Origin of the sequence: Caballeronia catudaia, assembly GCF_001544755.2 — a bacterium.
Taxonomy (GTDB): Bacteria; Pseudomonadota; Gammaproteobacteria; order Burkholderiales; family Burkholderiaceae; genus Caballeronia; species Caballeronia catudaia.
The window spans coordinates 56,353-114,023 of the sequence record NZ_FCOF02000002.1 but is presented as its reverse complement, the minus strand read 5'-3'; the positions used below and the strand labels follow the sequence as shown (position 1 = coordinate 114,023).

Here is a 57,671-nt window from a genome sequence, read left to right as displayed (position 1 = left end):
GTCGCCGAACCGGTTGCCAGACGAATCAGTGCGGCGACGAACCAGCCCAGCAGAAGCGGCGACAGGCTGGCGGACGAAGCGCTCGCGACGATCTGTTGGGAAATGCCGCTATCGCGCAACACCTGGCCAAACCCACCGCCCGCGCCGACGATCAGCGTAATACCCGCGATTGGCGCCAGACACTCGCCGCAAAACTTCTGAATCTGCTCACGGTTGAAGCCTTGCCTCGCGCCGAAGGTCCAGAAGCTGACCAGCACGGCGATCAGAAGCGCCATATCCGACTGGCCGACGAAGCGCAGCAGATCGTTCGGCAGCGTCTTCGGCGTGAAGACGAGATCCGCCCAACTGCCGATCAGCATAAGGATGACCGGCAGGAGAATCGTGAACAGCGTGATCCCGAAGCTCGGCAGATCGCGTGTTTTCGCGGTGTCGCCATGCTTCTGCGTGAACTGGTCAGCCAGCGCGTTGGCGTCCGGCAACTTGATGTACTTGTGGATCAGCAACGCGAACAGCGGTCCGGCGACGATCGCGGTCGGCACACCGACGATCAGGCCATAAGCAATCGTCTTCCCGATATCCGCGTGATACGCCTGCACCGCGAGCAGCGCGGCCGGGTGCGGCGGAATCAGACCGTGCACGACCGAGAGGCCAGCGACCATCGGCAGGCCGATCAGAAGCAGTGACTTTCCAGTGCGTTTTGCGACATTGAACGCGATCGGAATCAGCAGCACGAAGCCAACTTCGAAAAACACCGGCAAGCCAACGATGATCGCGACGACCATCATCGCCCAATGGATGTTCTTCTCGCCGAACAGATGAATTAGCGTATTCGCGATCCGCTCGGCACCGCCCGACTCGGCCATCATCTTGCCGAGCATCGTGCCGAGACCGACCACGACGGCAATGTGGCCGAGCGTATTGCCGTTTCCGGTTTCGAAGGACTTCACGATCTTGTCCATTGGCATGCCAACCGCGAGGGCCAGCAGCACGGACACGATCATGAGGACGAGGAACGGATAGACCTTGAAACGCGCGATCATCAGGATCAGAACCGCAATCGCGATCACCGCGTAGAGCAACAGCATGCTCCCGTGGACGGCTGGCATAACGCCTCCTTGATTTTGTTGAGATTTTTGCGCTATGTATGCGTTTGCCGTCGCTGCACTGCACACATCGGCAATGTCCGGCAAGCGCGCACACGGCGCCAGGCAATCGAATTTTACTTGTAAGCGGGGAACTCGGCCGGGAAATGACCACGGGCAGCCAGATGAAAGGCGGCGAGGTCGCTTTTGGACTGTCGCGCGCACGGCCGTGAAATAAAAAAAACCGACGTTCGGATGAACGTCGGTTTCGGTAAATCAGCTCGAGTGAGACTCGCTCGAGCAATGCGCTTTTTGCATCAAGCCGCTGGCTTCGATGCTGACGCGCATGTGAAGTTCAGTTCGCGCGCATCGCTTCCGCCCGGCCTCAACTGAGGATTGTCGATCGCTTGAACAGCGACGACTTGCTGATCCTTGCAGATCTGAGCGGCCTTCGACAAGCACGACTTCTGCGATTCGAAAACCCCGGTGCAGGTGACGCGGTAAGCCTCACCTTGTCCCGCGATATTCAATTTTCGAGCGGTGTAGCTCAAGCCCGTATCTGTCGAGCATGCGGAGAGCACTCCGACAGCCACAAGCAATGTGATTAAAACTTTAGACATCTCGTGATTCTCTAGCATTCAAAGAGGGGGATCGGCTGCCCGGGTAACCGCTCAACTACGCTGTGTCCCGGGCAGCCTTGGGATAATCCCAGGACGGCAATTACCAACGATACGAAGCGTTCGCGCCGTACACCGTACCGCCATTGGCCTTCGCCGCACCCGCCTTCATCACCAGGTTCTGCGTGACACGGAGGTTCACCGCCAAGGCCGCTGCTGCATAGCCCTGATACGCCGCACCACCCACACCGAGCGACATCGTCTTGTCCTGATCGATGTTCGGGATCATCGACATTGCTGCGGCTGCCGCGACACCCGAGTACGCGCTGCGTGCAATGCCCGAAACCTGACCTTGCATGGCACCGACTTGGGAGTCCGCGTAGTTCTTGGCGTCCGCAACCGCACTGTTCAACTGATTGACGTTGACCAGGTCGGTGTCTTGGGTACCCTCAGCCACATTGGTGATCTGGCGCTCGTTACCGACTGAGCCGACAGACACCGTGCTCGCACGATCCGCCACCGAGCTTGCACCCAGCGCAACGGAGTCATCCGCCGTTGCATGGCTGTTCGCACCGATAGCGACCGCGCCAACACCACTGGCAACCGCGCTCGCGCCGTTTGCAACCGAGTTTGCGCCCGTTGCCTGTGCGCTCGCGCCGCTTGCTACCGCGTGCGTGCCGCTTGCGACCGCCGCTTCCGTAGCGCGATTGCCATCGGCGGCGAACATCGGATCGTCACCAACGGTGATGTTCGTGATCCTGCTAGCCAGATCGTCCAGTTGGGCCTTGTTGGCCAAGTCGGTCGGCGCGACACCCGTCGAAACACTGTGGATGACCGTGCCGTTCGTGCCGCCCAGCGTGATGTTGCTGTAGTCGGTATCACCCGAAGCCGTGGTGCCGAACGTGACAGCAGTCTTCGGAGTACCCGTCGTGCTATTGGCCTGGGTGATCTCCTTCAACTGACCCACCGTTGCAACGTCACTGTTGGCGATACCGTCGGCGATGTTGGTGATGCGCAGTTTATCGGTCGCATTGCCGAAGGACACGGTGTTCGCCTGGTTAGCCACCGAGTTGGTACCGATCGCCACAGAGTTTTCCGCCGTTGCGCTGGCGTTGCCCCCGATCGCGATCGAGTTCTTGCCGGTTGCCGACGAGTCGATCAAGACAGAATTGGCATGGAAGTACTTGATGCCCTTGCCGTTGACCACACTGCTCAACGAAGTCGACATGCTGGTGACGTCGCTGACGACCGTGCTAATGCCCGTCGACAGCGAGCTCACACCCGTCGACAACGAACTCACACCGGTGGACAGCGAGCTGATACCCGTCGAGATCGAAGTCGACATCGAGCTGATACCCGTGGACAGCGAGCTGATACCCGTCGACAGCGAGCTGATACCTGTCGAGATCGAGTTGATGCCCGTCGAGATCGAGCTGATACCCGTCGAGATCGAAGTCGACATCGAGCTGATACCCGTCGACAGCGAGCTGATGCCCGTCGACAGCGAGCTGATCGCCGTCGAGGTCGAGGTCGACAGCGAACTGACACCCGTCGACAGCGAGCTGATGCCCGTGGACGTCGAGGTCGACAGCGAGTTCACGCCCGTTGACAGCGAATCGATACCCGTGGACAGCGAGCTGATCGCCGTCGAGGTCGACGTGGACAGCGAGCTGATACCCGTCGACAGCGAACTCACGCCCGTGGACAGCGAGCTGATACCCGTGGAGGTCGAGGTCGACAACGAACTGATACCCGTCGACAGCGAGCTGATGCCCGTCGACAGCGAGCTCACGCTCGTGGACATCGAGCTGATCGCCGTGGATGTCGACGTGGACAGCGAACTAACACCCGTCGACAGCGAGCTGATACCCGTCGACAGCGAGCTGATGCCCGTGGACGTCGAGGTCGACAGCGAGCTGATACCCGTGGACAGCGAGCTGATGCCCGTGGACAGCGAGCTGATTGCCGTGGACGTCGAAGTCGACAGCGAGCTCACACCCGTGGACAGCGAGCTGATCGCCGTGGAGGTGGAAGTCGACAGCGAGCTCACGCTCGTGGACATCGAGCTGATGCCCGTCGAAGTCGACGTCGACAGCGAGCTGATGCCAGTCGACAGCGAGTTGATGCCCGCCGAGGTCGAGTTCGACAGCGAGCTCAACTGGCCGAAGTTCACCGCATCGTACTGGCTCGTACCGTCCGCCACGTTCGTGAGCTTCACCGGCGCATGGCTCGCGCCACCCAGCGTGACCTGCGAATGCGTCGAGTCGTCATACATCACCGCGTTCGCCAGGCCCGTCGACAGCGAGTTCACCGCCGTGGAGGCCGAGGTCGACAGCGAGTTCACGCCCGTCGACAGCGAGCTGATGCCCGTCGAGGTCGAGGCCGACAGCGAGCTCACACCCGTCGACAGCGAATTCACGCCCGTCGACAGCGAACTGATGCCCGTCGAGGTCGAGGCCGACAGCGAGCTGATGCCCGTGGAGGTCGACGTCGACAGCGAGTTGATACCCGTCGACAGAGAGCTGATGCCCGTGGAGGTCGACACCGACAGCGAGCTGATACCCGTCGACAGCGAGCTGATGCCCGTGGAGGTCGAGGCCGACAGCGAGCTGATACCCGTCGACAGCGAGCTGATGCCCGTCGAGGTCGACGTCGACAGCGAGTTGATGCCCGTCGACAGCGAGCTGATGCCCGTGGAGGTCGACACCGACAGCGAGCTGATACCCGTCGACAGCGAACTGATGCCCGTCGAGGTCGACGTCGACAGCGAGTTCACACCCGTCGACAGCGAACTGATGCCCGTGGAGGTCGAGCTCGACAGCGAGTTCAGACCCGTCGAGAGCGAGCTCACACCAGCCGACAGCGAACTCACGCCTGCGGAGAGCGAGCTCACGCCGCTCGACAGCGAGCTGATGCCCGTCGAGGTCGACGTCGACAGCGAATTCAGACCCGTCGAGAGCGAGCTGACGTTCGTCGACAGCGAGTTGATGCCCGTGGACAGCGAGCTGACGTTGGTCGACAGCGAGCTGATGCCCGTGGAGGTCGAGCTCGACAGCGAGTTCAGACCCGTCGAGAGCGAGCTCACACCAGCCGACAGCGAGCTCACGCCAGCGGAGAGCGAACTCACGCCCGAGGACAGCGAGCTGATGCCCGTCGAGGTCGACGTCGACAGCGAATTCAGACCCGTGGACAGCGAGCTCACGCCAGCCGACAACGAGCTCACGCCCGAGGACAGCGAGCTGATGCCCGTGGAGGTCGAGGTCGACAGCGAGTTCAGACCCGTGGACAGCGAACTCACACCTGCGGAGAGCGAACTCACGCCTGCGGAGAGCGAACTCACGCCAGCGGAGAGCGAGCTCACGCCCGTCGACAGCGAACTCACGTTCGTGGACAGCGAGTCAACACCCGTCGACAGCGAACTGATGCCCGTCGAGGTCGAGCTCGACAGCGAGTTCAGACCCGTCGAGAGCGAGCTCACGCCAGCCGACAGCGAACTCACGCCCGCCGACAGCGAGCTCACGCCACTCGACAGCGAGCTGATGCCCGTGGAAGTCGAGGTCGACAGCGAGTTAATACCCGTGGACAGCGAACTGACGTTCGTCGACAGCGAATTCACACCGGTCGACAGCGAGCTGACGTTCGTCGACAGCGAGCTCACGCCTGCGGACAGCGAGCTCACGCCTGCGGAGAGCGAACTCACGCCAGCCGACAGCGAGCTCACGCCACTCGACAGCGAGCTGATGCCCGTGGAGGTCGAGGTCGACAGCGAGTTCAGACCCGTGGACAGCGAACTCACGCCAGCCGACAGCGAACTCACGCCAGCCGACAGCGAGCTCACGCCGCTCGACAACGAGCTGATGCCCGTGGAGGTCGACGTCGACAGCGAGTTGATACCCGTCGACAGCGAGCTCACACCAGCCGACAGCGAACTCACGCCAGCCGACAGCGAGCTCACGCCGCTCGACAGCGAGCTGATGCCCGTCGAGGTCGAGCTCGACAGCGAGTTGATACCCGTCGACAGCGAGCTGATACCCGTGGAGGTCGAGGCCGACAGCGAGTTGATACCCGTCGACAGCGAGCTCACGCCGCTCGACAGCGAGCTGATGCCCGTGGAGGTCGAGGCCGACAGCGAGTTGATACCCGTCGACAGCGAGCTCACGCCTGCGGAGAGCGAACTCACGCCGCTCGACAGCGAGCTGATGCCCGTGGAAGTCGACGTCGACAGCGAGTTCACACCCGTGGACAGCGAGCTCACGCCAGCCGACAGCGAGCTCACACCAGCGGAGAGCGAGCTCACGCCCGTGGACAGCGAGTTGAGGCCCGTGGAGGTCGACGCCGACAGCGAGTTCACGCCCGTCGACAGCGAACTGACGCCCGTGGACAGCGACGTGACGCTGGAGGACAGCGAGTCGAAGTTGCCGTTCGAGTTCGAGATGGCCGTCGACAGCGAGTTGATGCCCGTCGAGGTCGAGCTCGACAGCGAGCTCAACTGGCCGAAGTTCACCGCATCGTTCTGGCTCGTACCGGCTGCGACGTTCGCGAGCTTCACCGGCGCATGGCTCGCGCCACCCAGCGTGACCTGCGAATGCGTCGAGTCGTCATACATGACCGCGTTGGCCAGGCCCGTCGACAGCGAGTTCACCGCCGTGGAGGTCGAGGCCGACAGCGTGCTCATGCCCGTGGACAGCGAGCTCACGCCAGCCGACAGCGAGCTCACGCCCGAGGACAGCGAGCTGATGCCCGTGGAGGCCGACGTCGACAGCGAGCTGATGCCCGTGGACGCCGAACTCGACAGCGAGTTCACGCCGCTCGACAGCGAGCTGATGCCCGTGGAGGTCGAGCTCGACAGCGAGTTCACACCCGTCGACAGCGAGCTGATGCCCGTGGAGGTCGACACCGACAGCGAGTTCAGACCCGTCGACAGCGAGCTTACACCAGCCGACAGCGAGCTCACACCGGCCGACAGCGAGCTGATGCCCGTGGAGGTCGACGTGGACAGCGAGTTCAGACCCGTCGACAGCGAGCTCACGCCGGCCGACAACGAGCTCACGCCGCTCGACAGCGAGCTGATGCCCGTGGAAGTCGACGTCGACAGCGAATTGATACCCGTCGACAGCGAGCTCACGCCTGCGGAGAGCGAACTCACGCCTGCGGACAGCGAGCTCACGCCGCTCGACAGCGAGCTGATACCCGTGGAGGTCGACGTCGACAGCGAGTTGATACCCGTCGACAGCGAGCTCACACCGCTCGACAGCGAGCTGATGCCCGTGGAGGTCGAGCTCGACAGCGAGTTGATACCCGTCGACAGCGAACTGACGCCGCTCGACAGCGAGCTGATACCCGCGGAGGTCGAAGCCGACAGCGAGTTGATACCCGTCGACAGCGAACTGACGTTGGTCGACAGCGAACTCACGCCGCTCGACAGCGAGCTGATGCCCGCAGAGGTCGAGGTCGACAGCGAGTTGATACCCGTGGACAGCGAGCTCACGCCTGCCGACAGCGAGCTCACGCCTGCGGAGAGCGAGCTCACGCCGCTCGACAGCGAGCTGATCGCCGTGGAGGACGACGTCGACAGCGAGCTCACGCCTGCGGAGAGCGAGCTCACGCCCGTGGACAGCGACGTGACGCTGGAGGACAGCGAGTCGAAGTTACCGCTCGAGGTCGAGATCGCCGTGGACATCGAGTTGAAGCCCGACGAGGTCGAGCTCGACAGCGAGCTCAACTGGCCGAAGTTCACCGCATCGTACTGGCTCGTACCGTCCGCCACGTTCGTGAGCTTCACCGGCGCATGGCCCACGCCGCCCAGCGAGACCTTCGAATGCGTCGAGTCGTCATACATGACCGCGTTGGCCAGGCCCGTCGACAGCGAGTTCACCGCCGTCGAGGTCGAGCTCGACAGCGTGCTCATGCCCGTGGACAGCGAGCTGATACCCGTGGAGGTCGATACCGACAGCGAGCTGATGCCCGTGGAGGCCGAACTCGACAGCGAGTTGATACCCGTGGACAGCGAGCTGATGCCCGTGGACGTCGACACCGACAGCGAGCTGACGCCCGTGGACAGCGAGCTGATGCCCGTGGAGGTCGAGCTCGACAGCGAGTTCAGACCCGTCGACAGCGAGCTCACGTTGGTCGACAGCGAGCTGATGCCCGTGGAGGTCGACACCGACAGCGAGCTCACGCCAGCCGACAGCGAGCTCACGCCACTCGACAGCGAGCTGATGCCCGCGGAGGTCGAGCTCGACAGCGAGTTCAGACCCGTCGACAGCGAGCTCACGCCGCTCGACAGCGAGCTGATGCCTGCGGAGGTCGAGCTCGACAGCGAGTTCAGACCCGTCGACAGCGAACTCACGCCAGCCGACAGCGAGCTCACACCTGCGGACAGCGAGCTCACGCCGGTCGACAGCGAGCTGATCGCCGTGGAGGTCGAGCTCGACAGCGAACTCACGCCCGTCGACAGCGAGCTCACGCCCGTGGACAGCGACGTGACGCTCGAGGACAGCGAGTCGAAGTTGCCGTTCGAGGCCGAGATAGCCGTGGACATCGAGTTGAAGCCCGTCGAGGTCGAGCTCGACAGCGAGCTCAACTGGCCGAAGTTCACCGCATCGTACTGGCTCGTACCGTCCGCCACGTTCGTGAGCTTCACCGGTGCATGGCTCGCGCCACCCAGCGTGACCTTCGAATGGGTCGAATCGTCATACGAGACTGCGTTGGCCAGGCCCGTCGACAGCGAGTTCACCGCCGTCGAGGTCGAGCTCGACAGCGTGCTCATGCCTGCGGAGAGCGAGCTCACGCCGCTCGACAGCGAGCTGACGCCAACCGACAGCGAGCTGAGGCCCGTGGAGGTCGACGCCGACAGCGTGCTCATACCGGCCGACAGCGAGCTGATGCCCGTGGAGGTCGACACCGACAGCGAACTGACGCCGCTCGACAGCGAGCTGAGGCCCGTCGACGTGGACGCCGACAGCGTGCTCATGCCAGCGGAGAGCGAGCTCACGCCAGCGGAGAGCGAACTCACACCGGAGGACAGCGAGCTGATACCCGTGGAGGTCGAGGCCGACAGCGAACTCACGCCGGACGACAGCGAGCTGAGACTCGTGGAAGTCGACGCCGACAGCGAACTCACGCCAGCCGACAGCGAGCTGATACCCGTGGAGGCCGAGGTCGACAGCGAGCTGATGCCCGTGGAGGCCGAGCTCGACAGCGAATTCAGACCCGTCGACAGCGAGCTGATACCGGTCGAAGTCGACACGGACAGCGAGCTGAGACCCGAGGACAACGAACTCACGCCCGCCGACAACGAACTCGCGCCCGTCGACAGCGAACTCAGGCTCGTCGAGGTCGAGGCCGACAACGAACTTAAGCTTGCGGACAGCGAGCTGACACCCGTCGAAGCCGACGTCGACAGCGAACTGACACCGCTCGAAAGCGAACTGAAACCGGTCGAGGTCGAGCTCGAAAGCGAGCTCACGCCCGTGGACAGCGAACTGGCCGTCGTGGAGGTCGAGACGGACAGGCTGCTCAGATTGCTATTGGTCGTGCTGATACCCGTCGACAGCGAGCTGACGCTGCTCGAAACCGTCACGGACAGCGACGTGATCAGTTCGACGCCCGAACTCGAAATGACTGTCGACAGCGAATCGACGCCTGTCGACATGGAAGCCGAAAGCGAAGTCAGCTGGCCGAAGTTGACGGCATCGAGCGTACTCGTGCCGGCAGCCACGTTCGTGAGCTTCACCGCGGGGCTGCTCGCGCCGCCCAGCGTGACGCTCGAATGCGTCGAGTCGTCATACATCACCGCGTTCTTGACGACGGTCGACAGACTGCCGACGGTGCTGTTCGTGGTGCTCAGACCCGTCGACAGCAGGCCAACGTTGCTGTTGGTTGTGCTAAGACCCGTCGACAGCGAGTTCACCGTGCTCGACAGCGAACCCACCGTGCTGTTGGTCGTGCTCAGGCCGGTCGACAGGCTGCTGATCGCACTGTTCGCCGTGCTGAGGCCCGTCGACAGCGAGTTGACGCCCGTCGACATCGACGACGAAAGCGTAGCCTGGCCGGTCGAGAGGCTATCGACATTGCTGTTGGTCGTGCTCAGGCCCGTCGACAGCGAACTCACGGCGCTGCTCGCCGTGCTCAGACCCGTGGAGAGCGAGCTGACGCTGCTCGACAGGCTGGTGACGCTGCTGTTGGTCGTGCTCAGGCCGGTCGACAGACTGCTCACCGCGCTGTTGGTCGTGCTCAGGCCACTCGACAGGCTGCTCACCGCGCTGTTGGTCGTGCTCAGGCCACTCGAAAGCGAAGTGATACCAGTGGAAGCCGAAGTCGACAGCGTGCTGAGACCCGTCGAAAGGCTGGTAACCCTGCTGTTGGTCGTGCTCAAACCCGTGGACAGGCTATCCACCTTGCTGCTCGTGGTGCTGAGACCCGTGGACAGAGTGCTGACTGCGCTGTTGGTCGTGCTCAGGCCCGTCGACAGGGAACTCACCGTGCTCGACAGCGAACCCACCGTGCTGTTGGTCGTGCTCAGGCCGGTCGACAGGCTGTCGACGTTGCTGTTGGTCGTGCTCAGGCCGGTAGACAGGCTGTCCACCCTGCTGTTGGCCGTGCTCAGGCCGCTCGACAGGCTGCTGACGTTGCTGCTGGCCGTGCTCAGGCCGCTCGACAGCGAATTGATGCCCGTAGAGGTCGACACCGACAGCGACGACAGGCTCGTGGAGAGGCCACTTACCGTGCTGTTCGTCGTGCTCAGACCCGTCGACAAGCTGTCGACCTTGCTCGAGGTCGAGCTCAGGCCAGTCGACAAGCTGCTCACCGAGCTGTTGGTCGTGCTGAGACCAGTCGACAGCGAACTGACGCTGCTCGACAGGCTGGTGACGTTGCTGTTGGTCGTGCTCAGGCCGGTCGACAGGCTGTCGACCTTGCTGCTGGCCGTGCTCACACCCGTCGACAGCGAATTCACCGTATTGTTGGTTGTGCTCAGCGCCGTGGAAACGCTGTTCACGCCGGTCGACATCGAGTTCACCATGCTGTTCGTGGTGCTCAGACCCGTCGACAGGGAACTGACCGTGCTCTTGGTGGTGCTCAAGCCGGTGGACAGCGAACTCACCGTGCTATTGGTGGTACTGAGACCGGTCGAAAGGCTGTTGACTGCGCTGTTGGTCGAGCTCAGGCCCGTCGACAGCGAGGCGACGCCCGTGGAAGCGGATGTGGACAGCGAGGAAAGGTCCGTGGACAGGCTGGTCACGGTGCTGCTGATCGTGCTCACGCCGGTCGAGAGCGAGTTCACCGTGGATGTGGTCGTGCTCAGGCCCGTGGAGACACTGTCGACCTTGCTGTTGACGGTGCTCAAGCCCGTGGAGAGGCTGTCAGTCTTGCTATTCGCGGTGCTGAGACCCGTGGAGAGACTGCTAACGTTGCTGTTGGCCGTGCTCAGACCGGTTGACAGCGAACTGACGCTCGCCGACACCGATGTCGACAATGTCGAGAGGCCACTCGACAGACTGGTGACGTTGCTATTGGTCGTGCTGAGACCCGTGGACAGACTGCTTACGGCGCTGTTCGCCGTGCTCAGGCCCGTCGACAGCGAGCTTACCGCGCTGTTGGTCGTGCTCAGGCCCGTCGACAGCGAGCTTACTGCGCTGTTGGTCGTGCTCAAGCCCGTCGACATTGAGCTTACCGCGCTGTTGGCGGTGCTCAGGCCAGTCGACAGCGAGCTTACCGCGCTGTTGGTCGTGCTCAGGCCCGTCGACAGCGAGCTTACCGCACTGCTGGTCGTGCTCAGGCCTGTCGACAGCGAGCTTACCGCGCTGTTGGCGGTGCTCAAACCGGTCGAGAGACTGCTCACGGAACTGGTAACTGTGCTTAACCCGGTGGAAAGGCTGCTCACCGAACTGTTGGTGGTGCTCAAACCGGTGGAAAGACTCGAGACGGCGCTGCTCGTCGAACTAACGACAGTCGACAGGCTGCTCACCGCGCTGGTGGTCGCACTCACGGTCGTAGAAAGGCTGCTCACCGTGCTCGACGTCGTACTCAGGCCGATGGAAAGACTGCTCACTGCGCTGCCCGTCGTGCTCAGACCTGTGGAGAGCGAACCGATGCCGATGGAAACCGAGCCGGACAACGAAGTCAGGCCCGTGGACGCCGAGGTCGAAAGCGAGCTGAGGCTCGTGGACAGGCTGGTCACCCGGCTATTTGCGGTGCTCACCGTCGTCGACAACGAATTTACCGTGGTCGACATCGAGGAAACGGACGTCGACATGGACGTAACCGTTGTGGAAGTGTTCGTCGAGAGGGAAGTCCACGCCGTCGACATTGAACCGATAGCCGTGGACGCACTGGTTGACAGCGAATTGAGACCCGTGGACAACGAGTTCGCCGCGGTGGACATGCTCGACGATGCGCCGACCACCGCCGTCGACATGGAGTTGACCGCCGTGGACATCGAGTTGTAGCCGTACGTAATCGTCGAGGCCATCGTGCTAATGGAAGCAGACATGGAGAACACTTGCCCGCCGTTGATGGCGTCCGTGCTGCCCGGCGCGATGCTTCCAATCGCCACGTTTGTCAGCACACCGTTGCTGAAGCTGATCGATGTAGCATTAAAAACAATCTGTTGCTGCGAATTCATCCGGATGTTTCCATCCGCGCCAACGGTTAGATAGGCACCGTTGCCAGACTGTATTACGACCCCAGTGAAATTCCCGCCAACGAAGTTCGGTGCACAATCGGTAGTCGTTGCACCGTTCGCCGTGACTCCGGTACCTACCCCGTTTGTACAGGTAGTCAGACTAGGAGTACTTGAGTCAGCCCAAGCGCTCGAGCCACCGAACAGCAAAGCAACCGAAGCCCCGACGCCGGCAGCCGCGCGCAGGGCAACCTTCGGATAAGCGTCTCTGTTCTGAGGAACGCGCGCATCAAGAGCCTCGCGACCACCTTCCGGGTCGCATACCGCGCCGCCAGAATTCTTCTTGCCCCGCGCGACCGCAGTCTCAGCGACTGCGACGAACGTTCCTACTTTCTCATTCCAAATACTGCGGTATGACTTATTCATAAACCGAATTGACCCACAAAAAACGAGCGTCTTTTACAAAATAAAAAAGGAAACAGCTTTTGACCACGACATAGGATATTCAGGAGCGCCACTTCCCTGAAGCGGACATGTCCTAAATTCAATGAACTGTGGGAAACCTGCAGAAATGCCAGCCAGCTACAAATTTTCGGAAAATGCTTATTGACTGCATTAAAATGCAATCCTAACTAAATGCGAAAATTTAAGAATTCTCCGACAACTCTTCTGAAACACTATCGAAGTGAATTAAAGAGAAAGCGCTGCGCTCAATGCGAAACGCACAAAGCGCCATTGTCCGATCATCTGATCGGACAATGGCGCCTGGACAGCACTGAGTCTACGCTGCGAAAAACACTGAATCAGCGCAGTGGTTTCTCGACGAGTGAGTCGAGCAATCCAGCATAGCCACCTACCAGCTCCGCGTTGTCCGGCAAATAACGCGCAATTGCCGTGCGCTGCTTGTCCCGATATTGCGCGAGTTGCGAATCGTGATGATCAATCGCCTCGACGACCCGCCGAGCCCCCTCGCTCACGTTGTTGTCGCGGTAGTAGTAACCCAGATCCGTGCAAAGCGTCGCATTGTGAACCAGTGGATAGCCCTGCCAGCACACTTCGAGGTAAAAATAGTTCAGCGGATTTTCCCACTGATGCGACACGACGATATCCGTATGCTCGGCGAGATACGTCGGCGTATCGAAACGTCCGAGAAACACCGCCTTGTGATTGCGAACGATATCGAGCTGGTTCATCAAGGAAATGAATTCCTTGCAGTTCGTTGCAATATGTTGCGCGTTGGTCACCTGAAGCAACTGAATATCGTTGGGACGTTCGCGATACGCAAGTTCCGCGATGAGCGCCGGATAAAAACAAAATTTCACAACATTGATATTGGGCTCCATCACGCTCAGGCGCCGCGGCCCTGCCCTCGGCTGATACTCACCCGAATGCGGCAAGGACGCGGTGCGCACGTTCAGGAACATCGGGCTCCAGATGAACGGCACGACTTGCGCAGTCTGCCGGCGCAATACCTCGAAGTACGGCGCGCTGATGTTCGCGACCTGCGGAATCATCCAGATGTCGTCGTAACGCTGATTCACGAACAGGTTGTCCCCGAAGCTCGGCCGGTTGAACAGGATGGACTCCATCGCGTGAACGTACTCGAAACCGCAGCAATACGACACGAGCCGCGCGCCGCGCCGCTTCAGATATTCGGTGGCGTTCGTATCGATCTGGCCACCGAGTTCGATCATCACATCAATATTGTCTTTCGCGCCGTCGAACGTCACCGTAGGCCAGCGCTCCAGATCCCAGGGCAACTGCTTGGTGATCGCGACATGTGTCGTATTGACGAGCACGACACTTTCCACGTTCGGACAGTTCTTGAGCGCTTCCGCGAGGAACACCGCGTTCTGCTTGATGCCGTTGTTCCACAGCGTTTCGGCCTCGTGAAACAGACCGATGGTGATGCCAATTCGCAACTTCTTCATTACGCTTTTACTCCATGCCCTGCGGCACATCCGTTGACTTCGATGCTTACGCCCTGGCGTACACCGCTTCGATCGCTTCCGTGTAGATCCGCACGTTCTCTTCGTTTTCGGGATCGAGCGTGCGAAGGAATTTGTTTGCCGTCGCGCGGTAGCTTTCGAGATTGGCGTCATGCTCCGCGAACGCGCGCAGCAATGCCTTCCCGCCTTCTTCGCAATCGAAATCGTGATAGCGGTAGCCGCAGTCGCCTATCAGATGCGAGTTGTGAATCAGCGGATAGCCGCCGTGGAGCGCTTCGTAATAGACGTAGTTCTGCGGGTTTTCCCACTGGTGGCTGACCACCGCATCGACGCATTGCGGCACGATCTGCGCAAACGGGAAGCGTCCTTCGAAGTTGCCGAGGCCGTGCTTCACGTAATCGAGGCTATGCGCGAATCCTGCGAACGCCGCATGGTCTTTCAGCTTGAATGTGTTGTACGCCCACACGCGCTCGAGCATGTCCGGATTTTCACGATGCGCTGCTTCGCAGGCGAGCATCGGGATATAGCTCGTCTTCACCATGCAGACATTCGGCTCGAAAATACCGACGCGCCAGCGGCGGCGGCCCGGCTGATAGCCAAACTTCACCCCTTCCGGAAGCTTCGCGGCTTCGCGATCGAGGACAACCGGACTCCACAGGTGCGGCATGAGCCTGACCGGCGCGCGGAACAGCGTCTCGAAGTAGGGCTTGCAGCTTACTTCGTACTCGGGAAGCGTCCAGACTTCATCGTAGGGAGCACCCGAGACGAGCAGCGCGTGCTGAAGGTTGAAGACCATGCGTTCGATATCGATGACATAGTCATTGCCGACCCGCATCGTAATGATCTTGCCGCCACGCTCCTTGAACTTCACCGACCACTCGCGGTCGAGCTGCGCGCTCATTTCGATCATGACATCGAGCTTCGACATGGCCGTTTTCATGTCGATGAGCGGCACGGGCGAATCGGAAAGAAAGCGCTTCGCGTCTTCGGGACCGCCGTCGCCGCCACCCGTCACCAGGTAGGTGGACTTAACACGCGGCGAGCGCATGAGCAGCATCACGAGATACAGGCAATTCTGGAAAATGCCGTTTTCCCAAAGCGATTGCTCGCCCTTGCGGATATAGATGGAAACGCCGACATTGATCCGCTCCGGCATACGGGATTTGTTTTGCATGTTCATACGCCTACCTTGAGCTTGCTTCCTTGACAGAGGTTGATCAACCGGTCTGCGAAAGCATCCAGGTTCGCCTGGTTGAAAGGATTCACTGCATCGATGACGCGTTGCGCGCGGGCGCGGTATTCGTCGAGCGTGTTGTCGTGCTCGCGGAACGCTTTCAGCAACTGACGCCCGCCCTCTTGCGCGTCGAAGCCCGGATAGTAGTAGCCGGCATCTTTCAGCCACGGCGAGTTATGAATGAGCGGGTAGCCGCCATAGAGCACGTCGAGATACAGATAATTCTGATCATTGCCCCATTGATGCGACACCACCGCATCGGCGTACTGCGCCATAAATCCGGCGATGTCGTTACGGCCGTGGAACGTCGCCTTCGAATCCTTCACCAGGTCCAGCGAATTCGCCAAGTACATGAGCGTGGGATGATCCTTCATGTGCACCGAATTCAGTACGTGCATGGCGGACACGCTCGAACGGTCTGCGCGATATGCCTCTTCGCACGCAAGCATCGGGATGCTCGACGTTTTCACGACCGAAATATTCGGCTCGAACATTGCAACGCGGAAACCTTGCGGCTGTATGGCCGGCTGAGCCGACTCGTTTGCTCGACGCTCATAGCCGTAGCGAAGACCGTGTTCTTCGACTTCCTCGATACGCTTCTCGAGGAACTGCGGATGCCAGATGAACGGAATGAGATGGACCGGGCAACGGTGCAACGTGCGCATCATTGGAACGGACAGCCGGTCCTTCGACATCAGCCAGATTTCATCGTAACGATCCGGGCGCATCACATGGACGGGCTTGTCGAAAACCGGCGCTTCCACGAGTCCGACATACGGCTGACCGCAACAGTAGTACACGACCTTCTTGCCGCGCGCGCGCATCAGATCGAGCCATTGCGTGTCGAGCGCGCCGCCCATCTCGAATATGACGTCGACGGCGTCGGTGGCGTCCGGATTGCGAATGATGCGAAGATCTTTCGACGCCGTGTCCACCTGCGGCGGCATCGCGTTCTGATCGCCTACGTCGATCAGTGAAACGCTTTCGACGAACGGAAGCTTTTGAAGCACTTCCGAAAAAAAGATCACGTTCTGGCCCAGACCGTTTTGCCAGATGTTCTGGCCTTGATGCGTGACGACTGAAATTCCGACTCGAATGGTCATCGGATTGATATCCTGAAAAAACGAAATTGCGTTTTTAGAAAAAGAGGTTCCGCGGCAAGTTCAGCGCTGTCGGCACGGTGCGAGCTGGGACGGCGCGTGCGGTGCTGGAAACAGACAGCATCGTGCGGAAGTGAAGAGGAATGGCACCAGATGCGCCGAACTTCCTTTTTGATTCGCTTCCGCGATTAAATATATCGAGGAACTTCTAAAGCCTAAATATATATAAAAAGGGCGACGATTCCCAGCAAATCGCGGATTAATGAGAACAGTCTTACGCGAGTCTCAAATTCGATCGATTGTCTTAACGTGATTAATTTCGCAATTAAGATTTATCCGATTTCATTAATCGAATTAGTCAACGGACGGACTGGGTGCGGTGGCGCGGGAAACGCTGATTTGCGCCTGCTCGACAGGATCACGCCATCAAGCAGCGTAGGCGAACGGAGGGGTCGGGCATTGAACTCGGACCAAGAGAAAAAAGGCGCGTCCGACCGCTCACGCAGTCGAACGCGCCTTCGAGACAGCGATGTTTGCTTACTTGTGCGGCGCCAGCTCGCTCGCGGCGCGCGCGAGGCGCGTAACCTCTTCCCAGTTCTGTGCAGCAAGCGCGGCCTTCGGCGTGAGCCACGAGCCGCCGACGCAGACGACGTTCGGCTGCGCCAGAAAGCTCGACGCGGTCTCCGCCGTGATTCCGCCCGTCGGACAGAATTTCAGATTTGGGAATGGTCCGTAGAACGCCTGCAGCATCGGAATGCCGCCCGCCTGCTGCGCCGGGAAGAACTTGACGATCTCGTAACCCAGTTCCAATGCCGCGATGATGTCGCTCGGCGTCATCACGCCCGGCAGCAACGGCAGACCGGCATCCTGAGCGGCCTTGTGCATGTCCTTGGTCAGCCCCGGCGACACACCGAACTGCGCGCCAGCCTTCTTCGCCTGCGCGCAATGCTCGGGCTTCGTGATGGTGCCCACGCCGACGACGATGTCGTCGGCCAGTTCACTTGCGCGCTCGATCGCGCCGATGCCCGCCGGCGTGCGCAGCGTGATTTCCAGCACCTTCACGCCGCCCGCATGAAGCGCGCGCGATACGTGTTCGCCCTGCTCGACCGATTCGAACGCCAGCACCGGAATCACCGGTCCCAGACGCACGATTTCGCTTACCGTTTTCATTGATGCGACTCCTGGTTTTTGTGCGGCGCCATGTGGCCTGTCCGCGGGTTTCTCTCAGGTTCGAGCCGTTTGCCCGTCGTTGCGATCTTCAGTGCTGCGTGGCGTGGGCCTTGTTCAACGCCGATGCCGCGGCACGCGCGTTTTCGCGCAGCGGGTTCCTGTCCTGCGCGCCCGCCGTACTGTTCGCCCCGTCGCCAACCGTCGCGCCGATCAGCGGACCGAATACCGATGCGCCCTCTTCCGCCGGCAACGCCGCGCTGCGGAACACGCCAAACAGTTCGCGACCGAAACCGGCTTCATTGTCGGCCTGATGCAACGGCGCCTGGACCTCCCGCGCCGCCCATTCGTTCACGTCGATCTCGATGTCGAGCACGCCCGCGGGCGCGTCGATCACGAGCATGTCGCCGGTGCGGACCTTGCCGAGCGGCCCATGCAGCAGCGCCTCGGGCGATACGTGAATCACCGCCGGCACCTTGCCCGACGCGCCCGACATGCGTCCGTCGGTGACGAGCGCGACGTGGAAGCCGTGATCCTGCAACACGCCCAGCAACGGCGTCAAACGATGCAGCTCCGGCATGCCGTTCGCGCGCGCGCCCTGGAAACGCACGACGGCGACGAAATCACGCTTCAATTCACCCTTGTCGAACGCTTCCTGCACTTCTTCCTGCGAATTGAAAACGATGGCCGGCGCCTTCACCACGCGATGCTCGGGAGCCACCGCCGAAATCTTGATGACGCCGCGCCCGAGCTTGCCCTGCATGAGACGCAGCCCGCCGTCCGGCTGAAACGGCTCGCCGATGGCCCGCAGCACCTTGGTGTCGTGGCTTTCCTGCGCGCCGTCGACCCACTGCAGTTTGCCGTCGATGAGCTTCGGCTCCCTGGTGTAATGCGACAGTCCACGGCCGGCCACCGTCTGCACGTCTTCGTGCAGCAAGCCGCCCTCGAGCAGATTGCGCACGAGAAATGCCACGCCGCCCGCCGCCTGGAAGTGATTCACGTCGGCCTTGCCGTTCGGGTAGATTTTCGCGAGCAGCGGCACGACCTGCGACAGCTCGTCGAAATCGTTCCAGTCGATCACGACGCCCGCCGCCCGCGCGATCGCCACGAGATGCAGCGTGTGATTGGTCGAGCCGCCCGTTGCGAGGAGCGCAACGATGCCGTTCACGATCGCTTTTTCATCGACGACATGACCGATCGGCGTGTAATTGCCGCGCTCGAGCGTCAGGTCGAGCACGCGGCGCGCCGCTTCGGCGGTGAGCGCATCGCGCAGCGGCGTGTGCGGATGCACGAACGCCGCGCTCGGCAAATGCAGGCCCATTACTTCCATCAGCATCTGATTGCTGTTGGCCGTGCCATAGAACGTGCAGGTGCCGTGGCCGTGATACGCCGCCGCTTCCGCTTCGAGCAGCACGCCGCGGTCGCATTTTCCCGTAGCGAATTCCTGGCGCACCTTGGCTTTTTCGTCATTGGTGAGACCGCTCGTCATGGGGCCGGCAGGCACGAAGATGGTCGGCAGATGGCCGAACTGCAGCGCGCCGATCGCGAGCCCCGGCACGATCTTGTCGCACACGCCGAGGCACAGCGCGGCATCGAACATGTTGTGCGTAAGCGCGACCGCCGTGCTCATCGCGATGACTTCACGCGAAAAGAGCGACAGTTCCATGCCGGCGTTGCCCTGCGTGATGCCGTCACACATCGCGGGCACGCCGCCCGCGAACTGCGCGATGCCGCCGTGCTCGCGCGCCGCCTGCTTGATGATGTCCGGGAAACTCTTGTAAGGGGCGTGCGCCGAAAGCATCTCGTTATAAGACGACACGATGCCGATGTTCGGTTCGCGCACCGCCTTGATCGCGAACTTCTCCTGCCCTTCGAGACCGGCGAAGCCATGCGCCAGGTTCGCGCAGGACAGCGCGCCGCGAGCGGGGAAAAGGCCGTGCGCGGCATCGATGCGCGCGAGATAGGCTGTGCGCGTCGGCTTGCTGCGCTCGATGATGCGATCGGTGACTTTTTTGAGTTGCGAATGCGGGGAAACCATCGAAGCTCCTTCGTCTCTCTCCCGGCGCGCGTGCCGTCGAGGTTGGGTTGATTATTGCAAGGATACTAGTAGAAAAACTACAGGCTGACAACGACGAAATCACTCATCATTCTTGAGCGGCCACATAGTTTGGCGGCTTACAGACACTGCACCTACGGGATTCCACCTAGGCCGCACCCAATATTTATGTAGTATTTGTACAGACGCGTTAGTCGGCTATAGTCGCAAGCAATTTTCAGCATAGGCGAGATTTCCGATGTTGCTGTCCCAAGTCGAAGCGATGCGCGAGCAACTGCGGCCGTCCGAGCGCAAGCTGGCGGACTACGTTCTCGAAGCGCCGCGCGAGGTGCTCGATCTCTCGATGACCGATTTCGCCGCGCGCGCCGGCGTCAGCCAGCCGACCATCGCACGGTTCTGCCAGGCGCTCGGCTTTTCGGGCTTTCGCGAATTCAAGATCCGTCTCGCTCAGGGCGTTGCAGGGGACGTTCCCACTGTTTATCGCGACGTGCGTACGGACGAACCGCCTGCGGGCGTCGCGGCCAAGGTGCTCGACCGGACCATCGGCGCGCTGATCGCCGTGCGCAACAGCCTGTCCTCCGACAGCGTCGCCGCGGCGATCGTGATACTCGCCGACGCGCGGCGCATCGAGTTTTATGGCGCCGGCGGCTCGGGCATCGCGGCGCTCGACATGCAGCACAAATTTTTCAGATTGGGCGTGCCGTCTGTCGCATACTCCGACCCGCATACGTACACCACCTCGGCCGCGCTGCTCGGAGCGGGCGATGTCGTCGTCGCGATTTCCAATACCGGGCGCACCAGGGACATTCTCGACGCGTGCAGATCGGCGCTGAATGGGGGCGCCAAGGTCATTGCGATCACGCACGGCAACTCGCCGCTCGCGCGCATGGCGACGGTCGGATTATTCGCAAATGTCGATGAAGACACCGACATTTTTTCGCCGATGACATCGCGTATTTCGCATCTCGCAATTGGCGACATTCTGGCCGTCGGGCTTGCGCTCGCACGCGGGCCGGCGCTGGCGGAGAAGCTCGCCGAGGCCAAGGACGTACTGGAAGGACGGCGGGTGGGGATGTAGGCGGCGGGGTCTGCTGCGCGTCGAATGAACGGCCGGCAATCGTCTATGCTAATCACAACGCTATTCGGTCTGTAGAACCACACATGAGCAATTCCTTTTCCGTCGAACGCTTCGAATCCTACGTGTACGGCGGCCAATTCGACGAGGCCGTTGAACTGCTCGGCCAACTGAAGGTTTTCCTTCGCGGCCTCTCGGGCGTGGATCCACGGGAGCTCATGGACACCTCTGGCATATGGCCGCCCCCGAAGCAGAGTTGGCTTCAAGAGCGTTTCGCCAGCCGCATGGCGGCGGCCATCGTATCGCTTCTTGGCAACACGGACTTCCCGCTTACGCCCGCGCGATTCGCCCGCTTATCGGGCTGCCGCGCGCTCATTCAGGATTTTTTCGGCGCGGCTCCTCTGAACAACGCGGATCACGCCGCACGCCGGTTTCTACCTCGCCTGGCGGACGATGGCACCGTCCAAACGCCATTTCCGGATGCGATCAAAAGGCTCAACCTTCTATGCAATTCAGAATCGCACCTGCCGGTCGACTATTCCACCTGCATGCGCGCGGACCGCGCAGCGACGCTCAATCTCGCCATTGCAATAGCTGGCGACATGTTTCCCGGCAGCGCCGATGCCCACAGGCAGCGTGAGGCGCTTCTCGATTGGCTCGGCACCTCCCTCGCTCAAGTGGAGGACCTGTCCGAGATCGAACTCGATCCACTATTGGGTCTTTACATGCATTGCACCTACGCCGAAATCGATCACCGGCATGCAATCAAACGAAGCATCAACCGGCTCGTGCGCACAACGCTCGCCAAGAGCGGCCTGGCCAATCTGGACATGAACTGCGGCGTCATGCGTCGCGCCAAGCGAGCGCGCCCTCTCATGCTCGTTGTGCTGGATGCGTTCACGGACGGTCATTCGATCATGCGCACCCATTCCCGTAATTTGCTCGCCGCGCGCGCACACTTCGACATCGTGGCAATGTGCGAACCGTCCAGCATTGGAGACAGCGGACGGGAGGTGTTTTCCCGGGTAATCGAGCGTCGAGCCGATTCGCCCTTCCAGCAGTGGCTGGAAACGATCCGGGATTTCGCACAAACGGAATGCCCGGATGTTCTTTACATGCCGAGCGTAGGCATGTCCTTCCTGACCCTCGCTATCTCCAACATGCGCCTCGCGCCGCTGCAGATCGCCGGATTGGGCCATCCCGCAACCACACATTCCGACTGCATCGACTATGTCAGCGTGGAGGACGATTACGTTGGCGATCCGGCATGCTTTAGCGAGGCGCTCTTGCGGCTTCCCAAGGATGGCCAGCCGTATCGCCCCTCGCATAAGCTGGAAACGATAAAGCCGCGGCAGAAGAAGGTGTCGGCGCAGGTGGACATCGCGATTGCTTCCAGTGTGATGAAGCTTTCACCGAGTTTTCTGGCGGCATGCAGAGAAATTTCCGAGCGCAGCAAAGTGCCGGTCGTCTTCCATTTCCTGACCAGTGGCGGAAATTTCGTCACACTGCTGCACTTGTCCCGAGCTGTGAGGCACATCAGTCGCCCCAACCATATAAAGATCGTTGGATACCAGCCTTATATGGATTACATGCAGTATCTAAACGACATGGACATGTTTTTGAGCCCGTTCCCCTTCGGCAACACGAACGGCATCGTGGATGCATTCACGGTCGGGCTGCCCGGCGTCTGCAAGACAGGGCGGGAAGTGTTCGAGCGCATCGACGGCGCGATGTTCATGCGCTCCTACATGCCCGGCTGGCTGGTCACGGATACGGCGGAGGAATACGTCGAGGCGGCGGTCAGGCTCGCGAACAATCACGAAGAGCGGGAATCGCTGCGTCGGTACATGCTCGAAAAGAACGTCGTTCAACGCTTCTTCGAAGGTCGCCCGGAAGTCTTCGGCGAAATGGTGCTCGATCTGGTCAATGAACAGAAAGCGGCTCAGGCTGCGCAAGCCTGATTCAGAACGGCTTGATCACCACGAGCAATGTCGCGCCGAGCAACCCGAGCACCGGCAGCTCATTGAACATCCGATACCACTTGTCCGAGCGCCTGTTTTCGCCACGCTGAAACGTGTGCAGCAAGCGCCCGCAATAGGCGTGATAGACGATGAGCAGCGCAACGATCGCCAGTTTCGCATGCAGCCAGCCCTGCCCCGCGCCGATGCCCACGACGAGCCACAGCCACAGCCCGCACGCGAGCGCAGGCACGGCGATGAACGTCATGAATCGAAAGAGCTTCTTCGCCATGAGCAGCAGGCGCGCGGTGGCGGCGGGGTCCGTCTCCATCGCGAGATTCACGAAAATGCGCGGCAGATAGAACAGCCCCGCGAACCACGAAGCCACCAGCACGATATGCAGCGATTTGATCCAGAGCATCGTTCTTCTTGTTCGATCCGCTTTATTGACGCACTTCGCCGCGGCCGAGCACCACGTACTTGAGCGAGGTCAGTCCTTCCAGCCCGACCGGGCCACGCGCATGCAGCTTGTCGTTCGAGATGCCGATTTCCGCACCCAGGCCGAACTCGAAACCATCAGCGAAGCGCGTCGACGCGTTGACCATCACGCTCGCGGAATCCACTTCGCGCAGGAAGCGCATCGCGCGGTCGTGGTCTTCGGTGACGACCGCGTCGGTGTGATGCGAGCCGTAGGTGTTGATATGGTCGATAGCTTCATCGAGTCCTTCGACAATCTTGATCGACAAGACCGGCGCCAGATATTCCGTGCTCCAGTCTTCTTCAGTCGCATCCACGAGCGAGCTGATCCGCGCCGCCTCGAGCACGGCCCGCGCCTCGGCATCCACGCGCAGTTCCACGTCCTTTGCCTGATAGGCGCGCGCGAGCGTCGGCAACGCTGCTTTCGCGATGGCCCGCGCGACGAGAAGCGTTTCCATCGTGTTGCAGGTGCCGTAACGATGCGTCTTAGCGTTGTCGCAAATGGCGGCGGCCTTGTCGAGATCCGCACGATCGTCGACGTAGACGTGACAAATGCCGTCGAGGTGCTTGATCATCGGCACCCGCGATTCCTCCATCAACCGCGCGATCAGGCTCTTGCCGCCGCGCGGCACGATCACGTCGACGAACTCCGTCATCGTGATGAGCCTGCCGACGGCCGCGCGATCCGCCGTCTCGACGACCTGCACCGCATCCTGCGGCAGTCCCGCAGTTTCGAGGCCGACGCCGATCAGCTTCGCGAGCGCCGTGTTGCATTCGAGCGCCTCGGAGCCGCCGCGCAGAATCGTCGCGTTGCCGGACTTGAGGCACAGCGCGGCGGCGTCGATGGTCACGTTCGGCCGCGATTCGTAGATGATGCCGATCACACCGAGCGGTACGCGCATCTGCCCGACCTGGATGCCGCTCGGACGGAACTTGAGCCCGCTGATTTCGCCGATCGGATCGGCCAGCGCGGCGACCTGCCGCAGGCCTTCGATCATCGTATCGAGCGCTTTGTCGGAGAGCGTCAGGCGGTCGATGAACGCGGCGTCGTGGCCCTTCTCGCGGGCGCGGGCGAGGTCTCGCGCGTTCGCCTGCTTGAGCGCCTCGCGTTCGCGCTCGATGGCGTCCGCCACCGCGAGCAGCGCCGCATTCTTCGCCGCTGTCGACGCCCGTGCCATCGCGCGCGACGCCGTGCGTGCGCGGCGGCCGAGGTCGGTCATGTATTGATCGATGTTCATCGTCAGTCTCTTTCGTGTGCCGAGGCTCCCGAGATTCTCGAGCGCGCAAAGAATGATTCTAAGCCGTTGCACGAATTGCAACAGCCTGTGACAGAAGCGTCCTAGGGACGCGGTCGCGGCGCCGGCTTGCCACTGCCTGCAACGGCCATCGCCAGCTCGAACATGCCGGCCCACGGATCCGGAGGCGGCTCGCTGCCGCGCTTGCCCGTGCTGCCGGACAAGCCTTTGACTTGCCGATCCAGCCGCGCCGCGAGCGACAGCGCCTTTTCGAGCGCTTCATCGGTCACGCGCGAGAGCGCCGGGCCGATGAGCCGCTCGCGCGGCCCCCACACGCGGTTCTCGCGCATCAAAGTAGCGAGCGGCTTGCCCGCCGCGACGCCACGCTTGATGCGCAGCAGCGTGCGTACTTCCTCGACGAGTGCCCACAGCACGAGCACCGCGGCCTCGCCCTCGCCTTTCAGGCCATCGAGCATGCGCGCGAGCCGGCCGACATCGCCGGTCAGCATCGCCTCGTTGAGCTTGAACACGTCATAGCGCGCGACGTTCAGCACAGCGTCGTGGATTTGCTCGAAGGTAAGCACGCCCTCGGGGTACAACAGCCCGAGTTTCTGAATTTCCTGATGCGCGGCGAGCAGATTGCCTTCCACCCGTTCCGCGATGAACAAGAGCGCGCGCCGCCCTTCCTCGCCGGGCGCGACGCGCTGACCTTGCTGCGCGAGGCGCTGGCCGACCCACATCGGCAATTGCGCGCGCTCGATCGGATCGATCTTCAGTGCGACGCCCGCGCCAATCAGCGCCGTGAACCAGCCGGACTTCTGCGTTGCGCTATCGAGGCGCGGCAACGTGACGAGCGTCACGACGTCGGGGTTATCGGTGGCGGCGAGCGTTTTCAAGGTTTCGCCGCCCTCCTTGCCCGGCTTGCCCGTCGGAATGCGCAACTCGATCAGTTGACGGTCGCCGAACAGCGACATGGACTGAGTCGCGCCCATGAGCGCGCTCCAGTCGAACGAACGATCGACGGTGAACACCGCGCGATCCGTGAAGCCAGCGGCACGCGCGGCGCCGCGGATGCGGTCGCACGCCTCCTGCACGAGCAGATGCTCGTCGCCATAGACGACATACAGTCCTTTCAGGCCTTTCGCGAGGTGCGCTTCGAGCGCGTCGAGCTTCAGTTGCATGATCCGGTGTGCGCGGCCGATCAGAGTGGCGGCACCGGCAGCGGCGCGCGCGGCGAGACAGCCGGCGTCTGCTCGCCCGGCGCCGGATGCAGCGAGCGCACCGTTGCGAGCCGGCGCGTCAACTGGTCGACGGCGTCGTTGCGCATGTCGTTATAGAGCAGCGTCGATTCCTGCGCCTTGGCGAGCGTGTATTGATCGCTATAAGTCATCGAGCGATTCAGCGCGATGACGCTCGGCGGAATCAGCATCGTGCCGTCGGCGCCGAGCAGCGAATAGTTCAGACTGAAGACGAGTTCGTATTCCTGAATCGCGCCCTGCGCATTCAGGCTGAGCGTGCGAAATGCCGAGCCTTCCGACAGATTGAGCGTCGCTTCGGGCTTCTCGAACGGCTTGACGATCACCGTGTCGCTTCCGCCCTGAACCATGCGCTCGATGCGCGCGACCATCTGCGGCGTGCCGCCCGTGATCGCGAGCCGCTTGAACGCGTAGTCCTGCTGGCCGCGCAACTGAAAGCCGCACGCGGATAGCGCCGCCGCTCCACCCAACAACGCCAGAAACGAGCGCCTGCTCATGCCGGCTTCACGATTCACGTCGACTCCCTTGGCTGTGAGCATCAGACGACCACGTTCACGAGACGTCCCGGCACCACGACCACCTTCTTAGGCGCACGGCCTTCCGAGAACTTTTCGAACATTTCGTGCGCGACCGCGGCCTTTTCGATGGCCTCGCGCGACGCATCCTTCGCAACCGTCAGCGCGCCGCGCACCTTGCCGTTGACCTGCAATACGAGCTCGATCTCCGACTGTTCGAGGGCGGCTTCGTCGACCTTCGGCCAGGGCGCGTCGAGCAGCGGGCCAAATTCCTTCTCGTAGCCCAGTTCGGACCACAACTGGAACGTGACGTGCGGCACGACCGGATACAGCACGCGCAACAGCACACCGAAGGTTTCGTTCAGCAGGCCTTCGCCCGGATTCTTCGCGCCTTCGAGCGCGTTGAGCATCTTCATCGCGGCGGAAACGACCGTGTTGTACTGCAGGCGGCCGTAGTCGAAATCGGCTTGCTTCAGCACGGTGTAGATCTCGCGACGCAGCGCTTTACCGGCGTCGTCGAGCTTCGAGGCGTCGAGCTTCGCGTGATGGCGCAGCGCGTCGGCGTTGGCGTGCGCGAAGTGCCACACGCGGCGCAGGAAGCGGCTCGCGCCCTCGACGCCCGCGCCCGACCATTCGAGCGATTGCTCCGGCGGCGCCGCGAACATCACGAAGAGACGCGCGGTATCGGCGCCGTGCTGATCGATCAGCGTCTGCGGATCGACACCGTTGTTCTTCGACTTCGACATCTTCTCGACGCCGCCCAGCACGACCGGCTGACCGTCCGCGTTGAGCGTGGCGCCGGTCGGACGGCCCTTTTCGTCGTGCGCGACAGTGACTTCGAGCGGGTTGTACCAGGTCTTCTTGCCGCTCGCGTCCTCGCGATAGAACGTTTCGTTCAGCACCATGCCCTGCGTGAGCAGGTTCTTCGCGGGCTCGCCGAACTTGATGAGGCCCATGTCACGCATGACCTTGGTCCAGAAGCGCGAGTACAACAGGTGCAGAATCGCGTGCTCGATGCCGCCGATGTACTGGTCCATCGGCATCCAGTAATCGGTGCGCTCGTCGACCATCGTCTTCGCATCCGGAGCGCTGTAGCGCGAGAAGTACCAGGACGAATCGACGAAAGTGTCCATCGTGTCGGTCTCGCGCTTCGCTGCCGCGCCGCACTTCGGGCACGTGCAGTTCAGGAACGCAGCGGACTTCGCGAGAGGATTGCCGGTGCCGTCCGGCACGAGGTCTTCCGGCAGCACGACGGGCAGATCCTTTTCCGGCACCGGCACGTCGCCGCAACCCGGGCAGTGGATGATGGGGATCGGCGTGCCCCAGTAGCGCTGGCGCGAAATGCCCCAGTCGCGCAGACGCCAGGTGACCTGCTTGTCGCCGAGGCCTTTCGCTTTCAGGTCGGCGGCGATCGCGTCGATGGCCTGCTCGGTCGTCATGCCGTCGTACTTGCCGCTGTTGACGAGCCTGCCCGCGGTCTTGTCCGCGTACCACTCTTCCCAGGCGTCCGTCGAGTACGTCTTGCCTTCGACGTCGATCACCTGATTGATCGGCAAGCCGTATTTCTTCGCGAACGCGAAATCGCGCTCGTCGTGGGCCGGCACGCCCATGACCGCGCCTTCGCCATAGGACATCAGCACGTAATTGCCGATCCACACTTCGACTTGCGCGCCCGTGAGCGGATGCGTGACATAAAAACCGGTCGGCACGCCCTTCTTTTCCATCGTGGCGACATCGGCTTCCGCGACGCCGCCGCGCTTGCATTCGTCGATGAACGCCTGAAGATCCGCGTTGTCCCGCGCGAGGCGCGTGGCGAGCGGATGCTCCGCCGCGACCGCCGCGAACGTGACGCCCATGATCGTGTCGGCGCGCGTGGTGAAGACGCGCAGGAGCTTCGCTTCGCCGTCGATTTCATACGGGAAGCCGAAGTTCACGCCGAAGCTCTTGCCGATCCAGTTCTGCTGCATGATCTTGACGCGCTCGGGCCAGCCGAGGCCTTCGAGATCGTCGAGAAGCTGATCCGCGTAATCGGTGATGCGCAGGTAGTACATCGGGATCTCGCGCTTTTCGACAAGCGCGCCCGAGCGCCAGCCGCGCCCGTCGATGACCTGTTCATTCGCGAGCACGGTCTGATCGACCGGGTCCCAGTTCACCGTGCCCGTTTTCTTGTACGCGATGCCCTTTTCCAGCATCTTCAGGAACAGCCACTGGTTCCATTTGTAGTAGTCCGGCGAGCACGTGGCGACTTCGCGCGACCAGTCGATGGCGAGGCCCATCGACTGCATCTGCTTCTTCATGTACGCGATGTTTTCGTACGTCCACTTTGCCGGCGGCACGTTGTTCGCCATCGCCGCGTTTTCGGCGGGCATGCCGAACGCGTCCCAGCCCATCGGCATCAGCGTGTTGTGACCGTTCATGCGCAGATAACGGTACATCACGTCGTTGATGGTGTAGTTGCGCACGTGACCCATGTGCAGCTTGCCCGAAGGATACGGCAGCATCGAGACGCAATAGAACTTGGGCTTGGCCGAGTGCTCGGTCGTCCGGTAGACGTCATTCGCGCGCCAGTTGCTCTGCGCGGCGGATTCGACGTCGGCGGGTACGTATTTATCGTGCATGGTTTGGTTTGGCTTTCGGCAAATGCTGGGAACGGACCTCGGGACTGGCCGCTTTCGTCTCAATGGACTTCGGGCGGCGAGTCCGTGCGCGGGGGCATTGCTGACACGGCGCAGCGTCGGAATTCGGGCCTGCTGGCTCTTGCCGGGCCCGCCGAACGGGGAAATGGCGATTATACCGTCCCACTTAACCCCGCAGTCGCGCGATGCGCCCCGGCCGATGCACGATCCGAGCTCGTATGGGCAAGTTTGAACACAGGGAGCGCGAACGGGTATTCAGCCGTTCGGCATAGGCCGAATCCCGGATTCAGCGCGCCGGCTGCGCGCCCGCGACCGGCTGCGTGACGAAGCCGATGCGTTCCAGCCCTGCCTGCTGCGCCGCGCCCATCACTTGCGCGATGACTTCGTAGCGAGTCGCGCTCGACGCCCGCAGATGCAGTTCCGGCTTCTGCTCCGCTTTGCCCGCCCCGGCGAAACGTGCGCGCATCTGATCGAAATTGACGGGCGCATCGTTCCAGAAAAGCTTGCCGGCATCGTCGATGGACAGCGTAATGGTCTGCGGCGTCTCGCGCGCGGGCTGCGACGCGACCTTCGGCAGATCGAGCGGGATCGCGTGCGTGAACAGCGGCGCGGTGATGATGAAGATGACGAGCAGAACGAGCATGACGTCGATGAGCGGCGTCATGTTGATCTCGGCCATCGGTGAGCCGTTGGATTTTTTATCGAGTCCGCCAAAGGCCATTGCCGCGCGCTCCTACTCGGCGTCGCCGCACATGAACGCGTGCAGATCGTGCGCGAAGCCGTCGAGCTCCTCGGAAATCTGCCGCACGTAGCGGCCGAGCACGTTGTACGCGAGCACGGCCGGAATCGCGACAACGAGTCCGAACGCCGTCATGATGAGCGCCTCGCCGACCGGCCCGGCTACGTTTTCGATCATCGCCTGTCCGCTCGATGCGATGCTGCCGAGCGCGTGATAAATGCCCCACACAGTGCCGAGCAAGCCGACGAACGGCGCGGTGCTGCCCACCGATGCGAGCAAGACCTGTCCGAATTCCAGCCTGCGTTGCGAACGGAGCAACGCGTGACGCAGCGCGCGCAGCACGCGCTCGCTGCGCTCGACACGCGCGAGCATCGCGCCTGGCATATCGGCTTCGGACGCGCGCCAGGCGGCTTCGGCGAGCGGCAGAAACACACGCTCGCGATCCGCGCGCTGCAATGCGCCGATGCCTTCTTTCAGGCTCGCAGCCTGCCAGAAACGCTGCAAGGCGCGCGGCCCTTGCCATTTCGCGCGCGCGAGAATCCATGTCTTGACGAGCAGGAAGCACCAGCTCGCGAGCGACATCGCGAGAAGCAGGCCGGCGACCGCGTGCGTGACGGCGTCGCCGGATTGCAGGTAATGGATGACGCCAGTCGCTGCCATTGTTACGGAATCAGCGCAGGCCGAGCACGTCCTGCATGTCGAAGAAGCCCGCGTCGCGCTCTTGCAGGAAATGCGCGGCGCGCAGCGCGCCCTGCGCGTACGACAGACGGCTCGCCGACTTGTGCGTGATCTCGACACGCTCGCCGATGCCCGCGAAAAGCACCGTGTGATCGCCGACGATATCGCCGCCGCGAATCGCGGAGAAGCCGATCGTCGACGGATCGCGCTCACCCGTCACGCCTTCGCGCGCGTACACCGCGCAGTCCTTCAGATCGCGGCCGAGCGCCTTCGCGATCACTTCGCCCATTGCGAGCGCGGTGCCCGACGGCGCATCGACCTTGTGCCGGTGATGCGCCTCGATGACCTCGATGTCGTAACCCTGCGAGAAATGCTTCGCGGCGAATTCGAGCAGCTTCAGTGTGACGTTCACGCCGACGCTCATGTTCGGCGCGAACACCACGCCGATCTTCTCGCCCGCCTTCCGCAGTTGCGCCTTCTGCTCGTCGGAGAAACCCGTCGTGCCGATGATCATCTTCACGTCGTGGCGCAGCGCCGCTTCGAGATGCGCGATCGTGCCTTCGGGGCGCGTGAAGTCGATCAGATAGTCGGCATCGGCGAACACGCGCTCGACGTCGTCGGTCAGCAGAACGCCCGTGGTCTTGCCGAGGAACGCGCCCGCGTCCTGCCCGAGTTGCGGCACGCCGGGCCGGTCGAGCGCGCCGACGAGCTGCGCGTCCGGATCATTCAGAACGGTTTCGATCAGCATCCGGCCCATGCGGCCCGATGCGCCGGCGATGGCGATCTTCATGGCTGTCTCTCGATGAGTCTCTCGATGCGTCGCGCGACGAACGCGCGGCGAATGATGCGGCTTTGCCAGACCGGTCCGAAGCGCGCCGCCAGGGACGCGCTTCGCGGCCGGAAAGCTGCGTGCTTATTGCGGCATGCTGAACTGCGTCTGGCCGCTCGCATTGGCCGGCGTCGGCGACGTGCCCGCCGGACCCACCGCGCTGCTGTCCGGGATGTTGATTGTCTGCGGTTTGCGCTGCAATTGAATCTGCGAATTGCTGCCGGAACTGTTGTTCGAGCCAGGCGCGCCGCCCGACGTTGTCGGCGCGCTGCTGAACGCGGACGAACGCTGACGGCCGGCGGGCATGTCCACTTGCGCCGTCGCGCGATTGGCTGCCTGCGCGGCTTCCTGATTGGCGTCGCCTGCGAAGGCTGCGGCCGTGTTCGGGTGCGTGGACGGCTCGCCGACCGGCGCAGTGACCGCCACCGCCGCCGACGCAGCGGGCGCCGGGGCGGGAACGGGCTTCGCGACCTTGACGCCCTTGTCGCCGTCGATCTCCGCGAGCAGTTCCAGGTTCGACGGAAGATTCTCGCCGCCCGACCAGCTCACGACGCGGTCGCTCGCGAAGTTCACGACGAAGTCACGCTGCTGCACGATGGATGTCGAGCCGCGTTTGAAATAGAACACGTAGTCCCAGCGATCCGCGTGGAACATGTCGGTCAGCAGCGGCGTGCCGAGCAATTGCTTCACCTGGTCGCGCGACATGCCGACCTGCATCTGATTGGCCGCTTCCTGCGAAACGAAGTTGCCTTGCACGACCGTGATTCGATACGGTGTGATGCTTTGCGCGATCTTCTGCGTGACGCTGTCGTACGCCGAACAGCCAGCGAGCAATGCGGCCAAAGTTGCTGCGATCACGGTACCCCGCATGCGACGGCTCTCCCTGCAATTCAATAAATTTGAAAACATTTGACCCTTCACGCGAGACGATCCAAGGCCGCGCTCTTTCGTCCGATTCGCCTTGACTCCGTACGGGATGTCGGGAATCGGAAAAACGCATTACTATGAGAACCTTGAATTGTACTCTAGGGATGCCTAGCCATGACCAATCCCGCCGATCTCAAAAATATCGGGCTCAAGGCGACCCTGCCCCGCCTCAAGATTCTCGAAATTTTTCAGCATAGTCCGGTGCGCCATCTGACTGCCGAAGACGTGTATCGAAACCTGCTCAACGAAGAGCTGGATATCGGTCTCGCAACGGTGTATCGCGTGCTCACGCAGTTCGAGCAGGCCGGCCTGCTGTCGCGAAGCAATTTCGAATCGGGCAAGGCCGTGTTCGAACTCAACGAGGGTTCGCACCACGATCACCTCGTGTGCATCGACTGCGGCCGTGTCGAAGAGTTCTTCGACGCTGAGATCGAACGCCGTCAGCAATCGATCGCGAAGGAACGCGGCTTCAAGCTCCACGAGCATGCGCTTGCGCTGTATGGCACCTGCACGAAGGAAAATTGCCCGCACCGCAAGCACTGAGCGTTGCGCACGCGGCCTCAGCCGCGGTCATGAAAGAACCGCCGTCCATCTCTCGATGGACGGCGGTTTCGTTTCGCCGGTACGCTTGCGATTTGCGACTGCGACTGCGACTGCGACTGCGACTGCGACTGCGACTGCGACTGCGACTGCGACTGCGACTGCGACCGACTCGCAGTCGCATTTCGATACAGCTATGCCGCAACCACCGACGGCGCGCTCAGCGTGTAGCGCTCGGGCAAGTCGATCTCGTCGCAATTCGGCAGATCGCCGCCGCGATCGACGACAATGAAATCGCCCGGCGCGTCGAGCACGATGAGCGGGTGATGCCACACGCCGCGCGCATAGTTCACACCTTGCCAGCCGCGCGCGTAGAAAGCTCGCATGCCGGCCGCATCGAACTCGCCCGCAGGCGCGACGACCACGAGATAGCGCACGTCGCCCAGCGGCACGAATGCCTGGCTGCCGAGCGGATGCCGCTCCATCATCGAGATCACGACCGGCTGCGCGCGCGGCTGTCCGCGAAACACGTTGATGAGCGGTCGCCCGCCGCTCTCGACGCCGACATCCACGTTCGCGAGATCGTGAAAGCGTTCTGTCGTGCCCGCGTTGATCGGAAAATGGCGCGCACCCTCGAGTTCGATGACATCGCCGAACGGGGCGAAGGCCTCGCGCGTGAGCGGTTCGAGCGTGAGCGATTTCATTCGCGTGTTCATTCGATCTCCCCGAAGATGCGCAACCGCGATACGCCGCCATCCGGATAGATGTTGAAGCGCACGTGCGTCACGGGGCCGAGCGCGGCGATCTCCTTCTCGAAGCGATGCACGTTGTCCATCGAGAGCTTCTGTTCGTCGAGCAGGACGGGCCAGAACATCGCCTGCGTGACGAGCGATTCGTCCGTGCCGCCCTCGACGCGCGCCGCTTGCAGCGAGCAGCGGTCGGGATAGTTGCCCTTGAAGTGCGCGGTGTCGACTTCGATCGCGCGAATCACGCCGGGATTGGCCAGCGCGACGATCGCCCAGTCGTTGCCCGGCTCGCGGCGCCGACGCGTTTCCCAGCCGTCGCCCATGTTCACGCCGCGTCCGGGCATCAGCATTTGCGATGCAGGGCCGAAGTGCTGATTGTTCGCCGCGACGAGATACGCGCCGTTTTCGATCGCCGCGAGATCGAGCAGCGTGCCGCGTTCGAGGCGCGAGAAATCCGTCTTCGGCTGACCGTAGACGCGCAGCCGCGCGATGCCGCCATCCGGATAGATGTTCACGCGCAGATGCGTGTAGGCGCGCGTATCGCTGATGTCGAGATAGTGGTGATGATTGCCCTGCAAGGTCGTCGACGGCACGATTTCGCGCCAGTCGCCATCGTCCTGCGGATTGGCGCTCTCGCTGTAGCACGCGTCGATGGACGCCGCCGGCGGAAAGTTGCCGGTGAAGTGACTCGTGTCGATGTCGATGCCGTGAATCACGCCCGCGCGCGCCAGCTTGACGATGCAGAAATCGTAGCCGGTCGTGCGCTTGCGGCGCGTCTCCCAGCCATCCATCCACTTGCCGTGCTCGTCGTACTTGCCGGGAATGAACACCGCGGGCTGCGGCTCGAGCATGCGGTCTTTCGGCGCGAAGAATTCATCGGTGGCGAAAAGCGCCTGCGCGCCGAGCCGCGGGTCCGCGAGGTTCATGTAGCGGCGTGCGAAAGCGGGAGCGTCTGCGTCGAGGATCGGGTTGGCCATTTTGCGTGTCTCTCGGTGATTGATGGGTTATCAGATTGCGTGCGCGTGCTCGTGGCCCTGCGCGGGCTCCGGCGCGGCGGGCACGAAGCGGTAATCGGCGTCCTGGTCGAGCACGCGCTCGGCGCGCGCCCGGTCGATGTCGTTCTCCCAGACGGCGACGACCACCGTCGCCACGCAGTTGCCGATCAGATTGGTCACGGCCCGCGCGATGCCGACGAACCAGTCGACCGGCAGGATCAGCACGAGGCCGAGCACGGGAATCGCGGGAATGGCCGAGAGCGTCGCGGCGAGAATGACGATCGCCGAGCCGGGAATGCCGTGCGCGCCCTTCGACGTCACGAGCGAGACGAGCACGACGACGATCAGGTCATGCATCGACAAAGGCGTGTTGGTCGCCTGCGCGATGAAGATCACGGCGAGCGTGAGATAGATCGAGAAGCCGTCGAGATTGAACGAGTAGCCAGTCGGAATCACGAGACCGACGGTCGAATCCTTCACGCCCATCCATTCGAGCTTGCGCATGATCTGCGGCAGCACGGCGTCCGACGAAGCCGTGCCGAGCACGATCGACAGCTCCTCGCGCAGATAGCGCACGAGCTTGAAGATCGAGAAGCCTGCGAGCCGCATCACGACCGCGAGCACGACGAACACGAACAGGAAACAGCTCGCGTAGAACACGATCACGAGCAGACCCAGTTGCTTGAGCGACGCCACGCCGTACTGCCCCGTCGTGAACGCGATCGCGCCGAGCACGCCGAGCGGCGCGAGCTTGATGATGAACGCCATGATGCGGAAGAACACGTTCGACAGCTCTTCGATGAAGACCGTGACGCGCTGCGCCTTCTCGCCGACCATCGAAAGCGCCGCGCCGAACAGGATCGCGAACACGAGCACCTGGAGGATGTCGCCTTTCGCGAAGGCATCGATCGCGGTGTCGGGGATGATCTTCAGCAGGAAGCCGGCGGTGTCCTTCAGGCTCTTCGCGTGCTCCGTGTATGTGCTGAGCGACGCGGCATTGAGCGTATGCAGATCGATGTTCATCCCGACGCCCGGGCGCGTGACCCACGCGAGAATCGCGCCGATGACGAGCGCGAGCGTGGTCATGATCTCGAAGTAGATCACGGCTTTCAGCCCGACGCGCCCGACCTTCTTGAGATCGCCCGCGCTCGCCATGCCGCTCACGACGACGCAGAACACGATCGGTCCGATCACCATCTTGATGAGCTTCAGGAAACCATCGCCCAATGGCCGCAACGACTGGCCGAAATGCGGAAACAACGCGCCCACCACCACGCCGATGACCAGCGCGATCATCACCCTGCCGAACAGCGAATTTAGAAATCTCAACACGACCGTCTCCTCGTGTAATGTCTCAGGATCAGAGCAACTGTTCCGACTGGTCGGACCAGTGCTGTGATGGGGAATATTAGAAAGCCGATATAGCGTCGTCAAGGAACTGTTGGTAGCGGTTTACCCTGTTTCGAGCCGGCATGGAAATGCACGTGGAACGGCCGTTCACACGGGCGCGCGGGACGCGCATACAATGGCGGTCAGACCGGCCAATACAGCTTTCTTCCTATGAAAAACGTCCCTCACACCGTGACCGACGCCGCGATCGCGACCATTCGCGAGCGCATCGAATCCAGCGTATATCCGGTCGGAAGCTTGCTCCCGGCGCAGCGGCAACTATCGGAGGAACTGGCGATCAGCCGGGCGTCGCTGCGCGAGGCGCTCTCCACGCTCGAAGCGCTCGGCATGCTCCATATCCGGCCGGGCAAAGGCGTGTATGTCAACAGCGCGCAGGCGAGCAACGCGCATCCGTGGCGTTTCGCGGATCAGGCGTCGTTGCCGGACACGTATCAGATGCGTTTCGCGCTGGAGGGATTCGTCGCGCGGCTCGCGGCGCATTCGATCGGCGATTCGGATATCGACTGGCTCGACGACAATCTCGATTCGCTGCACGGCGCGTTGACGGAATCCGCGCTCGAGGAAGCTGCGCAACTGGACTTCGCGTTCCACATGCGCATCGTGAGCCTTGCAGGAAATGCGGCGATCGAATCGATTCTGCGCGGCAGCGCCGACATCATGAAGGAAAGCCAGCGTCTGCCGTTCTATCGGCGTGAACTGGTGTTGTCGACGTATCACGAGCACGCAGTGATCATCGAGGCATTGAAGGCGCGCGACGGCGAGAAGGCCGGACGCGCGATCGAAGGCCACATCGTGAATGCGGCGCAGCGCGCGGGCGTGCATTTTCCCGTACCGAACAAATAAATCCCGGCACTTCCCGAAGCATCCCCGGTCTCAGAAAGGGCCGCGCGTGATGGAAATTTCTATCCGCTTGCGCTGCCCTGCAATGACCAAACATCAAGAGGAGCAGCGTCGATGGACATGCAACAACTCGTTTCAGAATTTCTATCGTCGGAACACGGCGCGCAAGCCACGCAAGCGCTGACCAACCAGGGCTTCAGCCAGGAAGACAGCCAGCAGATGCTCGGCGCCGGGGCGGAAACAGCGCACGCCCACGCGGAGGAACAAAACGCGGGCTTGCTCGGAAACCATCCCGGCAAGAGCTTCTTCGCCGCGTTCGCAGCCGGGCTCGTACGCGGCGATGGTTTCCTGAAATCAATGGAAGAAGGTGGCGAAGGTATTCTCACCGGTCGCGTCGCCGAATCCATCGCCGCGCGCATGGGACTCGATCCGGCCACGGCATCGACGGTCGCGGCGGCGGCAACGCCTTACGTCGTGGCGTTTCTGCGGGAGAAGCTCGCGTAACGCTTCGTGTAACGCTGGAAAAAACAAAGCCGCTCGAAAGAGCGGCTTTGTTCGTTGCGGCCAGTGCGAGACTTACTTCGCGTTCGCCAGAGCCACCGCCGTATCCAGCATGCGGTTCGAGAAGCCCCACTCGTTGTCGTACCAGCTCGACACCTTCACGAGACGGCCCGAGACCTTCGTGAGCGTCGAATCGAACGTCGACGAAGCCGGGTTGTGGTTGTAGTCGATCGACACCAGCGGCGCGTCGTTGTAGCCGAGCACGCCCTTCAGTTCGCCTTCCGACGCTTCCTTCATAATCTTGTTGATCTCTTCGACCGTCGTGTCGCGCGCGGCGATGAACGACAGATCGACCACCGACACGTTGATCGTCGGGACGCGGATCGCGTAGCCATCCAGCTTGCCGTTCAGTTCCGGCAGCACCAGGCCGACCGCCGATGCAGCGCCCGTCTTCGTCGGGATCTGGCTGTGCGTGGCCGAGCGCGCGCGGCGCAGGTCTTCGTGATACACGTCCGTCAGAACCTGGTCGTTCGTGTAGGCGTGGATCGTGGTCATCAGACCGTTCACGAGACCGATCTTGTCGTTCAGCGGCTTGACGAGCGGCGCCAGGCAGTTCGTCGTGCACGATGCGTTCGAGATGACCGTGTCCGACGCCTTCAGCACATTGTGGTTCACGCCGTACACGACGGTCGCATCGACGTCCTTGCCGCCCGGCGCCGAGATGATGACCTTCTTCGCACCGCCCTTGATGTGCGCACTCGCCTTTTCCTTCGTCGTGAAGAAGCCCGTGCACTCCAGCACCACGTCGACTTTCAGCTCGCCCCACGGCAGTTCGGCCGGGTTGCGGTTCGCCAGCACGCGAATCTTGTCGCCGTTGACGACGAGGTAGTCGCCGTCCACCGACACCTGGCCGGGGAACTTGCCGTGCGCGGTGTCGTACTGCGTGAGGTGCGCGTTGGTCTTGGCGTCGCCGAGGTCGTTGATGGCGACGATTTCGATGTCATGCTTCTTGCCGTTCTCGTAGAAGGCGCGCAGCGTGTTGCGGCCGATCCGGCCGTAGCCGTTGATTGCAACGCGAATCGTCATGGTCTATCTCCTGATGGCTAAAAAAACCTGCTTCCCGGTCCGCGATTTTACGACGCGGACAGGACGGACTTGGCCGTCGCGACAACATGCTCCACCGTGAAGCCGAAATGCTTGAACAGCGCGCCCGCCGGGGCCGACTCGCCGAACGTGTCGATGCCGACCACGCCGCCTTCCAACCCCACGTACTTGCGCCAGAAATCGGTCACGCCCGCCTCGATCGCCACGCGCGCCACGCCCTTCGGCAGCACGCGCTCACGGTATTCGGCGTCCTGTTTGTCGAAGACATTCGTGCAGGGCATCGACACGACGCGTGCGCCGATGCCTTCCTTCGCGAGCGCATCGACAGCTTCCATCGCGAGCTGCACTTCCGAGCCGGTCGCGATAAGGATGATCTTGCGCGCGGGGATATCGTCGTTCCAGTCGCGCAGCACGTAGCCGCCCTTCGCGACGTTGGCGATCTGCACGTCGTTGCGCGCGCAGAACTGCAGGTTCTGGCGGCTGAAGATCAGCGTCGACGGACCGTTGTGCGCGATCGCATGCGTCCACGCGACTGCCGTTTCGACGGTGTCCGCCGGACGCCACGTCTGCAGATTCGGAATCAGGCGCAGGCTCGACACGTGTTCGATCGACTGGTGCGTCGGGCCGTCTTCACCGAGGCCGATGGAATCGTGCGTGAACACGAAGATCGAGCGCGACTTCATCAGCGCGGCGACGCGCAGCGCGTTGCGGCTGTAGTCCGAGAACGTCAGGAACGTGCCGCCGAACGGGCGATAGCCGCCATGCAGCGCAATGCCGTTGATGGCCGCGCTCATCCCGAACTCGCGCACGCCGTAGTTGATGTGATTGCCCCACTGGATGCCCGCGTGCTCCGGGTTCGCGTTCTCCGCGTCGCCCGCCGCGCGAACGGCCTTCGATGCCTTCCAGTTGGTGAGGTTCGAGCCGGTCAGATCCGCCGATCCGCCGAGCAGTTCCGGCAGCGCGGCCGCGAGAGCCTCGATGGTCTGCTGCGATGCCTTGCGCGTCGCCACGGTCTCGGCGCGCTGGTTCGCGTCCTCGATGATCTTCGCGGCGGCTTGCGCCCAGTCCGCGGGCAGCTCGCCGCTCATGCGGCGCGAAAATTCGGCGGCTTGCGTCGCGTACTTCGCGCGATACGCGTCGAACGCCTTGTTCCATTCGGTTTCGACGTGCTTGCCTTGTTCCTTCGCGTCCCACGCCGCATAGACTTCCTGCGGAATCTCGAAAGGACCGTAGTTCCAGCCGATGGCCGCGCGCGTCGCCGCGATTTCCTTGTCGCCGAGCGGCGCGCCATGCGCGTCGTGGCCGCCCGCCTTCGTCGGCGCGCCCTTGCCGATGACCGTGCGGCAGCAGATGAGCGTCGGCTTGTCGGACTTCTTCGCGGCGGCGATCGCTGCGTCGACCGCTTCGACGCTATGGCCGTCCACCGCGCGGATCACGTTCCAGCCGTACGCTTCGAAGCGCTTCGGCGTGTCGTCGTGGAACCAGTGCTCGACGTGGCCGTCGATTGAAATGCCGTTGTCGTCGTACAGCGCGATCAGCTTGTTCAGCTTGAGCGTGCCCGCCAGCGAGCAGGCTTCGTGAGAGATGCCTTCCATCAGACAGCCGTCGCCAAGGAACACGTACGTGTGGTGATCGACGATCTTCGCGTCGGCCTTGTTGAATTCGGCGGCGAGCAGCGCTTCGGCGAGCGCCATGCCGACCGCATTGCCGACGCCCTGGCCGAGCGGGCCGGTCGTCGTCTCGACGCCCGGCGTCATGCCCACTTCCGGATGGCCCGGCGTCTTCGAATGCAGTTGACGGAAATTCTTCAGTTCGCTCAACGGCAGGTCATAGCCGGTGAGATGCAGGAGCGAATACAGCAACATCGAACCATGACCGTTCGACAAAACGAAACGGTCGCGATCGAACCAGTGCGGGTTCGTCGGGTTGTGCTTCAGATGGCGCGACCACAGCGCGACGCCGATTTCGGCCATGCCCATCGGCATGCCGGGGTGACCGGAATTGGCTTGTTGAACGGCGTCCATGGCGAGCGCGCGGATTGCGTTGGCCATGAGGGCGGTCTGGCTGGAGGTCGGGATCGTCATGTCGTATCGAGTGCTTCGGGCTGGAGCTGAAATGATCCGTGGTGAATCTGAGCGTCGTAACTCACTGTCGTAAGCAAGGCGCCGGACCCGCGGCACACAACGTTTTCAGGACCGGAACGACGAGAAACGACGAGGATCGGGAGGCCGTCATTCTAGCAGACCGGTCCGATTGACACGCGCAGGAAAGCCGCCACTCAGCCGCTCCGGGAACGTTCGGCGCGGGCATGTTCCGTGCATGTGCAAGCCGGCAAAACGTTACCTTACACGACCCTGCGCGCCGCCGACGGACGTTGATTCGGCGAAATCCGTCCTCGACGCCTTCGGCCATTGTTCCTACGGCTTCGTGGCAAAATGTCCGTCAAATGTGCAGCAAGGCTTCAAGGAGTGCTTTCGATGACCGACCCCCGCCCCGCCGACGTGCCCTGGCTGACTCCGTACCTTACCGTGCGCGACGCGCGCGTGAGCATCGCGTTTTACGAGAAGGCGCTAGGCTTCGCGGTGCGCGACAGCGTGAACGACGACGGCACGGTCATCCATGTCGAGATGACGTATCGCGGGCAGCTGATCGTGATGTTCGCGCCCGAAGGTGCGTACGGCTCGCAGGCTCGCACGCCGAAGAGCGCGGGGCAGATGGCGCCGCAGTCGTTCTATCTGTACGTGGACGACGTCGACGCGATCTTTCATAACGCGCTCGCCGTAGGCGCGAAGGCGCTCATCGAGCCGCAGGATCAGTTCTGGGGCGACCGCTTCGCGCAGATCGAAGACCCGGACGGTTATCGCTGGGCGATCGCGCGGCATCTGCGCTGAGTTTCAGGCAATTCCACTATCCGCGGACAGCCGAGTCCGCGATCGACCCCACATGCCACGTTTTCATGTCGATGGCCCGCTAAGCGTGGGCCAAACCCTGTCTCTTCCCGACGACGTCGTGCGCCACGTGCACGTCTTGCGCCTCCAAACGGGCGATTCGATCACGCTCTTCGATGGCGCAGGCGGCGAATATCGTGGGGCGCTCGTGGATATCGCGAAGCGCGCGGCCACGGCGCGTCTCGACGAACACAGCGATCGCGAGGCCGAGCCGCCTTATCGCGTGACCCTGGCGCAAGGTGTCGCGGGCGGCGACAAGATGGATTGGCTGATCGAGAAGGCGGTGGAACTCGGCGTCGCCGCCATCGCACCCATCACCGCGGAGCGGGGCGTCGTGCGTCTCGCGGGCGAGCGGGCGCTGCGGCGTCAGGCGCACTGGCAGGCGCTCACGCGCGCGGCGTGCGAGCAATGCGGACGCAACCGCGTGCCCGACGTCGCGCCGCCGCGCGATCTCGACGCATGGCTCGCCGGCCTGCCCGCCGCTGCCGATGGTGAGCTGCGCCTGCTGCTGTCGCCGCGCGCCGAGGTGAGCTTCGCGTCCCTGCCCGCCGATCCGCCGCGCGGCGCGGTCACGCTGCTCATCGGACCCGAGGCCGGCTTTTCTCCCGCGGAGGAAAACGCGATCATTGATGCGCGCTTTGCCGCGCTCGGACTCGGCCCGCGCGTGCTGCGCACCGAGACGGCGGGGATCGCGGTGCTGGCGGCGTTGGCCGCGCGCTGGGGCGGCTGGTAAATCCGCGCCACAAACGAAAACAGCCCGATGGACACATCCATCGAGCTGTTTCTCAGCGAGCGCCGACACCGGCGCGACGCTCAGACGAACGAATAGAACACGCGGAACGCCACTTTCCGCTCTCCCCAGAATTCGGCGGCATCGCGGAAGACGTCGAGCAAGACTTCGCGGCCTTCCTTATCGAACTTCTGCGCGATCGGCAGTTGCTCGAGCACGATCACGAAGCCCGGCTGCGAGCCCGCCTTGTGAACGAGATCAGTGAGCGAATCGTACAGCGCGTCGTAGTTCTTGCCGAAATGCTTGGGAAAGAGAAACGAGGTAGCGATGGTCTCGAGCACTTCCTGCTTGCTCTGCGCCTGGCCGAGATAGGCGTAGAGAAAATGCTGGCCGAGGCGGTTCGCTTCGTCCGCGAGCTCCTGCACGCGAAAGGCGCGGATCGACTGCACGATATTCGGCCGCACCGTCGCGAACAGCGCTTCCGGATCATCCTCTTGCAGATGGGACTCCTCAGGCCTGGTCTCGTCGTCGGGTCTGTTGTCGTGTTCTGTCATGCGTAGCCGCAATACTCGCTGGAACAGGTTGCCATCGCCGGTGGCGAAAAGATCACTCGCGACGCTGTGGTCGTGCGCGTAGATGTTGTCGCTCATGCCGTTAATCCCGTAATTAATCTGCAATACGTTTGAAACTGGAGTAGTGGTCGTCTGTGTAGTAGCAATCGCCGGTCTGCCTCTTCGGCCCGCCGCACACGATCCGACGCGCGCCGCGATCCCGCGCGCGAGGCGTGGGAACGGTGTACTCGTGGTAGTAGCCGCGTGGATGCCGCGGAAGCACACGCTCGCGATTGCCGAACACGACGCCGTCCTTCTCGTAAGGGAAAGGGCCGCCCGCTTCGATCAGCCGCAATGTCGCAACCGCCTGCCTGGGCAACTGCGCAATGTGGACGGTGGCCAGTCCGTCACGCTCCTGCCCGCCGGTCGCTTCCGGCTGCCGCACCTGCGCTTCTCGGGCCGATTCCGCCGGCAAGACCGGCGCCGGACTCGCCGAAGCAACCGGCTCCTGAACACTTCGAGGTTCATCCTTGCCGCATGCGCCCAAAAGGACGCTCAGGGCGACGATGGAGGAGAGTGCCCTCGCGCGTATCACCAAGCGGTTGTCCTCGCGTTACCTAGAATCCGGCGACCATGAAAGATGTAAGGGTATCGCTAATGACAGGGCGAAGCAACGTTGCGCGGAAAATCGGAATTTTTTTCTCAATTTCGCGATGCTGTGCAATTACGGCGCAAACGCATTTCTCTGGAATTAGCCCGAATCGAGATTTTTATCTTACACGAGATAATAATTAACTCGTGGAACCTTGAAGCCTTTGGACGGGCCGCCTCACCCGTCGCCAGCTTCGCGGCAGCGCGCTCTGCCGTCGGGTTCTGCGTTTTGCGGGATCGAAGCAGACATGCTCTTTCTTCTTCGCGAGCGTGCCGTGGTCACACGGCACGCTTTTTTTCGCCTCGAAAAGCAAAAAAGCGGCGAGGGACTCGCCGCTTTTTCGTCTGACCAAAGCCGTTATCAGCGCGCCGCCGATGCATCCGCCACCAGCAACGCCGTCATGTTGACGATACGTCGCACCGTCGCCGACGACGTGAGCACGTGGACCGGCTGTGCCGCGCCGAGCAGGATCGGCCCGATCGCGATGTTGTTGCCCGCCGCCGTCTTGAGCAGGTTGTACGAGATATTCGCCGCGTCGATGTTCGGCAGGATCAGCAGGTTCGCATCGCCTTCGAGCGTCGATTCCGGCAGCACGTCCTTGCGCAGCCGCGCGTCGAGCGCGACGTCGCCGTGCATCTCGCCGTCCACGTCGAGATCCGGCGCACGCTCTCTCAGGATCGCGAGCACGTCGCGCATCTTCTGCGCCGTCGGCGCGTTGCTCGTGCCGAAGTTCGAATGCGACAGCAGCGCGATCTTCGGCAAGATGCCGAAGCGCTTCACCTCTTCCGCCGCCATGATCGTGATCTCGGCGAGCTGCTCGGGCGTCGGGTCGACGTTCACGTGCGTATCGACGATGAAAATCTGGCGGCCGGGCAGCACGAGCGCGTTCATCGCCGCGTAGACCTTCGCGCCTTCCTTCTTGCCGATGACCTGATCGATGAAGTGCAGATGACGATGCGTCGTGCTCACCGTGCCGCAGATCATGCCGTCGGCTTCGCCCTTCCGCACCAGCATCGCGCCGATCAGCGTGGTGCGGCGGCGCATCTCGAGCTTCGCCATCTGCTCGCTGATGCCTTTGCGCGCCATCATCTTGTAATAGGTTTGCCAGAAGTCGCGGTAGCGCTCGTCGTGGTCGGTATCGACGACCGTGAAGTCGGCGCCCGGCGTAAGACGCAGGCCGAACTTCTGAATACGCTGCTCGATGACCGCCGGACGGCCGATGAGGATCGGCTTCGCGATCTTTTCATCGACAGCGATCTGCACCGCGCGCAGCACGCGCTCTTCCTCGCCCTCCGCGAAAACGATGCGCTTCTTGTCCGGCTCCACGCTGCGCGCGAGCTGGAACACCGGCTTCATCGTCGTGCCGCTGTGGTAGACGAACTGCTGAAGATGCTGCTCGTAGGCGTCCATGTCCTCGATCGGACGCGTAGCCACGCCGCTTTCCATCGCGGCCCTCGCCACCGCCGGCGCGATCTTCACGATGAGGCGCGGATCGAACGGCTTCGGAATCAGATATTCCGGACCGAACGACAGATCCTGAATGCCGTAAGCCGTCGCGACGATATCGCTCTGCTCCTGACGCGCCAGTTCGGCGATTGCGTTCACCGCCGCGATTTCCATTTCCTTCGTGATGACGGTTGCGCCGACATCCAGCGCGCCGCGGAAAATGAACGGAAAACACAGTACGTTGTTGACCTGGTTCGGATAGTCCGTGCGGCCAGTCGCGAGCACCGCGTCCGGGCGGACTTCGAGCGCGAGTTCCGGCAGGATTTCCGGTGTCGGGTTCGCGAGCGCGAGAATCAGCGGCTTCGCGGCCATCTGCTTGACCATGTCCTGCTTGAGCACACCGCCGGCCGAGAGACCGAGGAACACGTCCGCGCCTTCCATGACTTCGGCGAGCGTGCGCGCGCTGGTTTCGCGGGCGAATTGTTCCTTGTCCGGATCCATCAATTCCGTGCGGCCCTTGTAGACCACGCCGGCCAGGTCCGTCACGTAGATGTTCTCGCGCTTCATGCCGAGATCGACGAGCAGGTTCAGGCAGGCGAGCGCCGCCGCACCCGCGCCCGACGCGACGAGCTTCACTTCGCCGATGTTCTTGCCGACCACCTTCAAACCATTGGTGATCGCCGCCGCGACGACGATGGCCGTGCCGTGCTGGTCGTCGTGAAAGACGGGAATCTTCATGCGCTTGCGGCACTCGCGCTCGACGATGAAGCAATCCGGCGCCTTGATGTCTTCCAGATTGATGCCGCCGAAAGTCGGTTCGAGCGCGGCGATCACGTCGACGAGCTTGTGCGGATCGGTTTCGTTCAGCTCGATATCGAACACGTCGATGCCGGCGAACTTCTTGAAGAGCACGGCCTTGCCTTCCATCACCGGCTTCGACGCGAGCGGCCCGATGTTGCCGAGACCGAGCACGGCCGTGCCATTCGACACGACGCCCACGAGATTGCTGCGCGCGGTGAAGCGCGCGGCGTTCAGCGGATCTTCGACGATCGCTTCACACGCGAACGCGACGCCCGGCGAGTAGGCCAGCGCGAGGTCGCGCTGGTTGATCATCTGCTTCGTCGGCGCGATCGCGATTTTTCCGGGAACGGGAAATTCGTGATAGTCGAGCGCGGCTTCGCGCAACTTGGTATTGGCGTCAGTCGTCATAAGGCGGGCTAGCGGTGCGGGAATTAGAATGGAAGTTCGAACGCATTGTAGCGCCAATCAGAGACGGTTTCGGGCCGCGGCCCATGCATTTCGGCTACAAGTGCCGTGACTGGAAAACGTCTGATCGGGCCGTGCGGCAAGCCTTCGCGGACCCCGGCCGGTTGTTTTCGAGATACGGTGCGGGTTTCCCGGCGCCGCGATCTCATCGTGCATCGCAACAATCAACCGTTATCGCCGACGCATGCTCTCAGAGTTTTCATTGATCGACCGTTTCTTCGCACGCCGCGCGTCGGCGCCCACGCCGCGTGAGCAGGACGCTTCCGCGACGCCGCTCGGTATCGGCGACGACTGCGCGCTCATCGGGCCGCCCGCCGGCCATCAGCTCGCCATTTCGACGGACATGCTGGTCGAGGGCCGCCACTTCTTCGCCGATGTCGATCCTTACGCGCTCGGCCACAAGGCGCTCGCGGTGAATCTCTCGGATCTCGCCGCGATGGGCGCGAAACCGCACGCGTTCACGCTCGCGCTCGCCTTGCCGCGCGTCGACGAAACGTGGCTCGAAGCCTTCAGCGACGGCCTCTTCGCGCTCGCCGAACGCTACGACTGCGCGCTCGTCGGCGGCGATACGACGAGCGGGCCGCTTAACATCTGCATCACCGTGTTCGGCGACGTGCCCAACGGCGCCGCCTTGCGCCGCGACGCCGCGCAGCCCGGCGACGACATTTACGTGTCCGGCACCTTGGGCGATGCGCGCGCGGGCCTCGGCGCGATTCGCGGCGAATGGGCGGCGCCGGAGGGCTCGGACTGGCGGCGCGCACTGGAGCGCCCCGAACCTCGCGTCGCGGTGGGACTCGCGCTGCGCGGCGTCGCGCACGCGGCGCTCGATATCTCCGACGGCCTCGCGGGGGACCTCATGCACATCCTGAAGCGCTCGGGCCTGCGCGCGACCGTCGACGCCGATGCCGTGCCCTGCTCGGAGGCCGTGCGCGCGCTGCCCGAGCCCGCGCGCCGCCAATGCACGCTCGCGGGCGGCGACGACTACGAGCTCTGCTTCACCGCGCCCGTCGCCGCGCGCGGCGCGATCGCAAATATCGGGAAGAGCCTGAATGTGCCGTTGACCCGCATCGGTACAATCGAATCATCTGGTGCGCCGCGAATCGCCTGGCGCGACGCCGCAGGCGCCCCGCTCTCTCTGACGTTGCAAGGCTTCGATCATTTTCATGCAGACTGACCCCACGCTCGCGGGTAGCGCTTCGCCGCAAAACCCGAAGCCGCGCAAGGCGAGCGCGCGCTTCATGCTCGACCATCCGCTGCACATCCTGTCGCTCGGCTTCGGCAGCGGGCTGTCGCCCATCGCGCCCGGGACGTTCGGCACTCTCTTTGCGTGGGTGTCGTTCGTCTTGTTCAATCGACATCTGACGGTCGCGGAATGGGGCGCGCTGATCGTCGTCGGCTTTATCGCCGGATGCTGGTTCACCGGCTTCACCGCGAAGAAAATGGGTATCGCGGACCCGTCGCCGGTCGTGTGGGACGAGATCGTCGCGTTCTGGCTCGTGCTGCTGCTCGTCACGCCCGCCACGTTTACCGGCCAGCTTTGGGCATTCATCGTGTTCCGCTTCTTCGACATGGTGAAGCCGCCGCCGATCCGCTATTTCGACCGTCATTTGAAAGGCGGCTTCGGCATCATGTTCGATGATCTCGTCGCGGCGTTCTTCACGCTGCTCGTAATCGCGCTGTGGCGCATGACCGTCTGATTTCATCCCTCTCTTCGAGAACATCGCCATGCCAACCGACACCGTCGTTCACCAACTTGCGATCCGCGTCGGCAACAAGCTGCGCGACGAACGGCTGATGCTCGCAACCGCCGAATCGTGCACGGGCGGCATGGTCGCGACCGCCATCACCGATATTTCGGGCAGCAGCGCGTGGTTCGAGCGCGGCTTCGTCACGTATTCGAATCTGGCGAAGATCGAGATGATCGGCGTGCCGGCCGCGCTCATCGAGCAGCACGGCGCGGTGAGCGAGCCCGTCGCGAAGGCGATGGCCGAGGGCGCGCTGCGCAACAGCCGCGCGCAGGTTTCGATCGCGATCACGGGCGTCGCGGGCCCGGCGGGCGGCAGCGAGGCGAAGCCGGTCGGCACGGTGTCGTTCGGGTGGAGCAACCGGCTTCATACGGGCGTCGAGACGCAGCATTTCAAGGGCGACCGCGAGCAGGTGCGCTCGCAGGCGGCGGCGCATGCGCTGAGAAAGCTGCTGGATTTTCTTGAACAACGCGAGCGGTGAGCCGAAGCAGCGTATGAGCAGTTCATCGCGCCCTACGGTTCGTTCCATCGCGTTCACCCGATCCGAGATCGCCGCATGGGTGGGCCTGAAAACATTCGATAGAGCGCTCGGTTATGTTCGCGCTGTCTCCGGTATCGCATGGTCGGGCCCGATGCTCAGCGCGCGAGTCACCGGCACGCAACCGGAGCCCTACGATGTCGAGATCTCCTTCGACGGCCGTCGTCCGAGCGGCTCCTGCTCGTGCCCGGTCGGCTATCAGTGCAAGCATGTTGCGGCCACGCTGCTCGCGCTGCTGGAACTCGAACAGCACTCGTCGAAAACGGGTTTGAGTATCGAAGTCGAGCAATGGCTGTCGGGCTTTCGCGAACGGGTTCGGCAGACGCAGCCGAAGGCGGCCAAACCTGCTGGCAAAAGCGGCGGCGTGAGCCATCAGATCGTGTACGTGCTCATGCCCGCGCGCATTCAATCGGTGGTCGTCGAGTTGGTGACGTACAAGGCACGGCTCGGAGTCGATGGCACCATCCGCGCGACGGAGTTCTGGTCGCCCAACTACGCGAGCTGGAACGCACCGCCGAAGTTCGTCACGCAGGAAGATGACACGATCCTGCGCGCGCTTCGCAACGAACGAGGCTTCTCGACGAGCGCTTTTCACCTCCGCGGCAAAAAAGGCGCGGCCATCTGGAAGATGATGCTCGCGACCGGCCGGCTCTACTACGAAGCCGATCCGAACGACCTGGCGCTCGACAGCCCGCTGCGCGAAGGCGCGCGCCGCCGTGCCGACATCGAATGGATACCGCACGGCGACGACATGATCTTCGCGTCGCTCGAAACCGAGCCGCAATCGAACGTCGTGCTGCCCGTCGAGCCGCCGTGGTACGTGGACATGTTCACGCACGAAACGGGCACAGTCGACGCGCCCGTTCCCGACGAACTGCTTGCCGACTATCTCGCGATGCCGGTGCTGACAGTCGAGGAAGCGGAAATCGTGCGAGCGGCCTTACAGGAATTCGCGCCGACGCTGCCTGCGCCGCCCGTCGATGGCGAAATCGACATGCGCATGATCGACGTCGCGCCGACGCCGGTGCTCACGCTCGACACGCTCCTGATGGATACGCCTCGCAAGCTCGATACGAGCGTGCTGGAACTCGACCTCGCGCTGCTCGATTTCGACTACGGCGAGATCATGATTTCGGCAGGCAGCCCCGAAGTGCTCGTGCGGCTCGCGGATGGCGAACTCGTGCGGATCGCGCGCCGCACCGATCTGGAAGACGCGTGCGTCGAGCGCCTCGTCAAACGCGGACTGAAACCGATATCGGACGCGTCGGCCAGCCGCGACGAATCGCCCTTCGCGGGCGGCTTCATCATGCCGGGGCGCGACGCGTGGCCCGCGTTCGTCAGCGAGGAGATTCCCGCGTTGCGCGACGCCGGCTGGCGCGTTGAGATCACGCCGAATTCGCGCTTCGATACCGTCGAGATCGAGCAGATCGAGGCACGAGCGCACGCAGCCGGAAACGACTGGTTCGATATCGAACTGGGCATCACGGTCGAAGATCGGCGCGTGCGCCTCGAACCGCTTCTCGCCGATCTGTTCGCGCGCGACCGGCGCTGGCTCAACGGCTCCATCGACGCCATCGACGACGCCCATGCCGTCGAATTCCGCACAGACGAAGGCCGGCGCTTCATGCTGCGCGCCGCGCGCATCAAGCCGCTCGTGCACACGCTGATCGACCTGTTCGATCGCATCGACCGGCACGCCGAAACGCCATTGCGCCTGTCGACGCTCGAAGCCGGCCGACTCACGGAATCGGACGGGAAGTTGCGCTGGCAGTTCGACGGCGACGCGTCGATCATCGATCTTGCGCGGCGGCTGCGTCACGCCGCCGCGCCGCGCAGGATCGAGCCGCCGCGCGGACTGAGCGCGACGCTGCGCGAGTATCAGCGAGAGGGCGTCGACTGGATGCAGTTCCTGCGCGAACATGACCTCGCCGGCGTGCTCGCCGACGACATGGGTCTCGGCAAGACCGTGCAGACGCTTGCGCATATCCTCGTCGAGAAAGAAGCAGGCCGGCTCACGCAGCCAGCGCTGATCGTCGTGCCCACCACGCTCGTCACCAACTGGCAGGACGAGGCGCGGCGTTTCGCGCCGGAACTGAAAGTGCTCGATCTGCACGGGCCGCAGCGTCACGAGCGCTTTGCCGATATCGCCGCGCACGAGCTGATCATCACCACCTATCCGCTGATCTGGCGCGATCACGAATCGCTCGCGCAGCACGACTATCACCTGCTGATACTCGACGAAGCGCAGTACGTGAAGAACGCATCGAGCAAGGCGGCCGGCGTCATCCGCACCTTGCGGGCGCGGCATCGGCTGTGTCTCACCGGCACGCCGCTCGAGAACCATCTCGGCGAGCTCTGGTCGCAGTTCGATTTCCTGCTGCCCGGCTTTCTCGGCACGCAGAAGGAGTTCGCGGCGCGCTGGCGCAAACCGGTCGAAAAGCAGAACGATATGACGCGCCGCGATCTGCTCGCGCGCCGGATTCGCCCGTTCATGCTCCGCCGCCGCAAAGACGATGTCGCGAAGGAATTGCCGCCGAAAACCACGATCGTGCGCAGCGTCGGACTCGAAGGCGCGCAGCGCGATCTCTACGAGACCGTGCGCGCCGCGATGCAGAAGAAGGTGCGCGACGCCATCGAGAAGCAGGGTTTGGCGCGCAGCCATATCGTCATGCTCGATGCGCTATTGAAGCTTCGGCAGGTGTGCTGCGATCCGTCGCTCGTCAAGCTGACGGGCGCGAAGAAAGTGGAAGGTTCGGCCAAGCTCGCGCTCCTGCTGGAGCTATTGCCGAATCTCATCGAAGAAGGGCGGCGCGTGCTGGTGTTCTCGCAGTTCGCGAGCATGCTCGCGATCATCGCCCGTACGCTCGATGATGCGGGCATCGCCTATGTCACGCTGACGGGCGAAACGACCGACCGGAAAACTCCGGTGCAGCGTTTTCAGGCAGGCGAGGCGTCCGTTTTCCTGATCAGCCTGAAAGCGGGCGGCGTCGGCCTGAATCTGACCGCCGCCGATACCGTGATTCACTACGATCCGTGGTGGAACCCGGCTGCCGAAAATCAGGCGACGGATCGGGCGCATCGCATCGGGCAGGACAAGCCGGTGTTCGTGTACAAGCTGGTGGCGGCGGGCAGCATCGAGGAGAAGATTCTCGACATGCAGGAGCGCAAGGCGGCGCTTGCGGCGGGCATTCTGTCCGAAGACGCGAAGGCGGTCGCGAAGTTCTCCGCCGAGGACATCGACGCGTTGTTCGCGCCGATTCCGGACGATTGATCTACCCGCTCACCGATACTCATTGATCGCGTCGCGCGTCTTCTCCGCCGCAACGGCCGCGGCTTGCGCGTAGTCGTCACCCTTGCCGGCGTAAATGATCGCGCGCGATGAGTTGATCAGCATGCCGGCGCCGTTCGCCGTGCGGCCCGCGCGCACGGTCGCTTTCACATCGCCGCCCTGCGCGCCGATGCCCGGAATGAGCAACGGCATCTCGCCGACGATCCCCCGAACCGTTTCGATTTCCTTCGGGAACGTCGCGCCGACGACGAGGCCGAGCTGTCCCTTGGCGTTCCACTTTTCCGCCGCGAGCCGCGCGACGACCTGATACAGCGGCGTGCCATCGGACGTCGTCAGGAATTGCAGGTCCGAGCCGCCCGCGTTCGACGTGCGGCACAGCACGATCACGCCACGCCCTTCGTGCGCGAGATACGGCTCGATCGAATCGAAGCCCATGTACGGATTGACCGTCACGGCGTCGGCCTTGTAGCGCTCGAAGGCTTCCTTCGCGTATTGCTCCGCCGTGCTGCCGATGTCGCCGCGCTTGGCATCGAGAATCACCGGAATGCCGGGATGCTTTTCGTGGATATGCGCGATCAACGCTTCGAGCTGATCTTCCGCGCGATGCGCCGCGAAGTACGCGATCTGCGGCTTGAACGACGACGCATACGGCGCGGTTGCATCGGCGATGGTCTTGCAGAACTCGAAAATCGCGTCCGCGCGGCCATTGAGCGCGCCGGGAAATTTCGACGGCTCGGGATCGAGGCCGACGCACAAAAGCGATTGAGTCCGCGACCACGCGGCGTTGAGGGATTCGATGAAGGACATGGCGGGGATTTCGTTGAACGTCGATGCCACGCATTTTAACGTGCGGCTCTCGCGGTCAGCGCGCCGCCGCTCTCGCCCGCGCCTTGGGTCTTGCACGCCGCGCCGCTTCCCCGATGCGCTCGACCGTAAAACGAAACCCACGCGATAAGCGCTCTCCCGGCTCGAGCACGGTCATCCCATGCGCCTCGCCGCCGCCGGGCAGATTCACCGCGTTGATCGGATGATCGACCGGCTCGAAGCAGAAGAAGCTCTCGCCCGGCGGCACGTACAGCACGTAGTAATCGGTGTCGGCGGCGATCGTCAGCGACAGGCGCCGCTTCGGCCACAGCACGCTCGTGCGGCCGCTCCAGCCGGTAAACGCGTTGTTCACCATCCCGGACGGCATCGGATATGCGACGCCGAACTGCCACGCCGGCGGCGTAGGCACGTGGCGCACCGGCAGCCAGTCGTCGCCGCAGAGCCACACGCCGCCCGCCGCCGCCGAGAGTTCCGTGTCCGCCTCGCGCATCAGGAACGGATGCAGCCCGAGGCCGAACGGCAGCGCGTCGGTGCCGGTGTTCTCGACATCGAGGGTTACGACGAGCGTCGCGTCGTCGAGCGCGTAGGTCTGCGCGGCGCGAAACGCATATGGCTTGCCGTCGCTCCGATCGAGCGTGAGCCGCGCGCGCCCTGCCGTTTCCTCTTCGATTTCCCACGCGCCGAGCCAGCCGTCGCCGTGCAGCGGCAGCGGTTCGCCGGCGCGGTTGCACGGCACGTCGATCGAACGTCCCGAAAACTGAAAATTCCCGTTGCCGATGCGGTTCGAATACGGCAAGAGCGGATAGCACGCGAGCTGATTCGGATCGGTGTCCGGGCCGGGCTCGATGCACGGGCGGAAGATCGGCACCAGCGAGCCTTCATGTCGCCAGTCGAAACGCGTGATGCCGCCGCCGAGCGACGGCGCGAGTTCGAGCCGCAGATGCGCGTTGGCGAGCGTGATGCAGCCTTCGGCATTCGAACCGCCGATCGCGACGGCCGCGGTGCCCGGGCCGGGGCGTATCGGCGGCTCGGCCGCGGCGGCCAGTCTCGACCGGCGGGCGTTTGCCTGGGCCGTGGATGTCGTCGATGCAGGATTCGGTCTTTGCTCTGTGCGCGCAACAGTCATGACTCGTGCTCCATCGAGAGGCGAAACCCCGGCGCGGCCGGGACGTGTCGGACGGCGCGTCGTTGCGCGCCGCCTCGGTGCTCTTAGGCTTTTCCGGCGAATACGGCTTCCGCGATGCCACGCGCGCCCGGCGTCGCGACGAACACGCCGCCCGCGTGCGCATCGCTTTGCAACGCGTGATCGTCGAGGCCGATGCACGCGCTCGTCACGTACAGCGCGCCGAACTCCGGCCCGCCGAACGCGGCGCAGCTCGGCTGCGCGGTCGGCATGTCGATGCGCGCCGTCTCGCGGCCGTCGAGCCCATAGCGCACCACGCGCGCGCCGCCCCACTGCGCGTTCCACAAGCCGCCTTCGGCATCGACGATCGAACCGTCGGGCACGCCCGTCGCATCGGTCAGTTCGACGAGCACGCGGTCGTTCGCGAATGTCGGATAGTCACAGACGCGGATCTGGCGCGACGGTGAATCGCAGTAGTACATCGTCTTGCCGTCCGGGCTGAAGCCGATGCTGTTCGAAATCGCACAGTCGCCGAGCGGCAGCCGTTCGAGCGACAAATCGTGATTCAGCCGATAGAAGCCGCCGATGGCTCGCGCGTCGTCCACATCGTGCTTGGTGCCGAACACGAAACGCCCTTCGCGGTCGCAGCGGCCGTCGTTGAGGCGCGTCGGCAGCTCGGCTTCGACTTGCGTGATGGTGTCGCTTTTGCCGGTCGAGATTTCGTAGAATGCGAGCCGCGACGCGAGCCCGAGCAGCAGGAAGCGCGCATCGGCGCACGGCGTGAAGCACGCGAGGCGCTCGGGCATCGCGAATGATTCGGTCGAGCCGTCGCGCGGATCGTGGCGCCACAGTTTCTCGCCCTCGATATCGGTCCACCAGAGTTGACCGCTCGCGGCGCACCACGTCGCGCCTTCGCCGAGCGTGCATCGGCTGTCGATCAACAACGTGGCGCGTTGATTGTTCATCAGGCCCATCCTCCGTCGACGATGATGTCTTGCGCGGTGATCATGCTGCTGTCGTCCGATGCGAGAAAGAGCGCGGCGCGCGCGAGATGCGCGGGCAGCAGTTCCCCGCCGATGCACTGGCCTTGTTTGATGGCTTCCTTGCCGGCGTCGTCGAGCCATAGACGCTTTTGCTTCTCGGTCATCACCCAGCCTGGCACGAGCGTGTTCACGCGGATGCCGAACTTGCCGAGATCGCGCGCGAGGCCGCGCGTCATGCCCTGCACGGCGGATTTCGCCGTCGTGTAGACGGGGAAGTTGCCTTGCTTGAGCATCCAGCTGATCGAGCCGAGATTGATGATCGAGCCGCCGCCGGAGCGCTTCATGTCTTCGATCACGGCCTGCGCCGCGAAGAACTGATGCCGGATGTTGACCGCGATGCCTGCATCGTAGGACTCGGGCGTGACGTCTTCGATGGCGTGGCGCTTGTCGTTGGCGGCGTTGTTGACCAGCACGTTGATCGGGCCTAGCGCGCTTCTTACGTCTTCGATGCCTTTTCTTAGCGCGTCGATGTCGGTGAGGTCGACGCGCAGGAACATCGGGCGCGTCTGGTCTGGTTGCAGGGCTGCGCCGAGGCGGTCCGCGAGCGCTTCGCCTGCGTCGGTGTCGAGGTCGAAGAAGGCGACTTTTGCGTTCTGGTCGAAGAAGTGTTCGACGAAGCCTTCACCGATGCCGGTGGCGCCGCCGGTGATCAGGACTGTTTTGCCTTCCAGGCTCGGGTACTTTGCTAGCGTTTTGCTGATGGTTGCCATGGCTTCTCGTCTCTCTGCTTTTTGCGTGAAATCCTGATTTCGTGTTGGTCTGTTGCTCTGCCCCTGTGCGGGGCGGCAGTCACTTTCTTTGCTCGGGACCAGAGTAAGCACCAAAGAAAGCAGCTTTTCCCAGCCTAAGCACTTCACACCGGCCGCGGCACAGAACTACTCTCGTGGGCCGGCAGTAGCTAGTGCCCTCGAAGGCCTAACCGGGCTTGGATCGCGCACGGTCCGTCACATCGCACCGCACTACTGACTGGTTCAGCACCAATAGCTCCAGCCCCGCTTCGCGGCCGACGGGAAGACCGGGTTTGCGTGAGCCCGTGAATTTGCCCACGCCCACCGCTGGTTTCCCTTGCAAACTCGGCGGCAGCGCGAAGCGCTGTGCCGGAACCCTTTCGTGCTGAACCAGTTCGCTTAACGATATCGGGCGGCAGACCGTGCGCGATCCACGCCCGATAAGACCTACGAGAACACTTGCTACTCCGGGTTCCATTCAGCCGATCGCCTGTGCCGCGGCCGGCGTGAAGTGCTTAGGCTGGGGAAAGCTGCTTTCTTTGGTGACTTTCTTTGCAGCAGCAAAGAAAGTTACCCCCGCCCCGGGGAGGGGCAGTGCTAACAAACCGACACGAAAGCAGGCTTCCACGACATCCTCAAAAGACCATCAATCCCGCGACCCGCGATTCTTCAACTGATCGAGCAACACAGCAGCAAGCAAGATAGCCCCTCTAACGAGATACTGATAAAACGCATCGATATTCATCAGATTCATGACGTTTTCGACAGTACCCATGATGAGCACGCCAATCACGACGCCAGAAATCGTAGCCCGCCCGCCAAGCAGCGAAACCCCACCAAGCACACAAGCCGAAATCACATTGAGCTCGAACCCCTGAGCAGCGTTCGGCTGCCCCGAAGTAATCCGCGAGGCGAGAATCACACCCGCCAGCGCGGTGACCGCGCCCTGAATCAAAAAGATCCACACCCGCGTGCGCTCGACATTGATGCCCGCCAGCCGCGAAGCCTCGGGATTTCCGCCGATCGCCAATGTATTACGTCCATACACCGTCTGGTTGAGCAATACGCCAAAAACGATAAAGCACGCAAGCGTCACCCAGATCGGCAGGGAAATCCCGAGCATCGACAAACTGCCGAGCGCAATGAACGTATCCGACGACACCCCCACCGCCTGCCCATGCGACACGATGAAGCCAAGCCCGCGCACGATTTCCATCGTGGCCAGCGTGGTGATCAGCGCGTTGATGCGCAGATAAGCGATCACCGCTCCGTTCACGAAGCCGATCACCGCGCCCGCCGCAACTGCAGCAATGATCGCAATAAAAGTGTTGTCGGTCGCATTGAGCACCATCGCGCACAGCACGCCGGCGAAGGCGATCGTCGACCCAACCGACAAGTCGAAGTCGCGCGACGCGAGACAGAACATCATCGTGCACGCGACCATGCCGATCTGCGAAATCGACAGCGCGAGGCCCAGCATGTTCTCGATCGAGAAGAAGTGATCGACGGAAAGCGACATCGTCACGAACATGACGATGAAGATCACGATCAGGCTGTACTCCGTGATCTGCTGCCACCACTTCTGTTTGTCATTCTTCTGCGGGATCAGCGCGTTCGCGACGGTTTCCGTCGCCTGCCCCACGATGTTTTCTCTTGCTTCCATGATTCGCTCCTCTTCTCCTGATGTCGCCTTCATGCCGCCTGCGCGACGCTCTCGCTCTGCGGCAGCGCGAGACTCAACACCGCCTGTTCGCTCGCCTTCCCGCGCGCCAGTTCGCCCGCGATCCGCCCCTGCCGCATCACGACGATGCGATCGGACACGCCCAGCACTTCCGGCAACTCCGACGAAATCATCACGATCGCGCAGCCGCGCTCCGCAAGCTGATAGATCACGTTGTAAATCTCGTGTTTCGCGCCGACGTCGATGCCGCGCGTCGGCTCATCGAGAATGACGACCTTCAGATCCGGCTCCGCGAGCCAGCGCGACAGAATCGCCTTCTGTTGATTGCCGCCCGACAGAAAACGGATGCGCTGCTTGCGGCTCGGCGTCTTGATCTTCAGCAACTGGATAAAACGGTCGGCCGTCTGCGCTTCCTTCTTGCGGTCGAGAAACAGACCGCCGCGCAGATAGTGACGGCGGCACGAAATATTGATGTTCTCCGCGACCGTCGCCATCGCGACGATGCCCTCTTCCTTGCGATCCTCCGGGCACAGCACGATGCCGTGACGAATCGCTTCGCCCGTGCTGCGTATCTTGATCGGCTGGCCGTCGAGCAGGATGTCGCCGTCCTTCTTCTTGTCCGCGCCGTACACGAGATGCATCAGCTCGCTGCGGCCCGCGCCGACCAATCCGAAAAAGCCGACGATCTCGCCGCGCTTCACCTCGAAACTTGCCGGCGCGCTCAAAGCATCGCCCTGCACGTTCTTCACCGAAAAGCGCACGTCGCCCAACTCTCGCGCGCGATAGCCGTAGATGTCGCTGATCTCGCGGCCGACCATC

41 protein-coding genes and 1 pseudogene (2 of these 42 only partly in view) are annotated in these 57,671 nt (G+C 62.8%); 11 read left to right on the top strand and 31 right to left on the bottom strand.

All coding sequences use genetic code 11. The annotated features are described in order from the left end of the window. The 8 genes and pseudogenes from AWB75_RS02725 to edd all read right to left on the bottom strand — a co-directional run. Positions 1-1,106, bottom strand: partial view of a GntP family permease gene (locus AWB75_RS02725; RefSeq protein ID WP_061122540.1) — the 5' portion only. 259 nt of this gene lie to the left of the window's left edge; the window shows 1,106 of its 1,365 coding nt (coding positions 1-1,106); its start codon is at positions 1,104-1,106; its stop codon lies off the left edge, out of view. Positions 1,107-1,802: 696 nt separating this feature from the next. Next, positions 1,803-2,927, bottom strand: coding sequence for a YadA family autotransporter adhesin (locus AWB75_RS38350; RefSeq protein WP_235011944.1), 1,125 nt, complete (start codon positions 2,925-2,927; stop codon positions 1,803-1,805). A 921-nt stretch (positions 2,928-3,848) separates the two neighbouring features. Then, positions 3,849-12,746, bottom strand: a pseudogene (locus AWB75_RS39390) (ESPR-type extended signal peptide-containing protein); the annotation flags it as partial. A gap of 377 nt (positions 12,747-13,123) precedes the next feature. Next, complete coding sequence (locus tag AWB75_RS02670) at positions 13,124-14,251, bottom strand: DUF2827 domain-containing protein (protein WP_061122537.1); 1,128 nt, start codon at positions 14,249-14,251, stop codon at positions 13,124-13,126. 46 nt (positions 14,252-14,297) lie between these two features. Next, positions 14,298-15,449 (bottom strand): DUF2827 domain-containing protein, encoded by a 1,152-nt coding sequence (locus tag AWB75_RS02665; RefSeq protein WP_061122536.1) that lies wholly within the window; start codon positions 15,447-15,449, stop codon positions 14,298-14,300. Then, on the bottom strand, positions 15,446-16,606 hold the full coding sequence (locus AWB75_RS02660; RefSeq protein ID WP_087086452.1) for a DUF2827 domain-containing protein: 1,161 nt from the start codon (positions 16,604-16,606) through the stop codon (positions 15,446-15,448). The genes AWB75_RS02665 and AWB75_RS02660 overlap by 4 nt, the downstream gene beginning before the upstream one ends. Positions 16,607-17,140: 534 nt before the next feature. Further along, positions 17,141-17,773 (bottom strand): bifunctional 4-hydroxy-2-oxoglutarate aldolase/2-dehydro-3-deoxy-phosphogluconate aldolase, encoded by a 633-nt coding sequence (gene eda, locus AWB75_RS02655; protein ID WP_061122535.1) that lies wholly within the window; start codon positions 17,771-17,773, stop codon positions 17,141-17,143. Positions 17,774-17,861: 88 nt separating this feature from the next. Beyond that, entirely contained in the window at positions 17,862-19,808 is a 1,947-nt protein-coding gene (gene edd / locus AWB75_RS02650) for a phosphogluconate dehydratase (protein ID WP_061122534.1), read from the bottom strand. A 256-nt stretch (positions 19,809-20,064) separates the two neighbouring features. Here edd and AWB75_RS02645 point away from each other — a divergent pair, with 256 nt between their 5' ends. Next, entirely contained in the window at positions 20,065-20,904 is an 840-nt protein-coding gene (locus tag AWB75_RS02645) for a MurR/RpiR family transcriptional regulator (protein WP_061122533.1), read from the top strand. A gap of 83 nt (positions 20,905-20,987) precedes the next feature. After that, positions 20,988-22,862 carry a hypothetical protein gene (locus tag AWB75_RS02640; RefSeq protein WP_061122532.1) on the top strand — a complete coding sequence of 625 codons (1,875 nt, stop codon included), beginning with the start codon at positions 20,988-20,990 and terminating at the stop codon, positions 22,860-22,862. Position 22,863: 1 nt separating this feature from the next. Here AWB75_RS02640 and AWB75_RS02635 read toward each other — a convergent pair whose 3' ends face one another. From AWB75_RS02635 to AWB75_RS02595, 9 genes are all read right to left on the bottom strand, one after another. After that, on the bottom strand, positions 22,864-23,280 hold the full coding sequence (locus AWB75_RS02635; RefSeq protein WP_061122531.1) for a CopD family protein: 417 nt from the start codon (positions 23,278-23,280) through the stop codon (positions 22,864-22,866). 22 nt (positions 23,281-23,302) lie between these two features. Next, positions 23,303-24,574: a glutamate-5-semialdehyde dehydrogenase gene (locus tag AWB75_RS02630; protein ID WP_061122530.1), complete on the bottom strand. Its 1,272-nt coding sequence runs from the start codon at positions 24,572-24,574 to the stop codon at positions 23,303-23,305. A gap of 101 nt (positions 24,575-24,675) precedes the next feature. Then, positions 24,676-25,752: a DNA polymerase III subunit delta gene (holA, locus tag AWB75_RS02625; RefSeq protein WP_061122529.1), complete on the bottom strand. Its 1,077-nt coding sequence runs from the start codon at positions 25,750-25,752 to the stop codon at positions 24,676-24,678. Between the two features lie 20 nt (positions 25,753-25,772). Next, positions 25,773-26,324: an LPS-assembly lipoprotein LptE gene (locus AWB75_RS02620; RefSeq protein ID WP_061122737.1), complete on the bottom strand. Its 552-nt coding sequence runs from the start codon at positions 26,322-26,324 to the stop codon at positions 25,773-25,775. Between the two features lie 41 nt (positions 26,325-26,365). Then, complete coding sequence (gene leuS, locus AWB75_RS02615) at positions 26,366-28,960, bottom strand: leucine--tRNA ligase (RefSeq protein WP_061122528.1); 2,595 nt, start codon at positions 28,958-28,960, stop codon at positions 26,366-26,368. 304 nt (positions 28,961-29,264) lie between these two features. Beyond that, a complete protein-coding gene (locus AWB75_RS02610) occupies positions 29,265-29,699 on the bottom strand; it encodes an ExbD/TolR family protein (RefSeq protein ID WP_061122527.1) in 435 nt (144 codons plus the stop codon). A 12-nt stretch (positions 29,700-29,711) separates the two neighbouring features. After that, positions 29,712-30,377: a MotA/TolQ/ExbB proton channel family protein gene (locus AWB75_RS02605; RefSeq protein ID WP_061122526.1), complete on the bottom strand. Its 666-nt coding sequence runs from the start codon at positions 30,375-30,377 to the stop codon at positions 29,712-29,714. A 10-nt stretch (positions 30,378-30,387) separates the two neighbouring features. Next, the gene (gene dapB / locus AWB75_RS02600; protein WP_061122525.1) at positions 30,388-31,185 is read right to left on the bottom strand and encodes a 4-hydroxy-tetrahydrodipicolinate reductase; all 798 of its coding nucleotides are present in this window, start codon (positions 31,183-31,185) and stop codon (positions 30,388-30,390) included. Between the two features lie 123 nt (positions 31,186-31,308). Next, positions 31,309-32,094, bottom strand: a complete 786-nt coding sequence (locus AWB75_RS02595) for an outer membrane protein assembly factor BamE (RefSeq protein ID WP_061122524.1) — start codon at positions 32,092-32,094, stop codon at positions 31,309-31,311. A gap of 171 nt (positions 32,095-32,265) precedes the next feature. Here AWB75_RS02595 and fur point away from each other — a divergent pair, with 171 nt between their 5' ends. Beyond that, positions 32,266-32,694, top strand: coding sequence for a ferric iron uptake transcriptional regulator (gene fur / locus AWB75_RS02590; RefSeq protein WP_061122523.1), 429 nt, complete (start codon positions 32,266-32,268; stop codon positions 32,692-32,694). 191 nt (positions 32,695-32,885) lie between these two features. Here fur and AWB75_RS02585 read toward each other — a convergent pair whose 3' ends face one another. The 3 genes from AWB75_RS02585 to AWB75_RS02575 are packed head-to-tail and all read right to left on the bottom strand — an operon-like array spanning position 32,886 to position 35,764. Beyond that, the gene (locus tag AWB75_RS02585) at positions 32,886-33,395 is read right to left on the bottom strand and encodes an ureidoglycolate lyase (protein WP_061122736.1); all 510 of its coding nucleotides are present in this window, start codon (positions 33,393-33,395) and stop codon (positions 32,886-32,888) included. A gap of 8 nt (positions 33,396-33,403) precedes the next feature. Next, positions 33,404-34,414, bottom strand: coding sequence for an allantoicase (gene alc / locus AWB75_RS02580; protein ID WP_061122522.1), 1,011 nt, complete (start codon positions 34,412-34,414; stop codon positions 33,404-33,406). 30 nt (positions 34,415-34,444) lie between these two features. Further along, entirely contained in the window at positions 34,445-35,764 is a 1,320-nt protein-coding gene (locus AWB75_RS02575; RefSeq protein WP_061122521.1) for a C4-dicarboxylate transporter DctA, read from the bottom strand. 228 nt (positions 35,765-35,992) lie between these two features. On the opposite strand from AWB75_RS02575, the gene AWB75_RS02570 reads away from it, so the two are divergent. Together AWB75_RS02570 and AWB75_RS02565 are read left to right on the top strand one after the other, a co-directional pair. Continuing rightward, positions 35,993-36,685: a FadR/GntR family transcriptional regulator gene (locus AWB75_RS02570; RefSeq protein WP_061122520.1), complete on the top strand. Its 693-nt coding sequence runs from the start codon at positions 35,993-35,995 to the stop codon at positions 36,683-36,685. A gap of 111 nt (positions 36,686-36,796) precedes the next feature. Then, the gene (locus AWB75_RS02565; RefSeq protein WP_061122519.1) at positions 36,797-37,186 is read left to right on the top strand and encodes a hypothetical protein; all 390 of its coding nucleotides are present in this window, start codon (positions 36,797-36,799) and stop codon (positions 37,184-37,186) included. Between the two features lie 72 nt (positions 37,187-37,258). Here AWB75_RS02565 and gap read toward each other — a convergent pair whose 3' ends face one another. After that, on the bottom strand, positions 37,259-38,269 hold the full coding sequence (gene gap, locus AWB75_RS02560) for a type I glyceraldehyde-3-phosphate dehydrogenase (protein WP_061122518.1): 1,011 nt from the start codon (positions 38,267-38,269) through the stop codon (positions 37,259-37,261). Positions 38,270-38,316: 47 nt separating this feature from the next. Beyond that, a complete protein-coding gene (tkt, locus tag AWB75_RS02555) occupies positions 38,317-40,371 on the bottom strand; it encodes a transketolase (protein WP_061122517.1) in 2,055 nt (684 codons plus the stop codon). 393 nt (positions 40,372-40,764) lie between these two features. On the opposite strand from tkt, the gene AWB75_RS02550 reads away from it, so the two are divergent. Both AWB75_RS02550 and AWB75_RS02545 read left to right on the top strand, forming a co-directional pair. Further along, on the top strand, positions 40,765-41,178 hold the full coding sequence (locus AWB75_RS02550; RefSeq protein ID WP_061122516.1) for a VOC family protein: 414 nt from the start codon (positions 40,765-40,767) through the stop codon (positions 41,176-41,178). 52 nt (positions 41,179-41,230) lie between these two features. After that, on the top strand, positions 41,231-41,968 hold the full coding sequence (locus tag AWB75_RS02545; RefSeq protein ID WP_061122515.1) for a 16S rRNA (uracil(1498)-N(3))-methyltransferase: 738 nt from the start codon (positions 41,231-41,233) through the stop codon (positions 41,966-41,968). Positions 41,969-42,048: 80 nt separating this feature from the next. Here AWB75_RS02545 and AWB75_RS02540 read toward each other — a convergent pair whose 3' ends face one another. The 3 genes from AWB75_RS02540 to AWB75_RS02530 form a co-directional block, all read right to left on the bottom strand. Beyond that, positions 42,049-42,615, bottom strand: a complete 567-nt coding sequence (locus AWB75_RS02540; protein ID WP_061122514.1) for a barstar family protein — start codon at positions 42,613-42,615, stop codon at positions 42,049-42,051. 16 nt (positions 42,616-42,631) lie between these two features. Then, positions 42,632-43,111: a ribonuclease gene (locus AWB75_RS02535; RefSeq protein ID WP_061122735.1), complete on the bottom strand. Its 480-nt coding sequence runs from the start codon at positions 43,109-43,111 to the stop codon at positions 42,632-42,634. A gap of 417 nt (positions 43,112-43,528) precedes the next feature. Next, positions 43,529-45,823, bottom strand: a complete 2,295-nt coding sequence (locus tag AWB75_RS02530) for an NADP-dependent malic enzyme (RefSeq protein ID WP_061122513.1) — start codon at positions 45,821-45,823, stop codon at positions 43,529-43,531. Positions 45,824-46,064: 241 nt separating this feature from the next. Here AWB75_RS02530 and thiL point away from each other — a divergent pair, with 241 nt between their 5' ends. The 4 genes from thiL to AWB75_RS02510 all read left to right on the top strand — a co-directional run bounded on the left by thiL (position 46,065) and on the right by AWB75_RS02510 (position 51,434). Further along, positions 46,065-47,054 carry a thiamine-phosphate kinase gene (thiL, locus tag AWB75_RS02525; RefSeq protein ID WP_061122512.1) on the top strand — a complete coding sequence of 330 codons (990 nt, stop codon included), beginning with the start codon at positions 46,065-46,067 and terminating at the stop codon, positions 47,052-47,054. Next, positions 47,044-47,577 carry a phosphatidylglycerophosphatase A family protein gene (locus AWB75_RS02520; RefSeq protein WP_200822916.1) on the top strand — a complete coding sequence of 178 codons (534 nt, stop codon included), beginning with the start codon at positions 47,044-47,046 and terminating at the stop codon, positions 47,575-47,577. Before thiL ends, AWB75_RS02520 begins: the two co-directional genes overlap by 11 nt. Before the next feature lie 28 nt (positions 47,578-47,605). Further along, positions 47,606-48,106 (top strand): CinA family protein, encoded by a 501-nt coding sequence (locus tag AWB75_RS02515; protein WP_061122511.1) that lies wholly within the window; start codon positions 47,606-47,608, stop codon positions 48,104-48,106. 151 nt (positions 48,107-48,257) lie between these two features. Further along, positions 48,258-51,434 (top strand): SNF2-related protein, encoded by a 3,177-nt coding sequence (locus AWB75_RS02510; protein ID WP_407642111.1) that lies wholly within the window; start codon positions 48,258-48,260, stop codon positions 51,432-51,434. Positions 51,435-51,443: 9 nt separating this feature from the next. Here the strand turns inward: AWB75_RS02510 and pyrF are convergent, their stop codons facing one another. The 6 genes from pyrF to araG form a co-directional block, all read right to left on the bottom strand. After that, on the bottom strand, positions 51,444-52,259 hold the full coding sequence (gene pyrF / locus AWB75_RS02505; protein WP_061122509.1) for an orotidine-5'-phosphate decarboxylase: 816 nt from the start codon (positions 52,257-52,259) through the stop codon (positions 51,444-51,446). A 55-nt stretch (positions 52,260-52,314) separates the two neighbouring features. Next, complete coding sequence (locus AWB75_RS02500; protein ID WP_061122508.1) at positions 52,315-53,403, bottom strand: aldose 1-epimerase; 1,089 nt, start codon at positions 53,401-53,403, stop codon at positions 52,315-52,317. Between the two features lie 83 nt (positions 53,404-53,486). Next, complete coding sequence (locus AWB75_RS02495; protein WP_061122507.1) at positions 53,487-54,374, bottom strand: SMP-30/gluconolactonase/LRE family protein; 888 nt, start codon at positions 54,372-54,374, stop codon at positions 53,487-53,489. Beyond that, positions 54,365-55,153 (bottom strand): SDR family NAD(P)-dependent oxidoreductase, encoded by a 789-nt coding sequence (locus tag AWB75_RS02490; RefSeq protein WP_061122506.1) that lies wholly within the window; start codon positions 55,151-55,153, stop codon positions 54,365-54,367. Before AWB75_RS02490 ends, AWB75_RS02495 begins: the two co-directional genes overlap by 10 nt. A gap of 664 nt (positions 55,154-55,817) precedes the next feature. Next, complete coding sequence (gene araH, locus AWB75_RS02485) at positions 55,818-56,834, bottom strand: L-arabinose ABC transporter permease AraH (protein WP_061122505.1); 1,017 nt, start codon at positions 56,832-56,834, stop codon at positions 55,818-55,820. 29 nt (positions 56,835-56,863) lie between these two features. Further along, positions 56,864-57,671, bottom strand: partial view of an L-arabinose ABC transporter ATP-binding protein AraG gene (gene araG, locus AWB75_RS02480; protein ID WP_061122733.1) — the 3' portion only. It continues 707 nt past the right edge of the window; only the last 808 of its 1,515 coding nucleotides appear in the window; its start codon lies off the right edge, out of view; the stop codon is at positions 56,864-56,866.

Excerpts from the sequence above, each read along its gene's own strand:
- edd (WP_061122534.1), bottom strand. The coding sequence starts at position 19,808 with ATGGTTTCCCCGCATTCGCAACTCAAAAAAGTCACCGATCGCATCATC.
- AWB75_RS02665 (WP_061122536.1), bottom strand. The coding sequence starts at position 15,449 with ATGAACATGCAAAACAAATCCCGTATGCCGGAGCGGATCAATGTCGGC.
- AWB75_RS02620 (WP_061122737.1), bottom strand. The coding sequence starts at position 26,324 with ATGAGCAGGCGCTCGTTTCTGGCGTTGTTGGGTGGAGCGGCGGCGCTA.
- AWB75_RS02635 (WP_061122531.1), bottom strand. The coding sequence starts at position 23,280 with ATGCTCTGGATCAAATCGCTGCATATCGTGCTGGTGGCTTCGTGGTTC.
- AWB75_RS02640 (WP_061122532.1), top strand. The coding sequence starts at position 20,988 with ATGAGCAATTCCTTTTCCGTCGAACGCTTCGAATCCTACGTGTACGGC.
- AWB75_RS02610 (WP_061122527.1), bottom strand. The coding sequence starts at position 29,699 with ATGGCCTTTGGCGGACTCGATAAAAAATCCAACGGCTCACCGATGGCC.
- AWB75_RS02520 (WP_200822916.1), top strand. The coding sequence starts at position 47,044 with ATGCAGACTGACCCCACGCTCGCGGGTAGCGCTTCGCCGCAAAACCCG.
- thiL (WP_061122512.1), top strand. The coding sequence starts at position 46,065 with ATGCTCTCAGAGTTTTCATTGATCGACCGTTTCTTCGCACGCCGCGCG.
- dapB (WP_061122525.1), bottom strand. The coding sequence starts at position 31,185 with ATGAAGATCGCCATCGCCGGCGCATCGGGCCGCATGGGCCGGATGCTG.
- AWB75_RS02565 (WP_061122519.1), top strand. The coding sequence starts at position 36,797 with ATGGACATGCAACAACTCGTTTCAGAATTTCTATCGTCGGAACACGGC.
- AWB75_RS02605 (WP_061122526.1), bottom strand. The coding sequence starts at position 30,377 with ATGGCAGCGACTGGCGTCATCCATTACCTGCAATCCGGCGACGCCGTC.
- AWB75_RS02550 (WP_061122516.1), top strand. The coding sequence starts at position 40,765 with ATGACCGACCCCCGCCCCGCCGACGTGCCCTGGCTGACTCCGTACCTT.
- AWB75_RS02645 (WP_061122533.1), top strand. The coding sequence starts at position 20,065 with ATGTTGCTGTCCCAAGTCGAAGCGATGCGCGAGCAACTGCGGCCGTCC.
- AWB75_RS02595 (WP_061122524.1), bottom strand. The coding sequence starts at position 32,094 with ATGCGGGGTACCGTGATCGCAGCAACTTTGGCCGCATTGCTCGCTGGC.
- alc (WP_061122522.1), bottom strand. The coding sequence starts at position 34,414 with ATGGCCAACCCGATCCTCGACGCAGACGCTCCCGCTTTCGCACGCCGC.
- AWB75_RS02510 (WP_407642111.1), top strand. The coding sequence starts at position 48,258 with ATGCTCAGCGCGCGAGTCACCGGCACGCAACCGGAGCCCTACGATGTC.
- AWB75_RS02495 (WP_061122507.1), bottom strand. The coding sequence starts at position 54,374 with ATGGGCCTGATGAACAATCAACGCGCCACGTTGTTGATCGACAGCCGA.
- AWB75_RS02540 (WP_061122514.1), bottom strand. The coding sequence starts at position 42,615 with ATGAGCGACAACATCTACGCGCACGACCACAGCGTCGCGAGTGATCTT.
- AWB75_RS02660 (WP_087086452.1), bottom strand. The coding sequence starts at position 16,606 with ATGACCATTCGAGTCGGAATTTCAGTCGTCACGCATCAAGGCCAGAAC.
- araH (WP_061122505.1), bottom strand. The coding sequence starts at position 56,834 with ATGGAAGCAAGAGAAAACATCGTGGGGCAGGCGACGGAAACCGTCGCG.
- pyrF (WP_061122509.1), bottom strand. The coding sequence starts at position 52,259 with ATGTCCTTCATCGAATCCCTCAACGCCGCGTGGTCGCGGACTCAATCG.
- tkt (WP_061122517.1), bottom strand. The coding sequence starts at position 40,371 with ATGACGATCCCGACCTCCAGCCAGACCGCCCTCATGGCCAACGCAATC.
- AWB75_RS02490 (WP_061122506.1), bottom strand. The coding sequence starts at position 55,153 with ATGGCAACCATCAGCAAAACGCTAGCAAAGTACCCGAGCCTGGAAGGC.
- fur (WP_061122523.1), top strand. The coding sequence starts at position 32,266 with ATGACCAATCCCGCCGATCTCAAAAATATCGGGCTCAAGGCGACCCTG.
- eda (WP_061122535.1), bottom strand. The coding sequence starts at position 17,773 with ATGAAAACGGTAAGCGAAATCGTGCGTCTGGGACCGGTGATTCCGGTG.
- leuS (WP_061122528.1), bottom strand. The coding sequence starts at position 28,960 with ATGCACGATAAATACGTACCCGCCGACGTCGAATCCGCCGCGCAGAGC.
- AWB75_RS02500 (WP_061122508.1), bottom strand. The coding sequence starts at position 53,403 with ATGACTGTTGCGCGCACAGAGCAAAGACCGAATCCTGCATCGACGACA.
- AWB75_RS02545 (WP_061122515.1), top strand. The coding sequence starts at position 41,231 with ATGCCACGTTTTCATGTCGATGGCCCGCTAAGCGTGGGCCAAACCCTG.
- AWB75_RS02585 (WP_061122736.1), bottom strand. The coding sequence starts at position 33,395 with ATGAAATCGCTCACGCTCGAACCGCTCACGCGCGAGGCCTTCGCCCCG.
- gap (WP_061122518.1), bottom strand. The coding sequence starts at position 38,269 with ATGACGATTCGCGTTGCAATCAACGGCTACGGCCGGATCGGCCGCAAC.
- AWB75_RS02630 (WP_061122530.1), bottom strand. The coding sequence starts at position 24,574 with ATGAACATCGATCAATACATGACCGACCTCGGCCGCCGCGCACGCACG.
- holA (WP_061122529.1), bottom strand. The coding sequence starts at position 25,752 with ATGCAACTGAAGCTCGACGCGCTCGAAGCGCACCTCGCGAAAGGCCTG.
- AWB75_RS38350 (WP_235011944.1), bottom strand. The coding sequence starts at position 2,927 with ATGTCGACTTCGTTGAGCAGTGTGGTCAACGGCAAGGGCATCAAGTAC.
- AWB75_RS02670 (WP_061122537.1), bottom strand. The coding sequence starts at position 14,251 with ATGAAGAAGTTGCGAATTGGCATCACCATCGGTCTGTTTCACGAGGCC.
- AWB75_RS02570 (WP_061122520.1), top strand. The coding sequence starts at position 35,993 with ATGAAAAACGTCCCTCACACCGTGACCGACGCCGCGATCGCGACCATT.
- AWB75_RS02530 (WP_061122513.1), bottom strand. The coding sequence starts at position 45,823 with ATGACGACTGACGCCAATACCAAGTTGCGCGAAGCCGCGCTCGACTAT.
- AWB75_RS02515 (WP_061122511.1), top strand. The coding sequence starts at position 47,606 with ATGCCAACCGACACCGTCGTTCACCAACTTGCGATCCGCGTCGGCAAC.